This window comes from Salipiger bermudensis (assembly GCF_017309175.1).
Classification (GTDB): domain Bacteria; phylum Pseudomonadota; class Alphaproteobacteria; order Rhodobacterales; family Rhodobacteraceae; genus Salipiger; species Salipiger bermudensis.
Map to the genome: position 1 here is coordinate 57,030 of NZ_JAEKJV010000014.1, position 56,035 is coordinate 113,064.

At 66.8% G+C, this 56,035-nt stretch carries 51 protein-coding genes, 1 tRNA gene and 2 pseudogenes (2 of these 54 only partly in view); 38 read left to right on the plus strand and 16 right to left on the minus strand.

Annotated elements, in window-relative coordinates; translation table 11 throughout:
- The 3 genes in view from JF542_RS17645 to JF542_RS17655 are tightly spaced (at most 2 nt apart) and all read left to right on the plus strand, a layout consistent with a single transcriptional unit that may run on beyond the window.
- A protein-coding gene (locus JF542_RS17645; RefSeq protein ID WP_007801271.1) for a paraquat-inducible protein A crosses the window boundary here: on the plus strand, positions 1–92 show its final stretch. The gene continues 550 nt to the left of window position 1, outside the view; only the last 92 of its 642 coding nucleotides appear in the window; the start codon falls outside the window, past its left edge; its stop codon occupies positions 90–92.
- On the plus strand, positions 85–2,493 hold the full coding sequence (locus JF542_RS17650; protein ID WP_242533816.1) for an MlaD family protein: 2,409 nt from the start codon (positions 85–87) through the stop codon (positions 2,491–2,493). Before JF542_RS17645 ends, JF542_RS17650 begins: the two co-directional genes overlap by 8 nt.
- Positions 2,494–2,495: 2 nt before the next feature.
- Entirely contained in the window at positions 2,496–3,047 is a 552-nt protein-coding gene (locus JF542_RS17655) for a PqiC family protein (protein WP_007801267.1), read from the plus strand.
- Positions 3,048–3,126: 79 nt separating this feature from the next.
- Here the strand turns inward: JF542_RS17655 and JF542_RS17660 are convergent, their stop codons facing one another.
- The 4 genes from JF542_RS17660 to JF542_RS17675 all read right to left on the minus strand — a co-directional run bounded on the left by JF542_RS17660 (position 3,127) and on the right by JF542_RS17675 (position 5,921).
- Positions 3,127–3,939 (minus strand): arginyltransferase, encoded by an 813-nt coding sequence (locus JF542_RS17660; protein WP_207076807.1) that lies wholly within the window; start codon positions 3,937–3,939, stop codon positions 3,127–3,129.
- 266 nt (positions 3,940–4,205) lie between these two features.
- On the minus strand, positions 4,206–4,655 hold the full coding sequence (locus JF542_RS17665) for an RDD family protein (RefSeq protein WP_207076856.1): 450 nt from the start codon (positions 4,653–4,655) through the stop codon (positions 4,206–4,208).
- 125 nt (positions 4,656–4,780) lie between these two features.
- The gene (locus JF542_RS17670) at positions 4,781–5,227 is read right to left on the minus strand and encodes a DUF2852 domain-containing protein (RefSeq protein ID WP_007801262.1); all 447 of its coding nucleotides are present in this window, start codon (positions 5,225–5,227) and stop codon (positions 4,781–4,783) included.
- A 232-nt stretch (positions 5,228–5,459) separates the two neighbouring features.
- Positions 5,460–5,921, minus strand: coding sequence for an Lrp/AsnC family transcriptional regulator (locus JF542_RS17675; RefSeq protein ID WP_207076808.1), 462 nt, complete (start codon positions 5,919–5,921; stop codon positions 5,460–5,462).
- 114 nt (positions 5,922–6,035) lie between these two features.
- Here JF542_RS17675 and JF542_RS17680 point away from each other — a divergent pair, with 114 nt between their 5' ends.
- The 10 genes from JF542_RS17680 to JF542_RS17725 all read left to right on the plus strand — a co-directional run bounded on the left by JF542_RS17680 (position 6,036) and on the right by JF542_RS17725 (position 16,594).
- Complete coding sequence (locus JF542_RS17680) at positions 6,036–7,496, plus strand: aminotransferase class V-fold PLP-dependent enzyme (RefSeq protein ID WP_207076809.1); 1,461 nt, start codon at positions 6,036–6,038, stop codon at positions 7,494–7,496.
- Entirely contained in the window at positions 7,493–8,830 is a 1,338-nt protein-coding gene (locus tag JF542_RS17685) for an MFS transporter (RefSeq protein ID WP_207076810.1), read from the plus strand. Before JF542_RS17680 ends, JF542_RS17685 begins: the two co-directional genes overlap by 4 nt.
- A gap of 39 nt (positions 8,831–8,869) precedes the next feature.
- On the plus strand, positions 8,870–10,333 hold the full coding sequence (locus JF542_RS17690) for an NAD(P)-binding domain-containing protein (RefSeq protein ID WP_207076811.1): 1,464 nt from the start codon (positions 8,870–8,872) through the stop codon (positions 10,331–10,333).
- Positions 10,330–10,812, plus strand: coding sequence for a hypothetical protein (locus tag JF542_RS17695; protein WP_007801254.1), 483 nt, complete (start codon positions 10,330–10,332; stop codon positions 10,810–10,812). Before JF542_RS17690 ends, JF542_RS17695 begins: the two co-directional genes overlap by 4 nt.
- Positions 10,809–11,396 carry a peroxidase-related enzyme gene (locus JF542_RS17700; RefSeq protein WP_207076812.1) on the plus strand — a complete coding sequence of 196 codons (588 nt, stop codon included), beginning with the start codon at positions 10,809–10,811 and terminating at the stop codon, positions 11,394–11,396. The genes JF542_RS17695 and JF542_RS17700 overlap by 4 nt, the downstream gene beginning before the upstream one ends.
- Positions 11,393–12,493: an NAD/NADP octopine/nopaline dehydrogenase family protein gene (locus JF542_RS17705; protein ID WP_207076813.1), complete on the plus strand. Its 1,101-nt coding sequence runs from the start codon at positions 11,393–11,395 to the stop codon at positions 12,491–12,493. The genes JF542_RS17700 and JF542_RS17705 overlap by 4 nt, the downstream gene beginning before the upstream one ends.
- A gap of 43 nt (positions 12,494–12,536) precedes the next feature.
- Positions 12,537–13,643 carry an ABC transporter substrate-binding protein gene (locus JF542_RS17710; RefSeq protein ID WP_007801250.1) on the plus strand — a complete coding sequence of 369 codons (1,107 nt, stop codon included), beginning with the start codon at positions 12,537–12,539 and terminating at the stop codon, positions 13,641–13,643.
- A 96-nt stretch (positions 13,644–13,739) separates the two neighbouring features.
- The gene (locus tag JF542_RS17715) at positions 13,740–14,726 is read left to right on the plus strand and encodes an ABC transporter permease (protein ID WP_007801249.1); all 987 of its coding nucleotides are present in this window, start codon (positions 13,740–13,742) and stop codon (positions 14,724–14,726) included.
- Positions 14,723–15,508 (plus strand): ABC transporter permease, encoded by a 786-nt coding sequence (locus JF542_RS17720; protein WP_007801248.1) that lies wholly within the window; start codon positions 14,723–14,725, stop codon positions 15,506–15,508. Before JF542_RS17715 ends, JF542_RS17720 begins: the two co-directional genes overlap by 4 nt.
- A 3-nt stretch (positions 15,509–15,511) precedes the next feature.
- Positions 15,512–16,594 (plus strand): ABC transporter ATP-binding protein, encoded by a 1,083-nt coding sequence (locus JF542_RS17725; RefSeq protein WP_207076814.1) that lies wholly within the window; start codon positions 15,512–15,514, stop codon positions 16,592–16,594.
- A 342-nt stretch (positions 16,595–16,936) separates the two neighbouring features.
- Here JF542_RS17725 and JF542_RS17730 read toward each other — a convergent pair whose 3' ends face one another.
- From JF542_RS17730 to JF542_RS17745, 4 genes are all read right to left on the minus strand, one after another.
- Positions 16,937–18,436 (minus strand): DEAD/DEAH box helicase, encoded by a 1,500-nt coding sequence (locus JF542_RS17730; RefSeq protein WP_207076815.1) that lies wholly within the window; start codon positions 18,434–18,436, stop codon positions 16,937–16,939.
- Positions 18,437–18,690: 254 nt separating this feature from the next.
- Positions 18,691–19,626 (minus strand): glycosyltransferase family 2 protein, encoded by a 936-nt coding sequence (locus tag JF542_RS17735; protein ID WP_207076816.1) that lies wholly within the window; start codon positions 19,624–19,626, stop codon positions 18,691–18,693.
- Positions 19,623–21,404 carry a glycosyltransferase family 2 protein gene (locus tag JF542_RS17740; protein WP_207076817.1) on the minus strand — a complete coding sequence of 594 codons (1,782 nt, stop codon included), beginning with the start codon at positions 21,402–21,404 and terminating at the stop codon, positions 19,623–19,625. The genes JF542_RS17735 and JF542_RS17740 overlap by 4 nt, the downstream gene beginning before the upstream one ends.
- Before the next feature lie 85 nt (positions 21,405–21,489).
- Positions 21,490–21,792 carry a hypothetical protein gene (locus tag JF542_RS17745; RefSeq protein WP_207076818.1) on the minus strand — a complete coding sequence of 101 codons (303 nt, stop codon included), beginning with the start codon at positions 21,790–21,792 and terminating at the stop codon, positions 21,490–21,492.
- 170 nt (positions 21,793–21,962) lie between these two features.
- On the opposite strand from JF542_RS17745, the gene tgt reads away from it, so the two are divergent.
- The 5 genes from tgt to lon all read left to right on the plus strand — a co-directional run bounded on the left by tgt (position 21,963) and on the right by lon (position 27,778).
- Entirely contained in the window at positions 21,963–23,090 is a 1,128-nt protein-coding gene (gene tgt, locus JF542_RS17750) for a tRNA guanosine(34) transglycosylase Tgt (RefSeq protein ID WP_207076819.1), read from the plus strand.
- Between the two features lie 122 nt (positions 23,091–23,212).
- A complete protein-coding gene (locus JF542_RS17755) occupies positions 23,213–23,536 on the plus strand; it encodes a PRC-barrel domain-containing protein (RefSeq protein WP_007801239.1) in 324 nt (107 codons plus the stop codon).
- Positions 23,537–23,762: 226 nt separating this feature from the next.
- Positions 23,763–24,857, plus strand: a complete 1,095-nt coding sequence (locus tag JF542_RS17760) for an alkene reductase (RefSeq protein ID WP_207076820.1) — start codon at positions 23,763–23,765, stop codon at positions 24,855–24,857.
- Between the two features lie 72 nt (positions 24,858–24,929).
- A complete protein-coding gene (locus tag JF542_RS17765) occupies positions 24,930–25,103 on the plus strand; it encodes a hypothetical protein (protein ID WP_007801235.1) in 174 nt (57 codons plus the stop codon).
- 269 nt (positions 25,104–25,372) lie between these two features.
- Positions 25,373–27,778, plus strand: coding sequence for an endopeptidase La (gene lon / locus JF542_RS17770; protein ID WP_007801230.1), 2,406 nt, complete (start codon positions 25,373–25,375; stop codon positions 27,776–27,778).
- 166 nt (positions 27,779–27,944) lie between these two features.
- Here lon and JF542_RS17775 read toward each other — a convergent pair whose 3' ends face one another.
- From JF542_RS17775 to JF542_RS17790, 4 genes are all read right to left on the minus strand, one after another.
- A complete protein-coding gene (locus tag JF542_RS17775; RefSeq protein ID WP_007801228.1) occupies positions 27,945–28,472 on the minus strand; it encodes a bactofilin family protein in 528 nt (175 codons plus the stop codon).
- Entirely contained in the window at positions 28,462–29,772 is a 1,311-nt protein-coding gene (locus JF542_RS17780; RefSeq protein WP_083793952.1) for a M23 family metallopeptidase, read from the minus strand. The genes JF542_RS17775 and JF542_RS17780 overlap by 11 nt, the downstream gene beginning before the upstream one ends.
- Before the next feature lie 222 nt (positions 29,773–29,994).
- Positions 29,995–30,804, minus strand: a complete 810-nt coding sequence (locus tag JF542_RS17785) for a ferritin-like domain-containing protein (RefSeq protein WP_207076821.1) — start codon at positions 30,802–30,804, stop codon at positions 29,995–29,997.
- A 34-nt stretch (positions 30,805–30,838) separates the two neighbouring features.
- A complete protein-coding gene (locus JF542_RS17790; RefSeq protein ID WP_040544924.1) occupies positions 30,839–31,291 on the minus strand; it encodes a peroxiredoxin in 453 nt (150 codons plus the stop codon).
- A 90-nt stretch (positions 31,292–31,381) separates the two neighbouring features.
- Here JF542_RS17790 and JF542_RS17795 point away from each other — a divergent pair, with 90 nt between their 5' ends.
- The 5 genes from JF542_RS17795 to lpdA all read left to right on the plus strand — a co-directional run bounded on the left by JF542_RS17795 (position 31,382) and on the right by lpdA (position 39,445).
- On the plus strand, positions 31,382–34,675 hold the full coding sequence (locus tag JF542_RS17795) for a YhdP family protein (protein ID WP_207076822.1): 3,294 nt from the start codon (positions 31,382–31,384) through the stop codon (positions 34,673–34,675).
- Between the two features lie 25 nt (positions 34,676–34,700).
- Positions 34,701–35,750 carry a tRNA preQ1(34) S-adenosylmethionine ribosyltransferase-isomerase QueA gene (gene queA, locus JF542_RS17800; protein WP_207076823.1) on the plus strand — a complete coding sequence of 350 codons (1,050 nt, stop codon included), beginning with the start codon at positions 34,701–34,703 and terminating at the stop codon, positions 35,748–35,750.
- Between the two features lie 109 nt (positions 35,751–35,859).
- Positions 35,860–37,140: an MFS transporter gene (locus JF542_RS17805; protein WP_207076824.1), complete on the plus strand. Its 1,281-nt coding sequence runs from the start codon at positions 35,860–35,862 to the stop codon at positions 37,138–37,140.
- Between the two features lie 121 nt (positions 37,141–37,261).
- Positions 37,262–37,843 (plus strand): DUF924 family protein, encoded by a 582-nt coding sequence (locus JF542_RS17810; RefSeq protein ID WP_040544922.1) that lies wholly within the window; start codon positions 37,262–37,264, stop codon positions 37,841–37,843.
- Between the two features lie 207 nt (positions 37,844–38,050).
- Entirely contained in the window at positions 38,051–39,445 is a 1,395-nt protein-coding gene (lpdA, locus tag JF542_RS17815; protein ID WP_207076825.1) for a dihydrolipoyl dehydrogenase, read from the plus strand.
- Positions 39,446–39,547: 102 nt separating this feature from the next.
- Here lpdA and JF542_RS17820 read toward each other — a convergent pair whose 3' ends face one another.
- From JF542_RS17820 to JF542_RS17830, 3 genes are read right to left on the minus strand one after another with little or no spacing between them, the layout of a single operon-like run.
- The gene (locus tag JF542_RS17820; RefSeq protein WP_007801214.1) at positions 39,548–40,141 is read right to left on the minus strand and encodes an HD domain-containing protein; all 594 of its coding nucleotides are present in this window, start codon (positions 40,139–40,141) and stop codon (positions 39,548–39,550) included.
- A 47-nt stretch (positions 40,142–40,188) separates the two neighbouring features.
- Positions 40,189–40,419, minus strand: coding sequence for a hypothetical protein (locus tag JF542_RS17825; RefSeq protein WP_007801212.1), 231 nt, complete (start codon positions 40,417–40,419; stop codon positions 40,189–40,191).
- Between the two features lie 13 nt (positions 40,420–40,432).
- Positions 40,433–41,086: an alpha/beta hydrolase gene (locus JF542_RS17830; protein ID WP_007801210.1), complete on the minus strand. Its 654-nt coding sequence runs from the start codon at positions 41,084–41,086 to the stop codon at positions 40,433–40,435.
- A gap of 198 nt (positions 41,087–41,284) precedes the next feature.
- Here JF542_RS17830 and iscR point away from each other — a divergent pair, with 198 nt between their 5' ends.
- The 13 genes and pseudogenes from iscR (at position 41,285) to JF542_RS24435 (ending at position 52,185) form a co-directional block, all read left to right on the plus strand.
- Positions 41,285–41,746: a Fe-S cluster assembly transcriptional regulator IscR gene (iscR, locus tag JF542_RS17835; RefSeq protein ID WP_007801208.1), complete on the plus strand. Its 462-nt coding sequence runs from the start codon at positions 41,285–41,287 to the stop codon at positions 41,744–41,746.
- 123 nt (positions 41,747–41,869) lie between these two features.
- A complete protein-coding gene (locus JF542_RS17840) occupies positions 41,870–42,904 on the plus strand; it encodes an aminotransferase class V-fold PLP-dependent enzyme (RefSeq protein WP_207076826.1) in 1,035 nt (344 codons plus the stop codon).
- 221 nt (positions 42,905–43,125) lie between these two features.
- Complete coding sequence (gene sufB / locus JF542_RS17845) at positions 43,126–44,658, plus strand: Fe-S cluster assembly protein SufB (RefSeq protein ID WP_007801204.1); 1,533 nt, start codon at positions 43,126–43,128, stop codon at positions 44,656–44,658.
- Positions 44,659–44,707: 49 nt separating this feature from the next.
- A complete protein-coding gene (locus JF542_RS17850; protein WP_007801202.1) occupies positions 44,708–44,905 on the plus strand; it encodes a hypothetical protein in 198 nt (65 codons plus the stop codon).
- Between the two features lie 186 nt (positions 44,906–45,091).
- A pseudogene (locus JF542_RS17855) lies at positions 45,092–45,655 on the plus strand (hypothetical protein).
- A 44-nt stretch (positions 45,656–45,699) separates the two neighbouring features.
- Positions 45,700–46,455: a Fe-S cluster assembly ATPase SufC gene (sufC, locus tag JF542_RS17860; protein ID WP_007801196.1), complete on the plus strand. Its 756-nt coding sequence runs from the start codon at positions 45,700–45,702 to the stop codon at positions 46,453–46,455.
- Positions 46,456–47,733 carry a SufB/SufD family protein gene (locus JF542_RS17865; RefSeq protein ID WP_207076827.1) on the plus strand — a complete coding sequence of 426 codons (1,278 nt, stop codon included), beginning with the start codon at positions 46,456–46,458 and terminating at the stop codon, positions 47,731–47,733.
- A complete protein-coding gene (locus tag JF542_RS17870; protein ID WP_207076828.1) occupies positions 47,733–48,221 on the plus strand; it encodes a YIP1 family protein in 489 nt (162 codons plus the stop codon). The genes JF542_RS17865 and JF542_RS17870 overlap by 1 nt, the downstream gene beginning before the upstream one ends.
- Positions 48,218–48,796: a YIP1 family protein gene (locus tag JF542_RS17875; protein WP_207076829.1), complete on the plus strand. Its 579-nt coding sequence runs from the start codon at positions 48,218–48,220 to the stop codon at positions 48,794–48,796. Before JF542_RS17870 ends, JF542_RS17875 begins: the two co-directional genes overlap by 4 nt.
- Complete coding sequence (locus JF542_RS17880) at positions 48,796–50,016, plus strand: cysteine desulfurase (protein ID WP_207076830.1); 1,221 nt, start codon at positions 48,796–48,798, stop codon at positions 50,014–50,016. The genes JF542_RS17875 and JF542_RS17880 overlap by 1 nt, the downstream gene beginning before the upstream one ends.
- A 114-nt stretch (positions 50,017–50,130) precedes the next feature.
- Positions 50,131–51,144, plus strand: coding sequence for a methyltransferase (locus tag JF542_RS17885; protein ID WP_207076831.1), 1,014 nt, complete (start codon positions 50,131–50,133; stop codon positions 51,142–51,144).
- A 73-nt stretch (positions 51,145–51,217) separates the two neighbouring features.
- Positions 51,218–51,294 (plus strand) — tRNA-Arg (locus tag JF542_RS17890).
- Between the two features lie 288 nt (positions 51,295–51,582).
- A pseudogene (locus tag JF542_RS24435) lies at positions 51,583–52,185 on the plus strand (LysR substrate-binding domain-containing protein).
- Positions 52,186–52,521: 336 nt separating this feature from the next.
- Here JF542_RS24435 and JF542_RS17905 read toward each other — a convergent pair.
- The gene (locus JF542_RS17905; RefSeq protein ID WP_040544915.1) at positions 52,522–52,989 is read right to left on the minus strand and encodes an RrF2 family transcriptional regulator; all 468 of its coding nucleotides are present in this window, start codon (positions 52,987–52,989) and stop codon (positions 52,522–52,524) included.
- 119 nt (positions 52,990–53,108) lie between these two features.
- On the opposite strand from JF542_RS17905, the gene cydD reads away from it, so the two are divergent.
- Both cydD and JF542_RS17915 read left to right on the plus strand, forming a co-directional pair.
- Positions 53,109–54,752, plus strand: coding sequence for a thiol reductant ABC exporter subunit CydD (cydD, locus tag JF542_RS17910; RefSeq protein ID WP_207076834.1), 1,644 nt, complete (start codon positions 53,109–53,111; stop codon positions 54,750–54,752).
- Between the two features lie 89 nt (positions 54,753–54,841).
- Positions 54,842–56,035: the 5' portion of an amino acid ABC transporter ATP-binding/permease protein gene (locus JF542_RS17915; RefSeq protein WP_207076835.1), read on the plus strand. 369 nt of this gene lie beyond the right edge of the window; the window shows 1,194 of its 1,563 coding nt (coding positions 1–1,194); it begins with the start codon at positions 54,842–54,844; its stop codon lies beyond the right edge, outside the window.

Genomic DNA, 56,035 nt, shown 5'->3' on the forward strand with positions numbered 1-56,035 from the left:
CGCTTTCCGTAGCCTTTACAATGATTTCGGCCCTGAGCTTCGACTCGCGGCTGATCTGGGACGTAGACGTTGGAGTGAACGAGAATGAGTGACCCGCGACCCGCCGAGATGGAGATCGAGGGCCCCAAGCGGTCGATCTGGCGCAATCTGTCCCTGACCTGGCTGATCCCGATCGCCGCCCTCGCGATCACCCTGCTGATCGCCTGGCAAAGCTGGGCCGAGCGCGGCGCCCGCATCGAGATCACCTTCGAGAATGCCGCCGGCATCGTGCCGGGCGAGACCGCGCTGCGCTTCCGCGACGTGAATATCGGCCTGGTCGAGGACGTGACCTTCGCCAACGACCTCTCTTCGGTGCGCATCGGCGCCCGGATCGACAACATCGTGGCCGAGTCTCTGCCCTCGGATGCCGAATTCTGGGTGGTCCGTCCAGAGGTCAGCGCCTCGGGCATCTCGGGCCTGTCGACGGTGCTGTCTGGCGTCTATATCGAGGCCGCCTTCGAGCCGCAGGAGGGCGCAGAGGCGACCCGCTTCGAGGGGCGCGACACCGCGCCGCTGGTCCGGCCGGGCATGCGGGGCACCCGCATCGTGCTGCGCGCCCCCGATGGCGCCATGCTCAGCGCCGGCGCCCCGATCTTCCACCAGGGCATCGAGGTCGGCCGCATCGAGACGCCGCGCCTGCTCGAGAGCGGCAACGGCGTGATCGCCGACGCCTTCATCGAGGCGCCGCATGACCGCCGCGTCACCACCTCGACCCGGTTCTGGGACACCTCGGGGTTCAACGTCAATTTCGGCCCGCAGGGCCTCGACCTTTCGGTCGGCTCGGTGGCGGCGCTGATCCGTGGCGGCATCGCCTTCGACACCGTGGTGTCGGGCGGCAACCCGGTGCCCTCGCGCTACGTCTTCGACCTGTTCGATGACGAGACCGCGGCGCGCGACAGCGTGTTCAGTCAGAGCATCGACAACGCCGTCGACCTCGTGGTCGAGTTCGACGAGTCCGTCCGCGGCCTCGAGGCGGGCGCCCCGGTGACCTATCGCGGTCTCAAGATCGGCGCGGTCAACGCGCTCGGCGCCTTCATCGACGACGTGAGCGGCGAGCAGAGGGTCAAGCTGCGCGCCTCCATCTCCATCGACCCGCGGGCGCTTGGTCTCGAGGATGACACCGCAGCCGAGGCCGAGATCATCACCTTCCTCTCCGAGTCGGTGCAGGACGGTCTGCGGGCGCGGCTCGCATCGCAAGGGCTGTTCAGCCAGTCGCTGATGGTCGAGCTGGTCACCATCCCCGAAGCGGAGCCGGCAGCGCTTGGCATCTTCGACACCGAGGCGCCGGTGCTGCCGTCGGTCGAGTCGAACGTGCCCGACGTGGCCGCCACCGCCGAGGGCCTCTTCCAGCGCATCGACGACCTGCCGGTCGAGGAACTCATGGAGCAGGCGATTGCCACTCTGCGCTCGGTCGAGAGCTTCGCCGGCGATCCCGACCTGCGCGCTGTGCCGGGCTCGGTCAGCGGCCTGCTCGACGAGGCGCGCGGGCTGTTCGGCAGCGAGGAAACGCAGGCCCTGCCGGGCGAGCTCAACGCCACCGTGACCGCCCTGCGCGAGATCGTCGAGGACCTGCGTGAGGCGGGCACCGCCGAGAAGCTCGCCGCGGCGCTCGACGGGGCCACCGCCGCCACCGACAGCGTCAGCAGCGTCGCCACCGAGATCACCGCCGCGACCGAAGAGGTGCCGGCGCTGATCGAGGAGATGCGGGATCTCGTGGCCAAGGCCAACGCGCTGCAACTCGAGGCCTTTGTCGACCGCGCCACGGCGCTGGCCGACAGCGCCGACCGGCTGATCGCCAGCGACGCCACGCAGGCGCTGCCGGGCGAGATCAACGCCACTGTCGCCGAACTGCGCGGCGTGGCCGAGGATCTGCGCGCCGCCGATGCCATCGGCCGTCTGATGAGCACGCTGGAAAGCGCCTCTGCCGCCGCCGACTCGGTGACCGGCGTGGCAATGGATCTCTCCGGGGCAACCGAACAGGTGCCCGCGCTGGTCGACGATCTGCGCCGTCTGGTGGAAACCGCCAACGACCTGCCGCTCGAGGCCTTCGTCGAACAGGCCACCAACCTCGTGGCAAGCGCCGACCGGCTGGTCGACAGTGACCAGACCCGCGCGCTGCCCGGCGCGCTGACGCGGATGCTGGACGAGGCGCGTTCGGCGCTCGAGGAACTGCGCGAGGGCGGGGTGGTCGAGAACACCAACGCCACGCTGGCCTCGGCCCGCGACGCGGCGGCGGCGATCGAGGAGGCGGCGGAAAGCCTGCCGAGCCTCTCGGCCCAGATCCAGAGCATGGTCGGCGAGGCCGAACTGGCGCTTCAGGGCTATGGCGAGAACTCGCGTTTCAACCGCGAGACGCTGTCGGCCCTGCGCGAAGTCCAGTCCGCCGCCGAGGCGCTCAACAAGCTCGCGCGCTCGATCGAGCGCAATCCCAATTCCCTTCTGTTTGGACGATAAGCATGTATCTGCGCATTCTGCCCCTCGCCCTGATGCTCGCCGCCTGTTCCGGGCCCGAGCCGCAATTTCTCATCGACACGCCGACGCAGGCGGGCAGCGCCCGTCTGCGGGTGGCGACGCTCGAGGTGCGGCAGGTCTCCCTGCCGGCCTACGCGGCGGCGTCCGAGATCCTGCTCGAGGGCGAGGACGGCGCGCTGACGCAGGTCGACAACGCGCTCTGGGCGGACGAACCGGCGCGCGCGGTGACGCTGGCCATCGCCGAGCAGATCGGCGCGGCTTCCTCGGCCACCGTGGCGCCGGAGCCGTGGCCGCTGGCCGATGACGCGCAGGCGGCGGTGCAGGTGACGGTCTCGCGGCTCGTGGCGCGCAACAACGGCACGCTGCGGCTGACCGGGCAATACGCGATCTCGTCCTATGACAAGGTGGTGCGTGAGCGCATCCAGGGCTTCGACATCGTTGTGCCGATGGTGGGCGAGGGGCCGCAGGCCATCGCCCGCGCCACCGGCGCCGCGGTCACCCAGCTTTCCGGGCAGATCACCCAGAGCCTGCGCTGAGGCGCGGTCTCAGCACGCAAACAGGCGGCGCCGGGGCAAGACCTTGGCGCCGTGTTCATTGCGGTGAGTGCGGAGCTGTTCAGCTACGGCTGTCGGGCAGCGAGATGTTGGCGACCTGCTCGGCGATCGGATCGGTGGAGAGCGGATGGCGCTCCTCGTCGTAATCGCGGGTGTCGTGCATGACCTCCCAGCGGCCGCGGCGATAGACCTCGAGCGCACTGAACTGCGCCTTGTAGCCCATCTTGGGGCTGCCGGGCACCCAGTAGCCAAGGTAGACATAGGGCAGGCCGGCCTCGCGGGCGATCTCGACATGGTCGAGGATCATCCACGTCCCGAGGCTCTGGCGTGCCAACTCGGGTTCGTAGAACGAGTAGACCATCGACACCCCGTCATCGAGCACGTCCGTCAGGCACACCGCCTTGAGGTCGCCGCTGGCGATGTCGCTGTACTCGACCACGCGCGATCGGATCGGGGTTTCCTCGATCATCGCGGCGAATTCGAAGATGTCCATGTCGGCCATGCCGCCATCGGCGTGGCGCGTATCGAGATAGCGACGGAACAGTGAGAACTGCTCCTCGGTGGCCCAGGGGCTCGAGGCGCGCCGCGCGAGGTTGGCGTTGCGCTTGAGCGCCCGGCGCTGGCTTTTCGATGGGGCAAAGCGGCGCACGTCGATGCGGGCCGAGAGACAGGCCGAACAATCCGAGCAGGACGGCCGGTAGAGCACGTTCTGCGAGCGCCGGAAGCCCTGCTTCGACAGGCTGTCATTGAGCTTCTCGGCACTGTCGCCCTGCAGCGCGGTGAACAGCTTGCGCTCCATCCGGCCCGGAAGATACGGGCAGGGCTGGGGAGCCGTCACATAGAATTGCGGCGCGAGAGGCAGGGAGTGGCGCATGAAGGTCCTGTCTGGAGATCCTCGAAAAACCTAGCAACGAAATTTGCAACCGCCAAGCCCCCGAAAACGGTGGATCGCGGGGCTTTGATCTCGTGCAGGTCCGGGCTTAACGCGGGGGCGTGCAGAGCGTTCCTGCGGGCGTTGTGGCTGAAACGCAAGACGCCCGGCAGAGATCGCCGGGCGTTTCGGGTGAGGCTGTGTCCACGTGCGCGTCTGAGGCGCGCTGGTTGATCGCAGGCGTTACGCCCGCTTGTTGAGCGCACTCCTCATGCGCGCTTGTTGAGCGCGACGGTCCCCAGAACCATGTCGGTCAGGCCCTGCCCACGCTCGGTGGCGAACATGCAAACGACCGAGATCAGCTGCAGCGGTGCCACGGAGACCGAGATGGCGTAGCCCAGCGTATGCAGGAAGGCCTGCATGAAATCGAGCCGCTGGCCGCGCCAGTCGCGGAATTCGATCGCCATGAGGCGCATGCCCCATGTGGCCGAGCCGTTGGCGATGGTCAGCACGCGGTAGATGAAGCTCACCACCATCCACAGTGCGAAGAACACGAAGGCGCCGAGAAAGGCGGTGAAGACCAGCGCCAGCAGCACGAAGAAGGCGACGATGATCGTGTCGATGACCCAAGCCAGGCCGCGCTTGATCGCGACGCTGTCGTAGAACGCGCTCTGGCGCACCGGATCGGGCAGCTGGGAATAGGGGGCGTCGGTATACATCTGGGTCACTTGCAGGATCTCTGGGACTGTCTCTCTGGGATCTCAGGCCTTGGCCGCGGGATGCGGGACGGCCTCTTGGGGATGATAGACCATGGCCCCGGGTCGGGGCCATGGGGGAGGGGCGCTTACGCGTCCTCTTTGCGGTCTTCGTCTGCCGTCTCGCGGGGGGCGCGGGAACGCTCGTCCATGAACTGGTCGAACTCGGCCTTGTCGCGGGCCTCGCGCAGACGCTGCAGGAACTCCTCAAAGCTCTTCTGTTCGTCCTCGAGCCGGCGCAGCGTGTCCATCTTGTAGGCATCGAAGGCGGCGTTGCCCGAGGGCCGCGCGGCGTTGAAGCTTTGACGGTAGGCGTTGGCGCTGCTGTTGCGGCGGCTGCGGCAGGATTTTCCGAACATGCGTTTGCTCCAGATCATGTAGGCAAGAAGGGCGAGGCCGATGGGCCAGAAGACGATGAAGCCAAGTACCATGGCCACGATCCAGGCGGGTCTGCCGCGCTCGTCGAGCCAGGCCTCGGCGCGTTTCAGCCACCCGGGGTTCGCGGGGCGGGCTTCATACTGCGCTGCGGCGTTCATAAGCGGTGTCCTTTGTCTCTCGTTTGGGTATGTGAATGTCTTTCACATTACATCAGATCGGGATTGTGACCGGCGCTATCAAGGGGTGATGTGAAAGTTTTTAACATTACCCGGAAAGCGTGAGTGTTGTCAGTGGTTTGCGCAACGAAAAACGCATATCCCAGCGCGGCAGGGCACGGATCTGGCCGTGCAACTAGGCTGTTTGCAGGGAAATACCGGCTTTGCCCGCCCGTCACATCGGGATCGGGCGCTGCTCCTCGATCGCCTCCATGGCGAAATAAGAGGTCACCGTTTCGAGTTCCACCTCCTCGATCAGCCGCTTGTAGACCTCGTCATAGCTGGCCATGTCGCGGGTGATGATCTTGAGCAGGTAGTCATACTCGCCGCCGATGCGGAAGAAGTCGATCACGTCGGCGATCGACGAGACATGCGTGCGGAAGCGCTTGAGCCAGCTCGCCGAGTGGTGCCGCGTCTTGATCATCACGAAGACCACCAGCCCGGCGCCGAGCTGGTTTCGGTCGAGCACCACCGTGTGGTTGCGGATGATGCCGGCGGCATCGAGCGCCTTCAGCCGCCGCCAGCACGCATTCTGCGACAGGCCGATCTTCTCGCTCAGCGCGCGTTGCGACTGCGAGGCGTCGCGCTGCAGCTCTTCGAGGATGCGGTAATCAATATGATCGAGTTTAAGGTCCATTCATCGTTCATATGATAGAAGATGAGCGTTTGGAAGGTGAAAATATGTGAAGAATTTTCCGTTCTGCGTGACATGCTTTGCATCAACGCAGTCACGATACGATACGGATCCCTCATGTCTCCCCTCGATGATTTCGCCCGCTCGCTCGAACGCCCGGACCTGGCCAGCTGGCTACGCGACGGCCTGATCGGCGACGGCGTGGAGATCGATGGCCCCTATGGCCCCAAGCCGCTGATCTATGCCGACTACGTGGCCTCCGGACGGGCTTTGGCGCAGGTCGAGGATTTCATCCGCGACAGGGTGCTGCCCTATTACGCGAACAGCCACACACAGGCCTCCTATTGCGGTGCGTTCATCACCAAGCTGCGCGAGGCGGCGCGGGCCGAGATCGCCCGCATCACCGGCGCGGATGACGATATGAGCGTGGTCTTCACCGGTTCCGGCAGCACCGCCGGGATCAACCGGTTGGTGGGGCTGCTCGACATCCCTTCGGTGCTGGCCACGGGTGGCCGCGCCGTGGTGCTGATCGGCCCCTATGAGCATCACTCGAACCTGCTGCCGTGGCGCGAAAGCGGCGCCGAGGTGGTCGAGATCCCCGAAGCGCCGCAGGGCGGGCCCGACATGGGCGCGCTGAGCGCTGCGCTGCGCAAGGCGCACGGCGCCGAGCTGATCGTCGGCAGCTTCTCCGCGGTCTCGAACGTCACCGGCATCCTCACCGACACCGACACGGTGACCCGCCTGCTCAAAGCGCATGGCGCGCTGGCGTTCTGGGATTTCGGCGCCGGCGGGCCCTACGTGCGCATGAACATGGAGGCAGGCTCCGATGCCGAGAAGGACGCCATCGTGTTCTCGACCCACAAGTTTCCCGGCGGACCCGGGGGCTCGGGCGTGCTGGTGCTGCGCGACGCGGTGGCGCGCCGCGCGACGCCCACGCTGCCCGGCGGCGGCACGGTGAGTTTCGTGTCCCCTTGGGGACACCGCTATTCCGGCAGTCTCTCGAGCCGCGAAGAGGGTGGCACGCCCAACGTGGTGGGCGACATCCGCGCGGCGCTTGCGCTGATGGTCAAGGAGGCGCTCGGGCAGGACTGGCTCGACCAGCGTCAGGCTTGGCTGCGGGCGCGGGCCGAGGCGGTCTGGCGCAAGAACCCGCATCTCGAGCTGCTTGGCCTCGAGGGGCCGGCGGCACTGCCGATCTTCTCCTTCCGCATCCGCGACGCGCAGGGCGGGTTGATCCATCACCAGTTCTTCACCCGGCTCCTGAGCGATGTCTACGGCATTCAGGCGCGCGGTGGTTGCGCCTGCGCAGGATCTTACGCGCACCGGTTGCTTGGGCTGGACGAGGCCGAATCGGAGGCCATGTTCGCCGCCATCGACCGTGGCGAGGAAATGGCCAAGCCCGGCTGGGTGCGGCTGAATTTCTCGGCGCTGATGAGTGACGACAAAGCTGCTATGATCGTGGAGGCGGTGGACATTCTGGCACGGAAAGCGTCAGAATATCTGCCACAATATCGTGCGGATGAAACAACCGCCCGCTTCGCGCCCGTTCTTGAGACCCCGGAGAGCCTCGCCTCGTGACCAGCCCACTTGCCAACCGATCCTTCCGCACGCTGTTTGCGGCGCAGGTCTGTTCGCTTCTGGCGGTGGGGCTGTTGACCGTGGCGCTGTCGCTGGCGGCCTACCGCATTGGTGGTGTCGCGGCGGGCGGCAAGGTGCTCGGGCTGCTGCTGGCGCTGAAGATGGTGGCCTATGTCGGGCTCGCGCCCTTCGCCGAGAGCGTGCTGGCGCATCTGCCGCGCAAGCGGGCGATGGTGCTGCTGGATTTCGGGCGCATGCTGCTGCTGCTGCCGATGGTCTTCGTGACGCAGACCTGGCAGATCGCGGCGCTGGCCTTCCTGTTCTTCGTTCTCGCCTCGGGGTTCACGCCGCTGTTCCAGTCGGTGATCCCGGACGTGCTGCCCGAGGAGGAGCACTACACCAAGGCGCTGGCCTGGTCGCGCATCGCCTACACGCTGGAATCGGTGCTGAGCCCGGTGATCGCGGCAGTGGTGCTGAAGATCGTGGCCCCCGAGGCGCTGTTTCTCTGCGCCGCGCTGGCCTTCGTGGGCTCGGTCGGCTTCCTGCTGGCCACGCGCTTCCCGGATCGCGGGCAAGTGGCGCGCAAGGGGCCGTTCCTGAAACGCGCTTTCCGGGGCATGACGATCTATGCCCGCACGCCGCGGCTACGCGGGCTGTTCCTGCTGAACTTCGCGCTGTCGCTGGTGATGGCGTGGGTGCTGGTCAACACCGTGGTCTATGCCGGTGCGCGGCTCGGCGATGCCGACGGGCTCTACCCGGTGCTGATGGCGGGCTACGGGTTTGGCGCCGCGCTCGGCGCGATCACCGTGCCGCGCCTGCTGCGCCGCATCGAGGAACGCAGCGCCATGCTGGCGGGGGTGTTCGTCTTCGCGTCTCTGGCAGCGGGCTTCGCGCTGCTGCCGCAGCCGCCGCTGGCGCTGCTTTTGCCGATCTGGGCGGGCTTCGGCCTTGCCTCGTCGCTGGTGCTGACGCCCGGCGGGCTGGTGATCACCCGCTCTGCCGCACGACCGGATCGTGCCGCGGTCTTTGCCGCGCAGTTCTCGCTCAGCCACGCTGGCTGGCTGGTGGCCTATCCGCTGGCGGGCTGGCTTGCCAGTTCCGCCGGGCTCGAGCACGCGCTGCTCGTGCTGGCGCTGGCGGGGGCCGTGGTGGCGCTCGTCGCGACCCGCGTCTGGCCGGCGCATGACCCGCTCGAAAGGCCGCACAGCCACCCCGAGCTGCCCGCGGATCACCCGCATCTGCGAGACAATCCGGGCCATGGTCTGGCGCATCGCCATGCCCATGCCTACCACATCGACGATCTGCATCCGATTTGGTCCAAGACGCCGAATTGATGCTGAACCGAAACACCTTTTTCTACTAGGATGATTCGTATGCAAACGAACGACCGCTCTCCGATCGACGCTCAGGGCCTGGATGTGCTGGAAGCCCGTCTGCGCGAGGATCTCGACTTCCTGTGCTACCCTGGCAAGGACTGGGTGCCGGCGCAGGAGGGCGTGAGCGATGTCGTCATCATCGGCGGCGGCATGTGCGGCATGGTGGCTTGGCTCGGGCTGACCACCGGCGGGGTGCAGAACATCCGCGTGCTCGACCGCAACCCGGCGGGGCTCGAGGGGCCGTGGCTCAACTATGCCCGCATGGAGACTCTGCGCTCGCCCAAGACGCTGACCGGCCCGGCCTTCGGCCATGGCGCGCTGACGTTCCAGGCGTGGTATCGTGCCCAGCACGGGCGCGAGGCCTGGGAGAAGATGGACAAGATCCCGCGGCCGATGTGGATGGAGTACCTGCGCTGGTATCGCAAGGCGCTGAACGTGCCGGTGGAGAACGGCGTCTCGGTCGACAAGGTCGAGCCCGAGGGCGATCTGCTGCGGCTCACCGTCTCCGGCGCGACGGACGGCACCATTCTGACCCGCAAGCTGGTCTTTGCCACGGGCCGTGACGGCACCGGCGGCCCGAACATCCCGGGCTTCATCAAGGACCTGCCGCGCCGCTTCTGGGCGCATAGCGCCGACGAGATCGATTTCGACGCGCTCAAGGGTAAGCGCGTGGCGGTGATCGGCGTCGGCGCATCGGCGGTCGACAACGCTGCCGAAGCGCTCGAGCACGGCGCGGGCGAAGTGCGGCACCTGATCCGCCGCGCGGAAATGCCGACGATCAACAAGATGATGGGCATCGGCAGCTACGGCTTCACCGCCGGCTTCTCCGAACTGCCCGACGAATGGCGTTGGCGCTTCATGCAGTACAGCTTCACCACCCAGACGCCGCCGCCGCATGGCTCGACGCTACGGGTGAGCCGCCACCCGAACGCGCATTTCCACTTTGGCAAGGCCACGCAGCGCATCGAGGAGCGCGGCGACGCGGTCGAGGTGTTCTTCGCCGACGGCACCTCCTACGTGGCGGATTTCGTCATCCTCGGCACCGGTTTCACCATCGATCCGATGGCGCGCACCGAGTTCGGCGAGGTGGCGGGCAAGATCCTGCTCTGGGAAGACGTCTACACCCCGCCCAAGGGCGAGGAGCAGGCCGATCTGGGCCGGTTCCCCTATCTCAACCCCGATTTCACCTTCCGCGAGAAGGTGCCGGGCGAGGTGCCGTGGCTCAGCAAGGTCTATTGCTTCAACTACGGCGCCTCGGCCAGCCTCGGCAAGGTGAGTGGCGACATTCCCGGCGTCTCGGAAGGCGCGGCCTGGCTGGCGAAGTCGATGGCGGCCACGCTTTACGCCGAAGACCTGGAAACCCACTGGCAGGCGATGCTGGATTATGAGACCCCGGAGCTCGACGGCAGCGAATGGCAGCCGAGCGAGCTGACACCGGCAAAGGAAGGGCAGGTGGCATGACCATCTTCGACAGCACCACGCTGAGCGCCGCGGGCATCACCGCGGGCAGCGCCACGGGCGCCGCGGCAGAGACCCGCAGCAACATCATCGAGGCCACGCAGGCCGCCGAGGACGCGGTCCTCACGCCCAAGGATGCGGGCGCGTTCCCGCACGCGCTGCGCGCGGCGCTGGCGGCGCGGATCGCCAACGAGGCGGGCGAGAACGACCTTGCCGACCGCTATCTCGCGGGCGCGGGCGACATGGCCGGGCTGGCCGATCCCTCGCAGGACGGCGAGACCGAGGGTCTGGCGCATGTGGTGGCCTTTGCCGACAAGGCGGCGAACCACACCCGCGAGATCCTCGCCGAGGATATCTCGACCCTGCAGGCCGCGGGCGTCGGGGATGCCGACATCGTGCGGCTTTGTGAACTGGTCGCCTTCGTGGCCTACCAGCTGCGCGTGGTCGCCGGGCTGCGCCTGATGAAGGGAGCCGCCGCATGAGCCGCATCGTTCACAAGTTCACCCGCACGGTCCCGCAATGGCAGCCGCGCGTCACGCCGGTGGATCTGCAGGAGGCGACCGAGGAGCAGCTCGACGCGCTCTCGGTGACACCGTCGAACACCAAGGTCTCGGCCTATGTGCTGACGCTGGCGCATGACGTGGAAAGCCTCAAGGTGCGCTCGCCGCTGTTCAACGCGATCATGTACGACCCGGGCGGCATGTCCCGGGCCGAGCGCGAGCTGGGCGCCATCGGCGCCAGCATGGTCAACCGCTGCATCTATTGCGCCGCGGTCCATGCGGACCGTCACGCCAAGCTCGAAAAGGATACCGCGGTCACCGACGAGCTTTTCGCAAAGGGTGAGAAGGCGGATCTAAACCCCCGCAACCGTGCGATTTTCGACTTTGCGCGCAAGCTGTCGGAAAGCCCGGTGGCGGCGGATGAGGCCGACATGGCCAAGCTGCGCGAGGCCGGTCTCAACGACGAGGAAATCCTCGACCTGATCCTGTCGACCTCGCTCTTCGGCTGGGCCAACCGGCTGATGCACGTGCTGGGCGATCCGGTGCGCGAGGAGGTGTCGGCATGAGCTGCAAGGTCGGAATTGCCGGCGCCGGCTCCATCGCCTTCGGCAGCGCCGCGCTGCTGCAGCAGAACGGTCACGAGCCGATGCTGTGGTCGCCTTCGGGGGCGTCCACCAAGGCGCTCGAGGACGGCCCGCTCGAGGCCTCCGGAGCCGTCGAGGCGGTCTTCGCCCCGCGCGTCGCGACCTCGGCGCAGGAGCTGGCCGAGCAGAACGACGCCATCCTGATCGCGCTGCCGGGCTATGGCCACAAGGCGGTGTTCGACGCGCTGGCGCCCTATATCCGCGATGGCCAGCACGTCATCATCAGCAGCCACGCCTCGCTGGGCGCGGTCTACCTGATGCAGAAACTGGCCGAGCGCGGCGTCGATGCGGCGATCACCGCATGGGGCACCACCGTGGTGACCGGGCGGCGCGGCGAGGGGGCCAGCGTCAAGGTCAACACCGTGCGCAAGAAGGTCGATCTCTGCACCGTGCCCGAGACCCGCTCGGATTGCGCGCTCGCGGTCTGCACCAAGCTTTTCGGCGATGTCTTCGTGCCGCGTGACGGTCTGCTGGCGATCTCGCTGTCGAACCTCAATCCGCAGAACCATCTCGGCATCGCGCTTGGCAACATCACCCGGATGGAGCGCGGCGAGACCTGGAGCCAGGGCCAGAACGTGACGCCGAAGGTCGGCGCGCTGCTCGAGGCGCTGGACGCCGAGCGGCTCGAGATCGTGGCGGCGCTGGGTCTGCAGACGAAGACCATCTTCGAGCATTTCAGCCAGAGCTTCCACGTGCCGATCTCGACCATCTCGGAGATGAACCAGCAGATGCACGCGCAGGGCAATGGCGGCACCGGACCGGCGACGGCCGATAGCCGCTATGTCACCGAGGATGTGCCCTACGGTCTTCAGCTAACCGCCGTGCTGGGCCGCTTGGTCGGCAAGCCGGCCGAGCTGCACGAGGCGGGGATCAAGATCTTCTCGGCCATGTATGGCCGCGATTTCGCCGCCGAGAACGAATTGCTGAATGCGCTGGAGCTTGACGGCTACAGCCTCGACGATCTGCGGCAGGCCGCCCGTACCGGGCTGCTGCGGAAGATGCCGGAACCGGCGTCCTGACGATAAAAACGATACGGATACCAACCCTCAGGGAGACGACCCCATGACCAAACTCATTCTCAACCGCCGGAAGTTCCTCAACACCGCGGCCATGACCGGCGCCGCTCTCGCCAGCCCCGCCTATCTGCGCCGTGCCCACGCGCAGGGCGGCGAGGTCAACATCTGGACCTACAACGACTTCGTTCCGGAAGCGTTCAAGGAACAGTTCGAATCCGAGACCGGCATCAAGGTGAACGTCCGCCTCGTCGACGACCAGGGCAAGCAGTTCAACCTGCTGGCCGCCGAAGCACCGAACCCGTCCGTGGACATCATGACCGTGGCAGGCCACCGCTTCCTGCAGTTCATCGACAGCGACCTGCTGGCGCCGCTCGACACCGACCGTCTGAGCAACTGGGGCAACATCAACCCGACCTTCTCCGAGTCCGACTGGTCGACGATCAACGGCGAGAAGTGGGGCGCCCCGATCCTGTCGGGCATGGAGGTTCTGGCCTACAACACCGACTATGTCTCGCCGGAAGAGGCCGAGACCTGGGACACGCTCTTCAGCGAGAAATACTCGGGCCAGACCGCCTATATCATCCAGGACATGATGTCGATCATCATGCTGAAGATGGGCTATGACGGCAACATGGTCGCCTACATGGACGATCCGGAGAAGGCCGCGGCCATCGTCGAGGAGGCCAAGAACTTCCTGATCGAGCACAAGCCGCTGGTGCGCAAGTACTATGACGGCGGCGCCGAATTCCAGCAGATGATGGTCAACCAGGACATCCTGCTCGGCCACTCGTGGAACGGCCCGGCGGCAGCCCTGATCAACGACGGCTTCCCGCTTGGCATGGCGATCCCGAAGGAAGGCTCCTACGGCTTCGTCTACACCTACAACATCGCCAAGAACTGCCCGAACCCGGACAACGCCTACACCTTCCTCAACGCGATCCTCGCATCGCCCGAGATCGGTGCCGCGATGACCAAGGCTTCGGGCTTCATCTCGACCTACAAGGACGCGTCGAACCACCTGACCGATCTCGAGAAGAAGTCGACCTCCTTCCCGGACGAGCAGCTGGCCAACCTGCAGTTCTTCCGCGCCGAAGCGAACGAGATGAAGTACGGCCTCGTCGATCCGGCCGTCGAAGCGATCAAGGCCGCGTAAGCACGCACGGAGCCTTAAGACCTGTCCGCCGGCCACGGGGCCGGCGGGCGGGCCCCTCATACGACCCGCCGTCGTTCCTCTCGAAAGGAAGACCCAATGACCTATGACGCATCCGCGCGCGAAGAACGCGGGGCCGTCGCGGAGAGCGCCTCCGACCGCACCTTCTGGGGACGCCTGTCGAGCTGGGCGCCGTACCAGTGGCTTGCAACCTTCGCCACCGCTTCGCCGCGCCGCCAGTTCCTGATCCTCGCCGTGTTCCCGATCCTGTGGGTGCTGACCCAGCATCTCGGGCCGATGCTGCAGATGCTGCGCGTGTCGCTGACCGATGCCTACCCGGTCGCGCCTGGCGTCGAGCAGCATTTCACCTTCGACAACTACCTGAGCTTCTTCGGAGACAGCATCTTCTGGATGCCGTTCTTCCGGACGCTGATCTTTGCCGGGGTGTTCACCTTCTGCACGCTGATCATCACCTACCCGGTGGCCTATTTCCTGGCCCGGCACGTGAGCCCCAAGAACCGGATGCTGTTGCTCCTGCTGCTGCTGATCCCGTTCTGGGTCGGCGAGATCGTGCGGACCTATGCCATCATGATCCTGCTCGGCAACACCGGCGCGGTGAACATGGTGCTGCGCTTCTTCGGCCTGATCGACCGGCCGATCCCGTTCATGTACACGAGCTTTTCCATGGGGGTGGGCATCGTCTACCTGACCGCGCTCTACATGCTGCTGCCGCTCTACTCCTCGCTCGAGAAGCTGCCGAAGTCGATGAACGAGGCCGCCGCCGACCTCGGCGCGGGCGCCTGGACCCGGTTCCGCCGCATCACCCTGCCGATGACCCTCGAGGGGATCTCGTCGGGCTGCACGCTGGTGTTCCTGATCTCGACCGGTTTCTACGCCACGCCGGTGCTGCTGGGCGGGCCGTCGACGACGGTGTTTGCCGAGACCATCGCGGGCTTCTTCCACGTTGCCGGTGACCAGTGGCCCACGGGGGCGGCCTTTGCCGTCATCATGTTCCTCGCGGCGCTCGCCATCACCGCAGCCTTCCAGCGGCTGATGACCGCGCTGCGCAAGGGAGACACCAAATGACCCGTCACAACCGCATCCTGCTCTCCTGCGTCTACTGGGCCTTCGTGGCCTATGTGTTCGTGCCGCTGATCCTGATGGTGTTGATGGGCTTCAAGGACAGCAACTTCATCGGCTTCCCGATCCGCTCCTGGACGCTCGACTGGTACACCGGCGTATTCGCCGACACCGAGACGCTGGCCGCCTTCGGTTACTCGGTGGCCATCGCGGTCCTCTCGACGGTGTTCTCGGTGATCGTTGGGACCTGGATCGCGGTGCTGCTCGAGGGGCGCAAGTTCTGGGGCCGCGCGGCGATCTTCGGCATGACCGTGCTGCCGGCACTGATCCCGGGCATCATCTCGGCCATCGCCTTCCGGATCTACGCCCGCTATCTCGGGATCGAGCCGGGCATGGGCGCCATCGTCTGGAGCCACGCGGTGCACAACGTGCCCTTCGTGGTGCTGGTGGTGATGGCGCGGCTCTCGACCCTGCCGAAGAGCCAGATCGAGGCCGCCCGCGACCTCGGCGCCGACCCGCTGATCGCTTTCCTGCGCATCACCTTCCCCTATCTCGTGCCGGCCATCATGGGCGCGAGCATCTTCTGTCTTCTCCTCAGCTTCGACGATTTCGTGCGCTCGTTCTTCCTCGGCGGCTACGAGCCGACCCTGCCGGTGCTGATCTTCGCCAAGCTGAAATCGGGCATGTCGCCCGAGATCAACGCCATCGCGACCGTGGCGCTGGTTCTGACCGCCGTGATCGGCGTCTGGGCCGAGCGTTTCACCCGCCGCATGAACAAGGATAGCTGATCCATGTCTTCTGATCCTCTCGTCCGCCTCGAAGGCGTGACCAAGCGCTTCGGCGACACCGTGGCGCTCGACAACCTGACGCTCGACATTGCGCAGGGCGAGTTCGTCACCTTCCTCGGCCCGTCGGGCTGCGGCAAGTCGACCACGCTGCGCATCCTCGGCGGCTTCGAGCAGCCGACCAGCGGCCGGGTGCTGCTGCGCGGCGATGACGTGACCAAGCGCCCGCCGGAGAAGCGCAACGTCAACATGGTGTTCCAGGACTACGCGCTGTTCCCGCACATGACGGTGCGCCAGAACATCGGCTTCGGGCTCGAGCTCAAGGGCATGGGCAAGTCCGAGATCGCAAAGCGGCAGGACGAGATCATGTCCTTTCTCGAGCTGACCGCTTATGGCGATCGCTACCCGGCGCAGCTCTCGGGCGGGCAGCGGCAGCGCGTGGCGCTGGCCCGCGCCTTGGCGCCCGACCCGGCGCTGCTGCTGCTCGACGAGCCTTTGGGAGCGCTCGACGCCAAGCTGCGTGGGCAGGTGCAGCAGGAGCTGAAATCGATCCAGCGCCGCACCAACAAGACCTTCTTCTTCGTCACCCACGATCAGGAAGAGGCGCTGACCATGTCGGACCGCATCGTGGTGATGAACAAGGGCCGCGTGGAGCAGGACGGCACGCCGGAAGAGCTCTACTTCCACCCGGCCTCGCGCTTCGTGGCCGAGTTCATCGGCGAGACCAACCTGCTGACCGGCGAACTGCGCGGCACCGAGGGCAACGCGGTTGTGATGGACTGGTTCGGCAACACCCTGCGCGGCCATGCGCCCGGCGGCGTGCCGCAGGCCGGTGAGGCGATCACCGCCTCTGTGCGCCTCGAGCGGCTGGGCTTCCACGCCGAGCGCCCGACCACCGCCAACGCGGTGCAGGGCAGGGTGGTCGGCAAGACCTTCCTCGGCAGCCGCATGGCGCTCGACCTGATGGTCGAGGAGGCCAAAGGCGCCACGCTCAAGGCCTATGTCGATGCCGATACCGGCCAGTCCGTGGGCGAGGCCCCGGTCTGGATCGGCTGGGACGAGAGCAGCATGGCCGTGCTGCGGGACTGAGATACGGGGCGATGCCCTGGAGACGGGAGAGGCGGGCCGGTTGGTCCGCCTTTTTCTTTTGGAGCCGTATGGCTGCGCCTGAGCGAAGCCTGCGCGGAATCAAGGCCGAAGGCCGCCGCGCCATCGCCTGCCCGCCCCCCGGGCTGGCGATTTGGTGAGGGCAGCAAGAGGTTGGGAGATCCTTCGGACTTGGCCGGGGTAAATCGAGAGGGTCGCAGGTTGGATCGCCACCCCGCGGGCAGGCGATGGCGCGGCAGGTCGCTCGGTTTACTCAGTGTCACAAAGGCAAAAAAGCGGACCCGAGGGTCCGCTTTTCCGTGTCTCTGTCGAGAAAGGGCCGGTTCAGCTGGCGCGGCGCTCGTCGAAGCTCAGCGCGATGAACTCGGGCATGTGATCGCCCATCCCCACCACGTTGTTGTCGGACTTGGAACCACGGCCCCGGCCCTTGTCGGAGCGGCCACGATCCGAGCGCGGCTTGTCGGCGCCGCTCTTCTGCGCCGGGGCCTTGCTCTCCTTGGTGTCCTTGCTCTCCTCGGGCGCCTCGACGGGGGCCTCGGTAACAGGAGCTTCCGCCGCAGTCGCCTCGGCAGGGGCGTTGCCCTTGTCGGACTTGCGCGACCGCGAGCGGGTGCGCTTGGGCTTCGCGTCGGTCTTCTCTTCGTCGGCGGTGGCCTCGGCCTTCGCGGGCGCTTTCACGCCGGGCAGCTCGACGCGCGGAATCTCCTTCTGCAGGAGTTTCTCCACATCCTCGAAGTTCTTCTCGTCGCGCGGCACCACGATGGTGAAGGCCTTGCCTTCGCGCCCGGCACGGCCGGTGCGGCCGATGCGGTGCACGTAATCTTCGGCATGGCCCGGCACGTCGAAGTTGAACACGTGGCTCACGCTTGGCACGTCGAGGCCGCGGGCCGCCACGTCGGAGGCGATCAGCAGGCGGATCGAGCCTTCGCGGAACCCTTCGAGGGTGCGCGTGCGCTGCGACTGGTCGAGGTCACCGTGGATCGGCTCGGCGTTGTAGCCGTACTTTTTCAGCGACTTGGCAACGATGTCCACATCGACCTTGCGGTTGCAGAAGACGATGGCGTTGGTGCACTTCTCGCCCTCGCGGTCGATCAGCTGGCGCAGCACCGTGCGCTTCTCCGAGCCCTCGCGGTCCTTCCGCGATCCCTTGAAGAAGACGGCACCCTGCTCGATCGTCTCGGACGCGGTGGCCTGACGGGCCACTTCGATGCGCTCGGGGTTCGACAGGAAGGTGTTGGTGATGCGCTCGATCTCGGGGGCCATGGTGGCCGAGAAGAACAGCGTCTGGCGGGTGAAGGGCGTGAGCGAGAAGATCCGCTCGATATCCGGAATGAAGCCCATGTCGAGCATCCGGTCGGCCTCGTCCACCACCATGACCTTCACATCGGTGAGGATCAGCTTGCCGCGCTCGAAATGGTCGAGCAGGCGGCCGGGGGTGGCGATCAGCACGTCGACGCCCTTGTCGATGAGCTGTTCCTGTTCCTTGAAGCTCACGCCGCCGATCAGCAGCGCCTTGGTGAGCTTCACGTATTTCGCGTAGGTGTCGAAGTTTTCGGCCACCTGTGCGGCCAGCTCGCGCGTGGGGCACAGCACGAGGCTGCGCGGCATTCGGGCGCGGGCGCGGCCACGCGCCAGCGAGGTGATCATCGGCAGCGTGAAGCTGGCGGTCTTGCCGGTGCCGGTCTGGGCGATGCCCAGCACGTCCTTGCCCTCGAGCGCGTGGGGGATGGCGCCGGCCTGGATCGGCGTCGGCGTCTCGTAGCCCGCTTCTTCGATGGCCTTGAGAACCTTGGGGTTCAGGTTGAGATCAGAAAACTTTGTCATGCGTGTCCGTTTTGGGGTGCGGACACTGAGACTTGGCCCGCGCGAATGGTCCTGGATCGGGCCCGGTTGGCCCCATACGTGATGGCTGATGCGATCCCGATGTGGCGCCTTGTACCGGAATCACCGGGGAAACGTCAATCAGCGCGGCATTTTGGGGGTGAAATCGTGGGCTCGAAGGGACAGTCGCGCAAGGGTTGTTCGGAGAACGGCGACAGTTTCGCGTCACCGTTGGCGTCTTTGTCGCTGATCGCGGCTCAGGCGCCGGGGAAATGCCGTTGGCGCAGGGCGGTGAGATCCATGCAGCGGCGGCGCAGCAAGCCGCGCGCGGCAAGCTGGTCGAGCAGCGCGGGCCGTGCGGTGCAGACCTCGTCGTAGAACAGCCGTAGCGCCTCTTCGCCGCCCGCGCCTTCGATCATCTCGAAGAGGGTGTGAAGGTTGACCGCCCCTTCACCGCGCGCCTGCGGCTTCAGCTCGGCCCGGTAGGACCCCTGCGCCAGCCGGAAGCGGTAGAGACGGAGGAAATGCTCCCAGTCAGCGGCGTGGAAATGGCCGAGTTCGAGGTCGGAGAGTTCGACCTGCCCGGGGTTGGTCTGGCCATCCAGCTCGACATTGTGGATGCGGATCTGAAGCCCCTTGGTGCCGGGGCGGAAGAACAGCTTTCCCGCAACGTGGCTCAGGAACCCACCCGACAGATGACGCCCCCATGTGGGAAAGCAGGCCTCCGCCGCCTCCTGCCGGGCGCGCTGGTCGAGGGGGAAGGCCTTGAAGACGGTCTCTGCACCCGCCTCGAGCGGCGCCAGCGCCTCGACCGGACGCACGCGGGCGCAGAGGCAGCTCTCGGGCAGGGCGGCCAACTCCTCGGCCACGGGGCGCGAGGGCAGCAGGAACTCGTCGGTGTCAATATGGGCGAGCCAGTCGACCTCGGGTTTGCGGTTGTTGGCGTGGCGGGCGTTGGCGCCCTGCCGGACCTGGTGTTTCGCCGGCTTGCCGTTGCGCTTGGCCCACCAGGCATCATCGGTTCGGAAGACCCGGATCTTCGGGTGGGTGGCCAGCCTCTCCTCCGCCTCTGGCATGGCGTCGTCGAGATAGAGGTAGATCCGGTGCGCCCCGAGCTCGAGATGCCAGGCGGCGAAATCGAGGATCTCGGGCAGGGCGGCGTTGGTGGTGGTGACAGTGCCCCAGCGGATCATGGCAGCGCCCCGAAAATCCGTGCCACAGCCGCATCTGGATCGAAGGCGCGGGTCAGCAGCATGTCATGCGCGGCAAGGCGTGCGCGCAGCTCGGGGGTGTCGGCGCAGACCTCGTCGAAGAGCATCCGCAGTCCGTCCTCGCCCTCTTCCTCTGCAAGAAAGGCGATCAGGTTGGCCTGTCCCATCTCTTTCCGCTCGGAGCGCGCCCGGTAGGAGCCCTGCGTGCGGCGGAAGGCGAGGTGGTCGCGGAAGTGCTGCCAGCTGGGTGCGTGCAGGTGGACGAGGTGGATGCCTTCGAGCTTGGCGCGGTTGCTGGCATCCTCGCCGCGGTATTTCAGCGTGTGGATGCCGAGACGGGTCTCGGGGATGCCGGTGCGGGCAAAGACCTTGCCGGAGGTGTGGCTCAGGAAACCGCCATAAAGATGCATGCCGAAGGTCGGGTAGATCTCCTGCAGCACCGCCTTCTTCTGCCCGGCGTGGTGATGGGTGCGCTTGAAATGCACCGGCCAGCCTGCGTCGTTTGCCAGCGCTTCCACCGGTGCCACGCGGGCCAGCGCGTGGCCGCGCGAGACCTCGGAGAGCAGCTCGGCCACCGGGCGGTCGCTGAGCAGGAACTCGTCGGCATCGATATGGCCGAGCCAGTCGAGCTCATCGTGCACAGCGCGCAGGCAGCGGGTGGCGTTGTGGGCCTGCCTCAGCTGGTGCGCCTCGGGGCGGGGCTTGCCGGTGGCCTGCCACCAAGCGTCGTCGCAACGGGTGACGTGGATCCTCGGGTGGCGTTCGAGAAAGGCGGCGGTCTCGGCCTCGGGGGCGTCGAGATAGATGTGCAGCGCCTGGGCGCCAAGCTCGAGGTGATGGGCGGCGAACCGCGCGATGACGGGCAGGGGCGCACGGATCGTCGAGACCAGCCCCCAGCGCAGGGTCTCGGGCGTGAGAGACGCAGCTTCGGCAGGCACCGGGGCGGGGTTGCCGGGGCGCTTGCCGGGGGCGGGCTCGGGCGTCTGGCGGGCCTTGCGGGTGCGCATGACCATCAGCCGGCGGAACAGCGTGCGATCATCGTGGATCAGCAGATCGAGCAGGTGATGGGCGAGGGGGGCGATCACCGGGTCCGCCTCGGCCTCCATCCAGAGCCGCCCGATCATGTTCACGTCGAGCCCGCCATTGACGATGGAATAGGCGTCCATGTTCAGCGGCAGCTTGCCGCCGGCCTTGCGGTCGAGCGCAAAGGGTCGGTCGGCGGGCTGGCCCGAATAGAGCCGCTCGGTTTCGTAGAGCTTCATGGTGCCGAAGAGCACGGTCAGCGCCAGCCCGACAGAGCGCTGGGTCGCGGTCAGCCCGTGATCGCCAAAGGTGGTGATGGCCGAAACCAGCCAGCGCGGATCGAGGGTTTCGAGCAGATGCGGGCCCTGTTCGGCCCAGAGCCGGTGGAAGAGCTCGGGCAGGTGCGCGGGGAAGTCGCGCTTGCGCAGATGGGCGATGAGCAGGCCGTTGAGAAACACCAGCTCGCTCTGGCCCTGCAGCTCTCGGCGCAGGTCGAAACGCTTGCGATGATAGCTGGAGCGGAAGGGGCGGTCCTCGGACGGATCATCTTCGGGGTCGGCGACGATCTGCAAGGCCAGCGGGGCGAGGTCGAGATCGGCGGGCGGCGGGGCCTCGCCTCTAGCATAGCTGATGGCGTCGCGCCGGCCCTCCATCTGGGTCAGCACCGCATCGATGCCGCCGGGCCAGGTGGGGCGATTGCTCTTGCTTGTCTCGTCGCTGGGGTCGTCGCTGCTCATGGCGCGGAGAGTGGCGCGGGATCGCGCGCCGCGCAATCGTGGCGGCGCGCTTTCCGGGCGTGGTGGTGCAGCGGGGACGCGGGCGTCAGAGGCGCTCGTAATCGCCCAGCATGGTCGGGCAGCGGCGATGGGCGTTGGTGAGACCGGCCGCCGCGCCGTTGCGGATCAGGTGCCACGTGGGCTTGTAGCCCGGCACCTGCGCCCGCGAATACGAACAGCCGCCGGGAGTGACATAGACCTGGCCCTGGTAGGATGCGCCGGGATGGGGGTTCGCGTTGTTGGCACGCAGCGTCTTCTGGCTGGGGCCGAAGGCGGTGTTGGCGGCGTGCGCCGCGGGGGTGAGCGAGATCATGGCAACAGCGAAGGCAAGCGCGAAGGGTCGGTTCATGCAGGGAAAACTCCGTTCCGTTGGGTGTGAGGGCAGGATCGGGCACAGGTGTAAACGCGACCTATAAATTTACAATGCGCGGCGTTTCCTGACGTTGCGCTGCGGCGCCAGGGGCGCTGCGCCGGTGCTGCGGGCTTGGCAAAGCCTGCGCTTTGGGGCAGAGCAGAGGCATGAGCACCACCTCCTTCACCCTCCACGCCACCGACGGCAAGGCGCGCACCGGCGTGATCTCGACCCCGCGTGGCGAGATCCGCACCCCGGCCTTCATGCCGGTGGGCACCGCTGCCACGGTCAAGGCGATGCTGCCCGAGCAGGTCCGCTCCACCGGGGCCGACATCCTGCTGGGCAACACCTATCACCTGATGCTGCGCCCCACCGCCGAGCGCATCGCGCGCCTGGGCGGGCTGCACCAGTTCATGAATTGGGACCGGCCGATCCTGACCGACTCGGGCGGTTTCCAGGTGATGAGCCTCGCGGATCTGCGCAAGCTCACCGAGGAGGGGGTCAGCTTCCGCAGCCACATCGACGGCTCCAAGCACATGCTTACCCCCGAGCGCTCGATGGAGATCCAGCGCCTGCTGGGCTCGGATATCGTGATGTGTTTCGACGAATGCCCGGCACTGCCCGCCGACCGCAAGCGGCTCGAGGAGAGCATGCGCCTGTCGATGCGCTGGGCACAGCGCTCGCGCGATGCCTTCGGCGACCGGCCCGGGCACATGCTCTTCGGCATCCAGCAGGGCGGGCTCGAGCCGGACCTGCGCGAGGAGAGCGCCAAGGCGCTGACCGAGATCGGCTTTGACGGCTACGCCGTGGGCGGGCTCGCGGTGGGCGAGGGGCAGGAGGCGATGTTCGGCTGTCTCGATCACGCGCCGGACACCCTTCCTGTGGACAAGCCGCGCTACCTGATGGGCGTCGGCAAGCCGGACGACATCGTCGGCGCGGTCAAGCGTGGCATCGACATGATGGACTGCGTGCTGCCGACCCGCTCGGGGCGCACCGGGCAGGCCTTCACCCGGCGCGGCGTGGTCAACATCAAGAACGCCCGCCACGCCGATGATCCGCGGCCGCTGGACGAACACTGTTCCTGCCCGGCCTGCACCGGCTATTCGCGCGCCTACCTGCACCACGTGTTCCGCTCGCACGAGATGATTTCGGGGATGCTGCTGACCTGGCACAACCTGCAATATTTCCAGGACATCATGGACGGGATGCGTGGGGCCATCGCCGAGGGCCGGTTCGAGGCTTGGGAGGCTGCGTTCCACGCCGGCCGTGCCGAGGGCGATATCGAGCCCCTCTGAGAGCTCGCCCATCGGCGCCGAGCGGCGCCGTGGGGCATGGAACCGCCGTGCCGGGGCCGCGAGCGGAACCCGGGCACGGTCCTCCGCATTGGGGTCCTGACACGCAAGTTACAGGAGGCCTCATGCGCCACATCACTCTTCCCGCCCTCTCCCTGATCCTGATGACCGGCGCCGCCGCGGCGCAGAGCGTCGACATGTCCAACCTCTACAGCGTCGATGACGCGGACGTGATGGGCCCCGATGGCAACAAGATCGGCGAGATCGAGGAGATCCTCGTCGATGTCACCGGCATCCCGGTGGCAGCCGTGGTCGAGGCCGGTGGGTTCCTCGATATCGGAGACGAGGACATCGTCGTCTCGCTCGAGGACCTGACCTTCGACGCCGGTAACTACAGCACGCTGCTGACCGAGGAAGAGCTCGAAGACCTTCCGGAATGGGACGACTGACGCGTTCCGTCCAGGAGAACCATGTTTGCGGCGCGCCTCACGAGGGCGCGCCGTTTTTCTGTCGATGATGGCTCGGTGTGCGGGTTCAGAACACCCCTGCACGGGTGAACAGCCCATGTGCATGCTGCAACGCGGCCCTGCGTTGTCGCGGCGCAGAAAGCACCTATGTCCTGCCTCCGAACCAAGGGGGGCCCGCTTCCGGGCCCGAGCGCGAAAGGACATGACCATGACCGAAGCCCTGTTCAGCAAGTTTACCGCCGGTGGCATCGCGATGAGCAATCGCATCGTGATGGCGCCGCTGACCCGCAACCGTGCCGACGATGAGGACGGCACCGTCAACGACCTGCATGTGGAGTATTACCGCCAGCGCGCTGGCGCCGGCCTGATCATCACCGAGGCGACGCAGATCTCGCCCGCCGGCAAGGGCTATATCCAGACGCCGGGCATCCACACCGAGGCGCAGGCCGCGGCGTGGAAGCGCGTGACCGACGCGGTGCACGAGGCCGGCGGCAAGATCGTCGTGCAGCTCTGGCATGTGGGCCGCATCTCGCACACCTCGCTGCAGCCGGACGGGCAGGCGCCGGTGGCGCCCTCGGCGATCTCGGCGGGGGTTCAGACCTTCACCCAGAACGGCTTTGAGGACACGTCCGAGCCGCGCGCCCTGACCGAGGCCGAGATCAAGGCCACGGTCGAGGATTACCGCAAGGCTGCCGCGCTGGCGATCAAGGCCGGGTTCGACGGGGTCGAGGTGCACGGCGCCAATGGCTACTTGATCGACCAGTTCCTCAAGACCGGCGCCAACCGGCGTGACGACGCCTATGGCGGCGCGATCGAGAACCGCGCCCGCTTCCTCTTCGAGGTGCTCGATGCAGTGACCGACGAGATCGGCAGCGACCGCACCGGCCTGCGCCTCTCGCCCTTCTCGCCGGCGAACGGAATCGACGATGCCGATCCTCAGGCGGATTTCGAATACGTGGTGCCGAAGCTCAACGCCTATGGCCTCGCCTATCTGCACATGGTCGAAGGCGCCACCGGCGGCTCGCGCGAGCTAGAGGAAGGCCAGAGCATCGACGCCCTGCGCAAGCTCTTCGAGGGGCCCTACATGGGCAACAACGGCTATGATCGCGAAATGGCGGTCAGTGCCGTGGCCGAGGGCAAGGCGGATCTGGTGGCCTTCGGACGGCCGTTCATCGCGAACCCGGATCTGGTCGACCGCCTGCGCCGGGAGGCGCCGCTCAACGAGGGTGACCAGAGCACCTTCTACGGTGGTGGCGCCGAGGGCCTGATCGACTATCCGACGCTCGAAGACGAGGCGGCCTGATCCGGTTATGCTTGTGCGGGCCCGCGCCTTGCGGCATGAGACGGGCCTGCACTCGCGGCAAGGAGCCGGAACATGGATTACTCGAAATCGGGCGGCGCGCGCCCGGGCAGCAACGCCCCGCGCTACGACCGCCACAAGGACGCGCCCAAGGGCAAGGTCGCCACTGCCGGCAAGGCAGGCAAGGCCGAGCTTCTGGCGCGGATGAAAGCCGCACAGTCGCAGGGCAAGGACGCGCCCGAGACCTGAGCAAACCGGCGGATGCGGCCCTGACGGGCGGCATCCGTTCCTCCTTGTGCAGCGGTGCGGCGTGGTGCCGGTTCGGGTCCGGGTTTTCGCCGCCGTCACGCAAAAGTCGCCTTGCAGCCGCTGGCCCGCTTCGTCATGCTGCGTCGACCGGAGGGTGGCGCGGTTGATTTCCGAAGGGCACGACCCCACCTTAAAGCTCCGAGACAGGGGATGGCGGGAGCCGCCGGAGAACCGGGGCCGGGCCATCCTGCCAAGACGAAGGAATGCTAATGCAACAGCCTCTCAATTCCTCCTATCCCGTGCTGCCGCTGCGCGACATCGTCGTGTTCCCGCACATGATCGTGCCGCTCTTCGTGGGGCGCGAGAAGTCGGTGAAGGCACTCGAGGAGGTCATGGCCGACGACAAGCAGATCCTGCTTGCCGCCCAGATCGACCCCGCGGTCGACGACCCGACCAGCGACGGCATCTACCGCGCCGGCGTGCTGGCCAACGTGCTGCAGCTGCTCAAGCTGCCCGATGGCACCGTCAAGGTGCTGGTCGAGGGCCAGAGCCGCGTGAAGATCACCGAGTATCTCGAGAACGAGGAGTTCTTCGAGGCCAAGGCCGAGCACGTGTCCGAGATGCCCGGCGATCCCGCCGCCATCCAGGCGCTTGTGCGGACTGTCGGTGAAGAGTTCGAGCGCTACGCCAAGGTCAAGAAGAACATCCCCGAAGAGGCGCTTTCGGCGGTCTCCGAGACCACCGAGCCGGCCAAGCTGGCCGACCTCGTCGCGGGCCATCTCGGCATCGAGGTGGAGCAGAAGCAGGAGCTTCTGGAGACGCTGCCGATCAGCGAGCGGCTGGAGAAGGTCTATGGCCTGATGCAGGGTGAGCTGTCGGTTCTGCAGGTCGAGAAAAAGATCAAGACCCGCGTCAAGAGCCAGATGGAGAAGACCCAGCGCGAGTACTACCTGAATGAGCAGATGAAGGCCATTCAGAAGGAACTTGGCGACGGCGAGGATGGCCAGAACGAGGTTAACGAACTGGCCGAGCGCATCGAGGCCACGAAGCTCTCGAAAGAGGCACGCGAGAAGGCCGATGCCGAGCTCAAGAAGCTGCGCAACATGTCGCCCATGTCGGCCGAGGCCACCGTGGTGCGCAACTATCTCGACTGGATGCTGTCGATCCCGTGGGGCACCAAGTCGCGCGTGAAGAAGGATCTGGGCCGGGCGCAGGACGTGCTCGATCACGATCACTACAGCCTCGAGAAGGTCAAGGAGCGCATCGTCGAGTATCTCGCGGTGCAGGCGCGCAGCCAGAAGCTGAAGGGGCCGATCCTCTGTCTCGTCGGCCCTCCGGGTGTCGGTAAGACCTCGCTCGGCAAGTCGATGGCCAAGGCCACCGGGCGCGAGTTCATCCGCATCTCGCTGGGTGGCGTGCGCGACGAGTCCGAGATCCGCGGTCACCGCCGGACCTATATCGGCTCGATGCCGGGCAAGATCATCCAGGCGCTGAAGAAGGCCAAGACCACGAACCCGCTCATCCTGCTCGACGAGATCGACAAGATGGGGCAGGACTTCCGTGGCGACCCGGCCTCGGCAATGCTGGAAGTGCTCGACCCCGAGCAGAACGGCACCTTCGTCGACCACTATCTCGAAGTGGAGTATGACCTTTCGAACGTGATGTTCGTCACCACGTCGAACTCGTACAACATGCCGGGGCCGCTGCTTGACCGGATGGAGATCATCCCGCTCTCGGGCTACACCGAGGACGAGAAGACCGAGATCGCCAAGCGCCACCTGCTGAGCAAGCAGATCAAGGCCCACGGGCTCAAGAAGGGCGAGTTCACGCTCACCGACGAGGCGCTGACCGACATCGTCCGCTACTACACCCGCGAGGCCGGGGTGCGGAACCTCGAGCGCGAAATCGCGCGCCTGGCCCGCAAGGCGGTGACCAAGATCGTCAAGAAGGAGACCGAAGAGGTCACGGTGACGCCGGAGAACCTCGACGATTTCCTCGGCGTTCGGAAGTACCGCTACGGCCTGGCCGAGGACGAGAGCCAGATCGGCGTTGTGACGGGGCTTGCCTACACCTCCGTGGGGGGCGACCTGCTGCACATCGAGGCGCTGAAGCTGCCCGGCAAGGGCCGCATGAAGACCACCGGTAAACTCGGCGACGTGATGAAGGAGAGCATCGAGGCCGCGTCCTCCTATGTGCGCTCCATCGCGCCGCAGATCGGGGTCAAGCCGCCGCGCTTCGACAAGTGGGACATCCACGTGCACGTGCCCGATGGCGCGACGCCCAAGGATGGCCCCTCGGCCGGTCTTGCGATGGTGACGGCGATCGTCTCGGTGCTCACCGGGTTGCCGGTCCGCAAGGACATCGCCATGACCGGCGAGGTCACGCTGCGGGGCAATGCCTCTGCCATCGGTGGCCTGAAAGAGAAGCTGCTCGCGGCGCTGCGCGGCGGGATCAAGACCGTTCTCATCCCCGAAGAGAACGAGAAGGATCTGGCCGAGCTGCCCGACAACGTGAAGGAGGGGCTCGAGATCATCCCCGTCAAGCACGTGTCGGAAGTGCTCGAGATTGCGCTGATCGGCAAGCCCGAGCCCATCGAGTGGGACGAGGAGGCCGAAGAGGCCGCCGCGGCCCTGGCCAAGGGCGAAGACACGGCCGCGGGCGCGACCGCGCACTGAGGCTGGTCCCAACCGGAAAATGAGGCGGCGCCGCAAGCGATTGCGGCGCCGTTTTTGTTTTCGCGACTGGCTGGCCGGATGAGCGCAGTATGCCGCATTTCGGTGTCGCAAAAGAAAACGCCGGGCGCGGGGCCCGGCGTTTCGAATGACTTTCGGAGGGGAGAGCTTAGCTGCCCTGACCCTGCGGAGCTGCCGGTGCCTGCTGCTGGGCCGGTGCTGCCGCCGGGGCGGGGGCGCCTTTGCCGCGGGACGACAGCGGGTCGTCCTGACGCTGCACGGAGCCTTCGAAATGCGCGCCGCTCTCGATCGCGATGGTCTTGTGGATGATGTCGCCCTCGACCCGCGCGGTGGCGGTGAGGCGGACCTTGAGGCCACGCACGCGGCCGACGATGCGGCCGTTGATGACGACGTCGTCGGCGACGACTTCGCCCTTGATGGTGGCGCTCTCGCCGATGGTCAGCAGGTGGGCGCGGATGTCGCCCTCGACCGTGCCTTCGACCTGGATGTCGCCGGTGGTCTTGAGGTTGCCGGTGATGTGAAGATCGCTCGACAGCACCGATGCCGGCGGCTTCGCCTTCGGCGGGGTCGACGGCTTGAAGTCGCCGCTGGGCGCGCGCGGAGCTTCGGCGGCCGGCTTCGGTGCGTTGTCCTCGGCCTTGGGGCCGGGCTCGTTGATCTTGCTCTTAGAAAACATCGTTTGCAGCCTTGATGTAGATCATGGGGTTCACAGGTTCGCCTCCGACGCGGACCTCGTAATGAAGATGCGTCCCGGTCGACCGTCCGGTATTTCCCATATCACCAACACGGTCCCCGCGCGAGACCCTTTGGCCGACCTTCACGCGGATTTTGGACATGTGCGCGTAGCGGGTCTCGATTCCGAACTCGTGCTTGATCTTTACCAGCCGGCCATAGCCCGACATCCAGCCCGCATGGGTCACGACGCCATCGGCGGTCGAGTAGATCGGCGTGCCATGCGGCGCGGCGAAATCGGTGCCCGCGTGCAGGCGGCCCCAGCGGCGGCCGAAGCCCGAGGTGAAGCGGAAGGGATCCTTCAGCGGCGTGGCGAAGGGCGCCTTCTCGGCGGCGATGCGGTAGAGGTTGAGCTTGTCCATCTCGCCGAGGATGCGGTTGGCGCGCTCCATGTCGGCGGAGGGTTCCTCGCCGCGGGTCGAGAAGGTCAGCGGGGTCAGAGGGCCGCCCTGGCCGGAATAGCCGCGGCGAACCTGGCTGATGATGCGGTCGGGGTCCATCCCGGCATCGGAGAACATCTTGTCGAGCGGCTTGACCGAGACGGTCATCGCCTCTTCGAGCTGGCGGAAGATGCGGTCGTTCTTCTCTTCCATCAGGCGCAGCTCGGTGGCGATCTCGTCGGCGCGCACCAGCGCGTCCTGCGCATCGGCGACCACCTGGTCGCGCTCCTCGGCGGTGCGGGCCAGTGCCTCGGCCAGCAGGTCGAGCGTGCCATCCGCCTCGTTGCCGCCAGCGACGGCCACGTCGCCCCCTTCGATCTGGGTCTCGAGCGCGGCGAGGCGGTCATTGACATCCTCGCGCTCTTTCATGGTCTCGCGCAGCGTGGCCTGGATCACATCGATCCCGGTCTCGAGCTCGCGCCGGCGGGCCTCGCTGTCGAGCAGCTTGCCCTGCATCGCCGAAACCTGCTCGAGCGCTGTGCTGAAGCGTTCCTGCGCGGCGAGCGATTCCGCCGTGCGGGTGTCACGCTCTTGCGAGAGCTCGTTGAGCCGGCGCTGGTAGGTGATCTGGTCGCGCTTGGCCTGTTCCCGGAAGTTCCCGGCGCTGATGCTGTCCATTAGCAGGATCGCAGTGGCGACGATGGTCCAGGCGACCACCAGGCCCGCTCCGAGAGCGGCCACGGCCTGCGTCTCCGAGCGCAGCCGGATGAAGCGTGTGTCGGTGTCCGATTTCAGAAACACCCGACGTTCTGGAAAAACGCGCTCTAGCAGCGCATGGGTTCTGATCGCGAAACGCGTTCTCACCGTATTCGTCCCCTGTTCCCGTCCAAGTTCCAATGCGCCGGTTCCCCACCCGACGTCTTGGCAAGGGGGTAAAGAGGCAGCGACAAAATCGCAACAATTTTGGGCTTGCCGTGGTTTTGCCGCGGCGGAATCGCGCTTGGGTGGCGAAAAACCGCCGACACCAAGGGGTTCCGGGCGCTCAATATTTCGTCACTGTTGCCCGGGACGTTCGCCTGCAAGCGATTATTCCTCTGCCAGAGGCCAGTAGAAATCGAGCGGCAGACCCGCTTCGGCGCGCTTCTCGTCGTTGAAGGGCGGCTTCAGCGTGCTGTGGAAATAGCGCCGCACGAGGTCGTGGAACACGTCCTTGGGGTCGAGCTCGTGGCGACCGCAGAGGAAGTGGAACCACTTCGAGCCATAGGCCACGTGGCCGACCTCCTCGGCGTAGATTGTCTCGAGCGCGGCCACGGCATCGTCGGCGCCTGCGCGGCGGAACAGGTCGATCATGCCGGGCGTCACGTCGAGCCCGCGCGCCTCGAGTACCATCGGAACCACGGCAAGGCGGCCCAGCAGGTCCTCGGCGGTGTCTTCGGCGGCGCGCCACATGCCGGCATGGGCGGGCAGGGCACCGTAGAAGCTGCCCTGCGCCTCGAGACAGTCGCACATCAGGTTGAAATGCTTGGACTCCTCGTCCGCCGCGCGCACCCAGTCGTCGTAGAAGCCGAGCGGGAAGCGCGTGTCGGTGAAGCGGGCGATGATGTCCCAGTGCAGGTCGACGGCGTTGAGCTCGATATGCGCCACCGCGTGCAGCAGCGCGATGCGGCCCTTTTCCGAGCCGGGCTTGCGCTTGGGCACGTCGCGCGGATCGAGCAGCTCGGGCTTTTCCGGGCGCGACGGGCGTAGCGGCGGCGCGGCCTTTCCCAGCGGGATCGGCGTGCCGGCCTCGCGGGCGGCGCGCCATGCGCGCGCATGGGCATGGCTCAACGCTGTCTTGGCGCGCCCGTCGGCGGTGGTGAGCACCTCCACCGCCATCTCGCTCAGGGTCTTGGTCATGCCGGCCTGTCCTTTCGCGTCCGCCATCCGTCTCTCAGAGCGCCTTGGCGGCCTCGAGCACCTCCGCGGCATGGCCCGGCACCTTCACCTTGCGCCATTCCTTGGCGATCTTGCCCTCGGCGTCGATCACGAAGGTGCTGCGCTCGATCCCCATGAAGGTCTTGCCGTACATCTTTTTCTCCTTCCAGACATCGTAGGCCTCGCAGACCTCGGAGCCTTCGTCGGAGAGCAGCGGCACGGTCAGCGCCTTCTTCTTCATGAACTTCTCGTGGCTGGCGAGGCTGTCCTTCGACAGGCCGAAGACCTTGATCCCCGCGGCCTCGAACTCCGGCAGCAGGGCGCTGAACTCCTCGTTCTCCTTGGTGCAGCCCGAGGTGTCGTCGCGCGGGTAGAAGAACAGCACCACGGGGGCGGGGCGCAGGGCCGAAAGGGTGACGTCGGCGCCCTCGGTCGAGGGCAGGGTGAAGTCGGGGGCGATGTCGCTCATGTCGAAGGCTCCGGTCTTGCTGTTTCTCAATTCCTGACCTTCGGTGTAGAACGCCGTGAACACAAAGCAAAGCAACGGGCCGCATCACCAGTGACCACAGAGGACCACGAGACGCCGGAACCTGCCGCGCCGTCGGCGCGCAAGCGGCGTCGCGGCCTGCGCCTGCTGGCCGGGGGGCTGCTGGTCGTCATGGTGCTGGCGCTGATCGCGGGGGGCGCCGCGCTGGTGCTGGTGGGCCGGCCCCTTTCGGCCCCGGACTGGCTGCGAGAGGGCATCGAGGCGCGACTCGACGAGGCGCTGCCGGGCCTGACCATCGATTTCGGCGACGTGTCGGTTCTGGTGGAGCGGGACGGTCTGGCCCGGGTGGTGCTTTCGGATGTGGATCTGCAGACCAGCGACGGTGTGCCGGTGGCAACGCTGGCGGATCTGCGCGCCGGGCTCGATCCGCTGCCGCTGCTGCGCGGCGAGCTGCAGCTCGGCCGGGTGAGCCTTGCCGGGGCCAGCATGAGCCTGCGCCGCGACCGGGAGGGCAGGGTCGGGCTGGCGCTTGGCGATGCGTTCTCCTCCGACACCAAGGCCCCGGACATCCCGACGATTATCGCGCAGATCGACGCGGCGCTGTCGGATCCGCGGTTCGACAGCCTGCGCCGCATCGAGGCCGAGGCGCTGACCATTCGCTACGAGGACGCCCGCGCGGGGCGCGGCTGGACCGCCGATGGCGGCCGGCTGAGCCTGACACGCGAGGACGGCACGCTGCGGCTCGCGGGGGATGTGGCGTTGCTTGGTGCCGGCGATGTCGCGGCGACGCTGGCGCTCAACGCGGAGAGCGTGATCGGTGAGCAATCGGCGCAGTTCGGCATGAACCTCAGCGCGCTGCCGGCGCAGGACATCGCGACCCAGAGCCCGGCGCTGGTCTGGCTGAGCGGCCTCAGGGCACCGATCTCGGGGGCGCTGCGCGGCACCATGACCGAGACCGGCGAGCTTGGCGCGCTGAACGCGACGCTGCAGATCGGCGCAGGCGTTCTGCAGCCCAACCCCCGCACCCAGCCGATCCCGTTCGGGCTGGCGCGCACCTATTTCTCCTATGATCCGGCCAGTCAGGCGCTGAGCTTCGACGAGATCACCGTGCAGAGCGCCGTCGGCACGGTGATCTCGGACGGGCGTGCGGTGCTGCACGGCGCCGAGACCGGCTGGCCCGACGGCATGACCGGCCAGTTCCGGGTAAGCCGCTTCGAGGCCGATGCGGAGGGCATCTTCGACACGCCCTTCACGCTCGACGGGGCCGAGCTTGACTGGCGGCTGGGCTTTGCGCCGTTCCGCTTCGAGCTTGGTCGCTTCCGCAGCAGCGACCCGGCCCTGCCACTGCGGCTTTCCGGCGAGCTGAGCGCCGAGAGCGAGGGCTGGCGGCTGGCGCTCGACGGACAGATCGCGCAGATGGATCACGAGACGCTGCTGTCCTACTGGCCGGAACGGATCCAGGACAAGCCGCGCAAATGGGTGGCCGACAACGTCCATGCCGGCGGCATCGAGGATGGCATCTTCTCGGTGCGCAAGGCGCCGGGAGAGAAGCCGGAAACCTATATCGACGCGCGCATCACCGGGGGCGAGCTGACCTACGCGCGCAACCTGCCGCGGCTCACCGGGGCCGAGGGGCAGCTCACGATCTACGACCACCGGCTCGCAGTCACCGTCGAGGCCGGCAAGGTGATCCCGCCCGAGGGCGGAGAGATTGAAGGGGCGGGAAGCCGCTTCGTGATCCGCGACATGCGCGAGAAGCCCGCCACCGGCGAGTTGACGCTTTCGGCGCGTGGTCCTCTGGTGGCGGCGCTCTCGTACATCGACAGCCCCAAGCTCGAGATCATGCAGAAGGCCGGCAGGCCGGTGGCGTTGGGAGAGGGCGATGTCGAGATCGGCGGCACCATCTTGATGCCGTTGATGAAGGGCGTGAAGCGCGAGGACATGACGATCGACATCACCGGCACGCTGAGCGACGTCTCGAGCGACCAGGTGGTGGCGGGCAAGACGTTGGCTGCCGAGCGGCTGGCGCTGGCGGTCGATGATGACCGGGTGACGATCTCGGGCGCGGTGGATTTCGACGGCGTGCCCTTCGAGGGCGGCTGGTCGCAATCGCTCGAGCCCGGTGCCGGCAGCTCGGTCGAGGGCAAGATCGTGCTGTCCGAGCCGGTGGCGCAGGCGCTGGGGCTGACGCTCGCACCGGGGACGATCTCGGGGCAGGGACGCGCGACGCTGAGCATCGATCTCGCGCCGGGCGAGACGCCGCGCTTTGCGCTGAACTCGTCGCTGGCCGGGGTGGGCCTGTCGCTGCCGCAGCTCGGCTGGCGGCTCTCGCAGCAGCAGACCGGCGCGCTCGAGGTGACCGGGGCGCTTGGGCAGCCGGTGCAGATCGAGCGGCTGGCGCTGTCGGGCGCGGGGCTCGAGGCGGAGGGGCGGGTGCGGCTCAACCCCGATGGCAGCTTCGGACGGCTGGAATTGCCGCGGCTGCGGGTCGGGGGCTGGCTCGACAGTTCCGTGGTGCTGACGGCGCAGGGGCGCGGGGCGCCGCCGGCGATCACCCTGAACGGCGGTCGGGTCGACATGCGCAGCGCGCCGTTCGGGCAGGGTGGCGGAAGCGGGGGCGCGGCGACGGGGCCGATGCAGATCAGCCTCGACCGGCTTCAGGTCTCGGACAGCATCGCGGTCACCGGCTTCGAGGGACGATTCCGCGATGCTGGCGGGCTGACCGGGGATTTCACCGCCGATCTCGGCCGGGCCGAGATCAACGGGGCGTTGGTGCCGCAGAACGGCGGCAGCGCCATCCGTATCCGCGCCCGCGATGCCGGCGACGTGCTGGCCGGCGCCGGGGTGTTCAACAACGTCAAGGACGGCACCTTCGATCTCACGCTGGTGCCAGTGCGCGGGCAGGACGGCACCTATGACGGCAATCTCGTGATCCGCGAGACCCGGCTGCAGGACGCGCCCGCCATCACCGGGCTGCTCGACGCGATCTCGGTGGTGGGGCTGCTCGACGAGCTGAACGGATCGGGGATCTATTTCACCGAGGTCGAGGCGCGCTTCCGCCTGAGCCCGCGGCAGGTGGTGCTGACCCGGTCGAGCGCCATCGGCCCCTCGATGGGGATCTCGATGGACGGGTTCTACAACCTCGCCGACAAGCGGATGGACATGCAGGGCGTGCTGTCGCCGATATATATCCTCAACGGCATCGGCCAGCTCTTTGCCCGCAAGGGCGAGGGGCTGATCGGCTTCAACTTCAACCTGCGCGGCGCGGCCAGCGATCCGCAGGTCTCGGTGAACCCGCTTTCGGCCTTCACCCCGGGCATCTTCCGTGACATCTTCCGCCGCCCGCCCCCCAGCGTCAGCCAGTAAGACCACCCCCGACCCGAGAGGCCCCATGCACCTGAGCGATTTCGATTTCGATCTGCCCGATGAGCTGATCGCGACCCGCCCCGCCAACCCGCGCTCTTCGGCGCGGCTGCTGGTGGCCGAGGGCGACACGATCACCGATGCGGTGGTGCGCGACCTGACGCAATGGCTGCGGCCCGGCGACCGGCTGGTGCTGAACGACACCAAGGTGATCCCGGCGCGGCTTTCGGGCGCGCGCACGCGCGAGAGCGCGCAGGGCGTGACGCAGGCGCAGATCGAGATCACGCTGCTCGAGCCGCGCCCGGGCGGGCTCTGGGCGGCGCTGGTCAAGCCGCTGAAGAAGCTGCGCGAGGGCGAGACGGTGGTGTTCTCCGAGGCGCTGTCGGCGACGCTCGAGGCGCGCGAGGACGGGCAGGGGCTCTTGCGCTTCAATCTCGAGGGCGAGGATTTCGACGCGGCACTGGCCGAGGCGGGCGCCATGCCGCTGCCGCCCTACATCGCCGCCAAGCGCGCCGCCGACGCGCAGGACAAGACCGACTACCAGACCGTCTGGGCCGAGCGCACGGGCGCGGTGGCCGCGCCCACCGCCAGCCTGCATTTCGACGCAGGCCTGCTGGCCGCGCTCGAGGCGCATGGCGTCGCCTTCACCAAGGTGACGCTGCATGTGGGCGCGGGGACCTTCCTGCCGGTCAAGGTCGACGACGTGACCACCCACAAGATGCACGGAGAGTGGGGCGAGGTGAGCGAGAGCGCCGCCGCCGAGATCGCCGCCACCAAGGCGGCGGGTGGCCGGGTGATCCCGGTGGGCACCACGGCGCTGCGGCTGCTGGAGACGGCGGCGCGCGACAGCGGCGCCATCGCGCCGTGGCAGGGTGTGACCGATATCTTCATCTATCCGGGCTTCGCGTTCCGCGTCACCGATGCGCTGATGACCAACTTCCACCTCCCCAAATCGACGCTGATGATGCTGGTCTCGGCGCTGATGGGGCGCGAGCGGATGATGGGCATTTACGAACATGCCATCTCGGAGCGCTATCGTTTCTTCTCCTACGGCGATTCATCTTTGCTGATTCCTTAGGCGCTCTGTGCTTGCGTTTGGCAGTGCCTGATGCCACGGCTCTGGCGAAACGGAATCGCCGCCGCACTGCGTGGGCAAGACGCAAGACGACGCACCAAGGAGAGCCGCCATGCTCGACGTGTTCAAACATTCCTGGGCCCTGCTTCTGGGGATGTTGCTGCTGATGCTGGGCAACGGCCTGCAGGGCTCGCTTCTTGGTGTGCGCGGCAGCGGCGAGGGCTTCTCGGCGTTCTCTATGTCGGTGGTCATGTCGGCCTATTTCGCCGGCTTCCTGATCGCGTCGATGGTGACGCCGGGGATGATCCGCCGCGTCGGGCACGTCCGGGTCTTCGCCGCGCTGGGCTCGTTCATCTCGGCGGTGCTGATCCTCTACCCGTCCTTCCCGCATCCCGCGGCCTGGACCATCGAGCGCATGATCATCGGGTTCTGCTATTGCGGAGTCTACGTCACCGCCGAAAGCTGGCTCAACAACTCGACCTCGAATGACAGCCGCGGGCAGGCGCTCTCGGCCTACATGATGGTGCAGATGCTGGGCATCATCGCGGCGCAGGCGATGCTGCTGGTGCCGGACCCCTCGGGCTTCCTGCTCTTCGTCATTCCCTCGGTGCTGGTTTCCATCGCGTTTGCGCCGATTCTGCTCTCGGTCAGCCCGACCCCTGCCTTCGCGACCACCAAGCGGATGAGCCTTCGTGAGCTCTACGGCGTGTCTCCGCTGGGCTTTGTCGGCATCTTCCTGCTGGGCGGCGTGTTTGCCGCGCAGTTCGGCATGGCGGCGGTGTTCGCCGCCGAGGCCGGGCTGCGGCTGAGCCAGATCTCGATGTTCGTGGCCTCGTTCTATGTCGGGGCGCTGGTCACGCAATATCCGCTGGGCTGGCTCTCGGACCGGATGGACCGCCGCCGTCTGGTCGCCATCGTGGCGTTGCTGGGCGGTGTCGCCGCGGTGTTCGCGACCGCAATGACCGGCCAGTTCATGGTGCTTCTGGGCGCGGCATTCGTGATCGGCGGGGCGTCCAACCCGCTCTATTCGCTGCTGATTGCCTACACCAACGACTATCTCGACCATGACGACATGGCGGCGGCCTCGGCCGGCCTTCTCTTCGTCAACGGGGTGGGCGCCATCGCCGGCCCGATCATCACCGGTTACGCCATGCAGGTCTTTGGGCCCGGGGCTTACTTTGCCCTGATCGCGGTGCTGTTGTTGAGCCTCACCTCCTATGCCTTCTTCCGCATGACCGTGCGTGCGGCGCCCTCGGTGGACGACACCAGTGCCTACACCGCAGTGTCGCCAAGCTCGTCTCCGGTGGCCGTCGCGGTGGCGCAGGAACTGGCGATCGAGACCGCCGAGGCCGAGGCTGAAGCCGAAGCCGAGGCTCTGCGCGAGGCCTCCTGAGGGGCCTTGCACTGCCGGAATGTCGTAATTGACAGAATATTTTACTTTTGCTCCGTTCGAAGTGGAATGTAACCTCTACATGACGCTCGAACAGGGGCGAGGCGAGAAGGAGCATGTGGCCATGAAGGGGCCCGAGGAGATACTGACATTCTGGCTCGACGAGGTCGGAGAAGAGCGCTGGTATGCGCAGGACGAGGCGCTTGACGCCCGCGTGCGCGACCAGTTCGAAGAGACCTGGGAGGCGGCGATGGAGGGCCGGTTCGGCCTGTGGCTGACCTACCCGAGCGGGGCACTGGCCTATATCGTGCTGCTCGACCAGTTCCCGCGCAACATGTTCCGGGGCGACGGACGCGCCTTCGCCTCCGACGAGATCGCGATGGCGGCGGCGAAGCAGGCGATCTGGCGCGGCTGGGATCTCAAGATCGACGAGCCGGCGCGGCAGTTCTTCTACCTGCCGCTGATGCATTCCGAGAACCTGTGCGATCAGGACCGCTGCATCCGCCTGATGAAGGAGCGCATGCCCGAGACCGGGGCCTCGAACCTGCTTCACGCCCGTGCCCATCGCGAGGTGATCCGCGATTTCGGCCGCTTCCCGACCCGCAATGCGGCGCTCGAGCGCGCCTCGACCGCGGCAGAGAAGGCCTATGTCGAGGCGGGCGGCTACGGTACGACCATCCGTAAGCTGCAGGCCGAGGCGGCCTGATCCACTGCGCTGTTAGCGGCCGACAATCAAGGCTTTTCATTTCGGCAGGGCCCGTGCGAAGGTGATCGCACGGGCCCTTTCGCTTTGCCCTTTCCGGGGCAAAGTCGGGGCGAGGGAGAGGAAACCCGCCGCCCGAGATTGCTTTGCGTTGAAGCATTCCGGGAAATGGTTTAATGCCAAACTAATTTGACACGGACGGAGAGAGCCATGGCTTCGCAAAGCTTCGACATGATCGTGATTGGCGCGGGACCGGGCGGCTATGTCGCCGCGATCCGCGGCGCCCAGCTCGGGCTCAAGGTGGCCTGCGTGGAGCGCGAGCATATGGGGGGCATCTGCCTCAACTGGGGCTGTATCCCGACGAAGGCGCTGCTGCGGTCTTCCGAGATCTTCCACTACATGCACCGCGCCAAGGAATACGGCCTTTCGGCCGAGAAGATCGGCTTCGATCTCGACGCGGTGGTCAAGCGCTCGCGCGGCGTGGCCAAGCAGCTCAACTCGGGCGTCACCCATCTTCTGAAGAAGAACAAGGTGACCTCGATCATGGGCGACGCCACGATTACCGCCAAGGGCAAGGTCTCGGTCAAGACCGAGAAGGGCACCGAGGAGCTTACCGCCAAGAATATCGTCGTGGCCACCGGCGCGCGAGCGCGCGAGCTGCCCGGCCTCGAGGCGGATGGCGATCTGGTCTGGACCTACAAGGCGGCGCTGCAGCCCAAGCGCATGCCGAAGAAGCTGCTGGTGATCGGCTCGGGCGCCATCGGCATCGAGTTCGCCAGCTTCTACCACACGCTCGGCGCCGACACGACGGTGGTCGAGGTGATGGACCGAATCCTGCCGGTGGAGGACGAGGAAATCTCGAAATTCGCCAAGAAGCAGTTCGAGAAGCAGGGCCTCAAGATCCGCGAGAAGACCATGGTCAAGAAGCTCGACCGTGGCCAGGGCAAGGTCACCGCGCATATCGAGCAGAACGGCAAGACCACGACGGAGGAGTTCGACACGGTGATCTCCGCCGTGGGCATCGTCGGCAATGTCGAGGGGCTGGGGCTCGAGGAGCTGGGCGTGAAGGTCGAGCGCACCCACGTGGTGACCGACAAGCACTGCCGCACCGGCATCGAGGGCGTCTATGCCATCGGCGACGTGGCCGGCGCGCCGTGGCTGGCGCATAAGGCAAGCCACGAGGGCGTCATGGTGGCGGAGTTGATCGCCGGAGGTCATCCGCACGCGGTCGATCCCGACAGCATTGCGGGCTGTACCTATTGCCACCCGCAAGTGGCGAGCGTGGGCCTGACCGAGGCGCAGGCCAAGGAGGCCGGCTACAAGATCAAGGTGGGCCGCTTCCCGTTCATCGGCAACGGCAAGGCGATCGCGCTCGGCGAGCCCGAGGGCATGGTCAAGACCGTGTTCGACGAGAAGACCGGCGCGCTGCTGGGCGCCCACATGGTCGGCGCGGAAGTTACCGAGCTGATCCAGGGTTTCGTGGTGGGCCGCCAGCTCGAGACCACCGAAGAAGACCTGATGAACACGGTCTTCCCGCACCCGACCCTATCGGAGATGATGCACGAGAGCGTGCTCGACGCATGGGGACGGGCGATCCACTACTGATGACGCGGCTGAAGATTTTTCGTACGAAAAATCTTCGCGCATCGCAGGACACCACCGGTCAAGACTTTTCGGACGAAAAGTCTTGGCCTTTTTCGTGCTGTGTCAGCGTCTGGAAAAGAAGGCTTTGACGCGCGGCGCCAGCCAGTCCCAGAGCGCCGGGGCGCCGTGGCGGATCTTCGGGCCCATGCGGGCTTCGAACACGTCGTGGGTGACGTTGTAATCGTCCCAGCTGCCGCCACCGGACGCGAGGTTGAGGTTGGGCGGCTGGAAACGGTCGAGCGACTTGGCGAAGCGGGCGTCCGGCGTCTCGTTGGCCTCGAACTCGTGCCAGAGTGCCAGAAGATCCGCGCCCTGCGCTTGCGGCAGCATCCCGAAGAGCCGTTCCGCCGCTGCGGTTTCCTCGGCGGTTTTCGCCGCTTCATCGACCTCGCCGAAGAATGGCACGTCGCCGGCGTCGATCTCGACCAGGTCGTGGATCAGAAGCATGCGGATCACCCGCTCGACCGAGATGCCTTCGGGCGCGTGCTCACCCAGCACCAAGGCGAAGAGTGCGAGGTGCCAGCTGTGCTCGGCCGAGTTCTCGAACCGGCCGTCATGGTTGCGGGTGGCGCGGGTGATCGCCTTGAGCCGGTCGGCCTCCATCAGGAAGGCCATCTGGGCGTCGAGGCGGGCGGATTCGCTCTGGGATGGAGTCATCAGGCCGGTCTCCGTCGGTCATGGGGGGGATCGACCGGCGGGCCCGTTCAGGCGCCCTTGTCGCGGGCGATCTCGGAGAGCCGGTCGGTGATGAAGCGCCGAGCGCGCTGCTCGGCGAGGCGCACGCGCACAGAGGTGAGGAAGGCCTCCTCGAGCGTCGTCGAGGAGGCGCCGATGACCTTGGCCACTTCCATGTAGAAGCGCTCGTCTCCAGTGGCCTTCATCACCTTGAAGGTGTCTTCGGCCAGCTTGTCGGCAAGCTCCTGGGTCAGGGACATCGGCAGAGCCTCCTCAGCGGGTGCTTTCGGTCAGGCGGCGCTTCACGTAGCCAGTCACACCGTCGATCATGGTCTCCATGTGCGGCTCTTCGAAGAAGTGCCCGGAGCCCTCGATCTCCTCGTGGGTGATGGTGATGCCCTTCTGCTCCTTGAGCTTGCTCACCAGCGACGTGGTGTCAGCGGGCGGTGCCACGCGATCGGCGGTGCCGTTGATGATCAGGCCCGAGGCCGGGCAGGGCGCGAGGAACGAGAAATCGTACATGTTGGCCGGCGGCGAGACCGAGACGAAGCCGGTGATCTCGGGGCGGCGCATCAGCAGCTGCATGCCGATCCAGGCGCCGAAGGAGAAGCCCGCAACCCAGCAGTGCTTGGAGTTGTTGTTCATCGACTGCAGGTAGTCGAGCGCCGAGGCGGCGTCGGACAGCTCGCCTACGCCCTGGTCGTACTCGCCCTGGCTGCGGCCGACGCCGCGGAAGTTGAAGCGCAGCACCGTGAAGCCCATATTGTAGAAGGCGTAGTGCAGGTTGTAGACGACCTTGTTGTTCATCGTCCCGCCGAATTGCGGATGCGGATGCAGCACGATGGCAATCGGCGCGTCGCTTTCCTTCTGCGGGTGGTAGCGGCCTTCAAGACGGCCTTCGGGTCCGGGAAAAATCACCTCGGGCATAGGTGCAATCTGCTCCTCAACACGCACCCGGCTTTCTTGACGAAACTGCTCAGGCACCTTAGAACGGTTCTAACTCCGGAGTGCGCTCCGGGTTGTCTTCGTTTGCAGATATGCAATTGGTCTGGCAAGGTCAATCTTTGCCGGTGTGATGCGGGGTTGGCGCAGGATGCGCGAGACAGACGATAGGGAGGCGGTGGCGTGAAGCTGAGTACCAAGGGGCGCTACGCGATGGTCGCGCTGACCGACATCGCGATGCAGCCGGACGGCGTTCTGGTGACGCTGGGCGATATCTCGAAGCGGCAGGACGTGTCGCTGCCCTATCTCGAGCAGCTCTTCGTCAAGCTGCGCCGGGCGGGGCTGGTCGAGTCGGTGCGCGGCCCGGGTGGCGGCTACCGCCTGGCACGCCCGGCCTCGGAAATCCGCGTGGTCGATATCCTCGGCGCCGTGGACGAGACGGTGGACGCCATGCACAAGGGGGCGGGCGCGTCGGGCGCGACCTCGGGCAGCCGCGCGCAATCGCTGAACAACCGGCTGTGGCAAAGCCTCTCGGCGCATGTCTACGTCTTTCTGCACCAGACGCGGCTGTCGGACGTGGTCGGCAACTCGCTGGCGCCATGCCCGGCGGTGCCCTCGCTGTTTGCGGTGGTCGACGAGGCCTGATCCTGTCGCGTCCGGGGAGGTGAGGGGGCGCTGCCCCCGTCCGCGCGAGCGCGGACTCCCCCGAGGTATTTTTGAACCAGAGAAGACAATGGGCCGGACAAGCGGCCCGGCAAGGAGCTTGACGTGACGCGCGCCTATCTCGATTGGAACGCCACCGCGCCGCTGCGGGCGGAGGCTCGTGCGGCGATGATCGCCGCCATGGACGTGGTGGGCAACCCTTCGTCTGTCCATGCGGAGGGCCGCGCGGCCAAGGGGCTCCTCGAGCGGGCCCGCGGGCAGGTGGCGTCGGCCTTCGGGGCCGACGGGGCGGAGGTGATCTTTGTCTCCGGCGCCACCGAGGCCGCGGCGCTGGCCTGCGCCGGGCGGGGCCTCGTGGGCGCGCCGGTGGAGCATGACGCGGTGGCGGCGTGGATCGATCCGGTGCTGACGGTCGATGGGCGCGGGCAGGTGCAGGTGGACGCGCCCGGGCGCACCGCGCTGCAGGCGGCGAATTCCGAGACCGGAGTGGTGCAGGAGCTGCCGCAGGGGCTCGCGGTGGTGGATGCCACGCAGGTCTTCGGCAAGATCCCCTTTGCCTTCAACTGGGCCGGCTGTACCGCCGCGCTGGTTTCGGCCCACAAGCTGGGCGGACCGAAGGGCATCGGAGCGCTGGTGCTACGGCGTGGCACCGATCTGGAGGCTCAGCTCAGGGGCGGTGGGCAGGAGATGGGCCGGCGCGCGGGCACCGAGAACCTGCTCGGGGTGGCGGGCTTCGGGGCCGCTGCCGAGGCCGCAGCGCTGGATCTCGAGCAGGGCGTCTGGGCGCGGGTCGAGAAACTTAGAAACATTCTAGAGAATGTGATTGCAGATAGCGCGGAAGAGACTATTTTTGTCGGAAATGACGCTCCGCGTCTGCCCAATACATCCTGCTTCGCGATGCCGGGCTGGAAGGGGGAGACGCAGGTGATGCAGATGGACCTTGCGGGCTACGCGGTCAGTGCCGGTTCGGCCTGTTCCAGCGGCAAGCTGCGTCCGAGCCACGTGCTGCAGGCCATGGGCCATGACGAGGAGGCGGCGCGCTGCGCCATCCGCGTCAGCCTCGGGCCGCAGTCGACCGAGGAAGAGGTGCTGGGCTTTGCCGAGGCCTGGCTGAAACAATACCGGCGGCGGACCGGCTGAGCGCCGCGAAAGTGGCGCTCCGGGCTGCAGGAGGGGGCGAGGGTCCCTATATGTGCCGCAAGGGCCGGAGGAGGCCGCGCTGAGACGCGCAGGGATTAGACCGCGCCGCGGGGCGTAGGGATTTAACCGCGCCCTCGGGCGCGAGACGAGAACAGGCGGCGCCCGCAGCGCCAGTGGAAGCACGAGACGCGCGCATGTCGCGCGATGACAGGAGAGAACGCATGGCAGCCTTTGACAACGTGACGGTCAAGGAAGGTGTCGAGAAGGAGACCGTGGACGCGGTCGAAGCCGTCTCGACCTACAAGTACGGCTGGGAAACCGAGATCGAGATGGAATACGCCCCGATGGGCCTCGACGAGGACATCGTGCGGTTGATCTCGAGCAAGAACGGCGAGCCGGAATGGATGACCGAATGGCGCCTCGAGGCCTATCGGCGCTGGCTGACCAAGAAAGAGCCCGACTGGGCGATGGTTGAGTATCCGGAAATCGACTTCCAGAAGCAGTATTACTACGCCCGCCCCAAGAGCATGGAGACCAAGCCCAAGTCGCTGGACGAGGTCGATCCGAAGCTGCTGGCGACCTATGAGAAGCTTGGCATCCCGCTCAAGGAGCAGATGGTTCTGGCCGGGGTGGAGGGCGCCGAGGATGCCCCCGCGGATGCCAACGCCCCCGAGCGAAAGGTGGCCGTCGATGCCGTCTTCGACAGCGTCTCGGTGGGCACCACCTTCCAGAAGGAGCTCGAGAAGGCCGGCGTGATCTTCTGCTCGATCTCCGAGGCGATCGAAAAGCACCCGGAGCTGGTGAAGAAGTATCTCGGCTCGGTCGTTCCGGTGTCGGACAACTTCTATGCCACGCTCAACAGCGCCGTATTCTCGGATGGCTCCTTCGTCTACGTGCCGCCGGGCGTGCGCTGCCCGATGGAACTGTCGACCTATTTCCGCATCAACGCCGAGAACACCGGCCAGTTCGAACGCACGCTGATCATCGCCGATAAGGGCTCTTACGTGAGCTACCTTGAAGGCTGCACCGCGCCCAAGCGCGACACCGCGCAGCTGCACGCGGCCGTGGTCGAGATCATCGTCGAGGAAGACGCCGAGGTGAAATACTCCACGGTGCAGAACTGGTTCCCCGGCGACGAAGAGGGCAAGGGCGGCATCTACAACTTCGTCACCAAGCGCGCGGATTGCCGCGGCGACCGGGCGAAGATCATGTGGACCCAGGTCGAGACCGGCTCGGCGGTGACATGGAAATACCCGTCCTGCATCCTGCGTGGCAACGAGAGCCAGGGCGAGTTCTACTCGATCGCCATCGCCAACAACCACCAGCAGGCCGACACCGGCACCAAGATGATCCACCTTGGAAAGGACACCAAGAGCCGGATCGTCTCGAAGGGCATCTCGGCCGGCGTGGCGCAGAACACCTATCGCGGTCTCGTCTCGATGCACCCCAAGGCCAAGAACTCGCGCAACTACACCCAGTGCGACAGCTTGCTCATCGGCGACAAGTGCGGCGCCCACACGGTTCCGTATATCGAGGTGAAGAACAACTCCTCGCGCTGCGAGCACGAGGCGACGACCTCGAAGGTCGATGACGACCAGCTGTTCTACTGCCGCCAGCGCGGCATGGACGAGGAAGAGGCCGTGGCTCTCGTGGTGAACGGCTTCTGCAAGGAAGTGCTGCAGGCGCTGCCGATGGAGTTTGCCATGGAAGCGCAGGCGCTGGTCGCCATCTCGCTCGAAGGCTCGGTGGGCTGACGCACGGCACGGGTGGGCGGCAAGCCCACCCCCTCGGGAGAGACCGGACATGATCCAGCAACTTGCCATCCAGTCGCTCGGCACCGGCATTGGCGTCTTCCTCGGCGTGCTGATCGGGCTTGGCATCCGCAAGCGCAAGGGCAAGACAGAGGGGCTGCTTGGCGGCTCGGTCCTGCTCACCGCAAGCGCGGCGGCGGGGCTCGCCATGCTTGTCATGATGACGATGAAGTACTTTACCGCCGTCTGAGGTTCGCCCCGTAAGGGGTTGGAGAGAAAAGATGATCGTGACCACGACCAACAGCATCGAGGGCAATCGCACCACCGCCTACAAGGGCATGGTGGTCGGCAACTCGATGCTCATGGTCTCGGCCTCCGGCACGGCGGTGCTGATCGAGTGACCGGAGCCGCGCCCATAACGCGCCCGGAGCTCACGATGCCCGAGGCCGAGTCCGCGCTGCTGCGCGAGACCTATGGCCGGGCCGGGGTGATCCTGGAATACGGCACCGGCGGCTCGACCGTGGTGGCCTCGGAACTGCCGGGGCGCACCGTCTTCGCGGTCGAGAGTGACCGGGACTGGGCGCAGATGATGCGCGGCTGGTTCGATCAGAACCCGCCCGCCGAGGGCTCCCAGGTCGACGTGATCTGGTCCGATATCGGTGCCACCAAGGAGTGGGGCCACCCGGTCGACGACGGCGAGTGGCGGCGCTGGCCGCGCTATCCGCTCGAGGTCTGGGAGTTGCCCGAGTTCCGTCAGCCCGACGTGGTGCTGGTGGACGGGCGCTTTCGCGAGGGCTGCGCGCTGGCGGCGACCTTCCTTGCCGAGAAACCGCTGACGCTGCTCTTCGACGATTACGCGCAGCGCAAGCAATACCACAAGGTCGAGGAGTTCCTCGGCCAACCCGAAATGACCGGCCGCATGGCCCGGTTCTAGATCACCCCGCAGCCGGTCCCGGCGAAGCGCCTGCTGCGGATCATGCAATTGACGATGCGGCCCTGAGGCCGGAAAGAGGAAGATCGGCCCGCGGCCGACAGGAGAAAAACATGCTGGAAATCAAAAACCTGCAAGTGAAACTTGAAGAAGAGGACAAGCAGATCCTCAAGGGCGTCGACCTCACCGTCGAGGCCGGCAAGGTGCACGCGATCATGGGCCCGAACGGCTCGGGAAAATCGACCCTGTCCTACGTGCTCTCGGGCAAGGACGGCTACGAGGTCACCGACGGGTCTGCCGAGCTGCTCGGCGAGGACCTGCTCGACATGGACGCCGAAGAGCGCGCCGCGGCAGGCCTGTTCCTGGCCTTCCAGTACCCGGTGGAGATCCCCGGCGTCGGCAACATGACCTTCCTGCGCACCGCGGTGAACAGCCAGCGCAAGGCGCGCGGTGAGGAAGAGATGAGCTCGACCGAGTTCCTCAAGGTCGTGCGCGAGAAGGCCAAGAGCCTCAAGATCGACGCCGAGATGCTGAAGCGCCCGGTCAATGTGGGCTTCTCCGGCGGTGAGAAGAAGCGCAACGAGATCCTGCAGATGGCGATGCTCGAGCCCAAGCTCTGCATTCTCGACGAGACCGACTCCGGCCTCGACGTGGACGCAATGAAACTGGTGGCCGATGGCGTCAACGCGCTGCGTGACGAAGGCCGCGGCTTCCTCGTGATCACCCACTACCAGCGCCTTCTCGACCACATCAAGCCGGACGTGGTGCACATCATGCACGATGGCCGCATCATCAAGACCGGCGGCCCCGAGCTGGCCCTCGAGGTCGAGAACGAAGGCTATGCCCACCTGATCGAAGAGGAGGCGTAAATGGCTCTTCCGCAACCGAAACTGGACGCGACCGAGGCGCGCATCGCCGCGCTCGAGCTGCCCGAGGGCGGCTGGTCGGCCCCGGCGCGCAAGGACGCGCTGGCCCGTCTGCGCGCCATGGGGCTGCCCCACGCGCGTGACGAGTACTGGAAATACACCCGTCCCGAGACGCTGGTCAGCGCCGAGGCGCCCAAGGCCTCCGTGTTCGAGGCCGATGAGGCGCCGATCTTCGGTGAGCGCGACCGTCTGAAGATCGTCTTCGTGGACGGCGTGTTCGATGTCGAGGCCTCGGACGAGCTGGCGCTCGAGGGGGTCGAGATCGCCCGCCTTGCGGATGCGACCGACATCCACTGGGCCAAGGATCTCTACGGCACGCTGGAAGCCAACGGCCAGACTCCGGTGGAGCGCCCTCTGGCGGCGCTCAACACCGCCTTCGCCACCGACGGCATCCTGATGCGCGTCACCGGCAAGGTGTCGAAGCCGATCAACCTGATCTATCATCACAAGTCGGACAGCTCCGATGCGATCCTGCACCACGTGGTCAAGGTCGAGGAGGGTGGCGACGTCACGATCCTCGAGAACGGCCCGGCGGCGGCACGGTTCAACAAGGTGATGGAAGTGGACGTGGCGGACCGGTCGGGCTTCCATCACGTGCGCACGCAGGGCCGGGATCACGAGCGCCGCGCGGCGACGCACATCTTCGGCCGTCTGGGCACCGAGAGCACCTTCAAAACCTTCACCCTCACGGTGAACGGCGTGATGACCCGCAACGAGTGCGTGCTCGAGCTCAACGGCGACGATGCCGTGGCTCATGTCGCGGGCGCCTGCATGGGCGATGGCGATTTCCATCACGACGACACGGTGTTCATCACCCATGACGCGGTGAACTGCGAAAGCCGCCAGGTGTTCAAGAAGGTGCTGCGCAACGGCGCCACCGGCGTGTTCCAGGGCAAGATCCTCGTCAAGCCGGACGCCCAGAAGACCGACGGCTACCAGATCTCGCAGTCGCTGCTGCTCGACGATGACAGCCAGTTCCTCGCCAAGCCCGAGCTCGAGATCTACGCCGACGACGTGGCCTGCTCGCACGGCTCCACCTCCGGTGCGATCGACGAGGACGGCCTGTTCTACCTGCGCGCCCGCGGCCTGCCGCGCGGCATCGCCGAGGACCTGCTGACCATCGCCTTCATCGCGGAAGCGGTGCAGGAGGTTGAGGACGAGGGCCTGCAGGAAGAGATCGTCGAGCGCGTCGAAGCCTGGCTGCTGCGGCGCCGCGGCTGATGTCGCTCTCGCGCGAAATCCTGGCCACCTACCGGGGGCCGGGCAAGGTCGTCGCGCGGCTCCTCTCGCAGGGGCCGCGCGAAGACCGTGCGCTGATGCTCGTCATGGCGGCCTGCGCGTTGTTCTTCATCGCGCAGATGCCGGCCCTGTCACGGCAGGCGCATTTGGAAGAAACGGAGCTGAATCCGCTTTTGGGTGGAGCGCTTCTGGCGTGGCTCGTGCTGGCGCCGCTGCTGTTCTACTTCGTCGCCTTTCTGAGCCACCTCGTCGCCAAGCTGTTCGGCGGCAAGGGCAGCGCTTATGGTGCGCGGCTGGCGCTGTTCTGGGCGCTTCTCGCGGCGACGCCTCTGGTGCTTCTGAACGGGCTCGTGGCCGGGCTGATGGGGCCGGGGCTGCAGCTCACGCTCGTGGGGCTGGTCTGGTTCGCAGTGTTCCTGTGGTTCTGGCTCTCTGGGCTTGCCGCCGCGCAGAAGGCGGTTCAAGCATGACCCCGGCCGGGTTCGTCCGCCTGGCGTGGCAGACCGTCACCGCCCCGCGCGAGGTGGCGCAGCTGCTCATCGCAGCAAGGCTCAGCCACGAGGCGATCCTGACCGCGATGGCGTTGGTCGTGGCACTCAACGCGCTGGTCATGGGCATCCTGCAGGTCTCGATGGGGGCCGGCGCGCTGCCCTTCGTGATGAGCCCGGTGCTCTTCGGCGCGCTGCTCGCGGCGATGCTGGTGGTGTCGGTCATGGTGCTGACCGGCGTCGGCCGGATGCTGGGCGGTACCGCCCGGGCCGAGGATCTGGCCGTCCTGCTGGCCTGGCTGCAGGCGGTGCGCATTCTCTGGCAGGTCATCGTCGCCGTCGCGGCGCTTCTGACCCCGGCGCTGGCCTCGATCCTCGCGGTGCTTGGCTTCCTCGCCGGCATCTACATTTTCCTGAATTTTCTCGACGTGGCTCATGGCTTCGGAAACCTGCTGCGGGCGCTCGCCGTGCTCGTGATCGGCGGGCTTGTCCTTGTCATGGCGATGAGCCTGCTCGTATCCCTGATGGGCATAAGCCCCAACGCGATGGCGATCTGATGTATGACGTGACCGAAATCCGCAAAGACTTCCCGATCCTCTCCCGGGAGGTGAACGGCAAGCCGCTGGTCTATCTCGACAACGGCGCCTCGGCGCAGAAGCCGCAGGTGGTGATCGACGCGGTGACCCGCGGCTATGCCGAGGAATACGCCAACGTCCATCGCGGCCTGCACTACCTGTCGAACCTCGCCACCGAGAAATACGAGGGCACGCGCGGCATCATCGCCCGCTTCCTCGGCGCCAAGGACGAGGAGGAGGTGGTGTTCACCTCCGGCACCACCGAGGGCATCAACCTCGTGGCCTATGGCTGGGCCATGCCGCGCTTCGAGCCCGGCGACGAGATCGTGCTGTCGGTGATGGAGCACCACGCCAATATCGTGCCGTGGCACTTTCTGCGCGAGCGGCAGGGCGTGGTGATCAAGTGGGTCGATGTCGACGAGACCGGCACGCTCGATCCGCAGAAGGTGATCGACGCCATCGGCCCGAAGACCAAGCTCGTTGCGATCACCCAGCTGTCGAACGTGCTGGGCACCGTGGTCGACGTGAAGACGATCTGTTCCGCGGCCCGCGAGCGGGGCGTGGCGGTGCTGGTCGACGGCTCGCAGGGCGCCGTGCACATGCCGGTGAATGTCGAAGAGCTCGGCTGCGACTTCTACGCCATCACCGGGCACAAGCTCTACGGTCCCTCGGGCTCTGGCGCGATCTGGATCCGCAAGGAGCGGATGGCCGAGATGCAGCCGTTCATGGGGGGCGGCGACATGATCCGGGAAGTCCACAAGGACGTCGTGACCTATGCCGACCCGCCGATGAAGTTCGAGGCCGGCACGCCCGGCATCGTGCAGCAGATCGGCCTTGGCGTCGCGCTCGAGTACATGATGGACCTCGGGATGGAGAACGTCGCGGCCCACGAGGCGCGCATCGCGGCTTATGCGATGGAGCGGCTCGCCGGTCTCAACTGGCTGCAGGTGCAGGGTCACGCGCCCGGGAAGGCGGCCATCTTCTCGTTCACGCTCGACGGTGCGGCGCACGCGCATGACATCTCGACCATTCTCGACAAGAAGGGCGTCGCGGTGCGCGCCGGCCATCACTGCGCCGGTCCGCTGATGGATCACCTTGGCGTCTCGGCCACCTGCCGCGCCTCGTTTGCGCTCTACAACACCGAGGCCGAGGTCGACACGCTGATCGACGCGCTGGAACTGGCGCACGAGCTTTTTGCCTGAGACGTGACGTTTCCGGTCCGAAACCGACCTGATATGTCGGTTTCGGGCAATCCTTCTGGACACGCCGCGCCCCCCTGATAGCCTCGCCGCACCATCGACAAGCGGGAGAGATGCATGGGGCCGGTCACGGACGCCGACGAGATTTCGCGAATTGCCTTCGGGTTCATGGGGTCACAGGCGCTGTTCACGGCGCTTGATCATGGCCTCTTTACCGTGCTCGCCGAGGGCGCGCTTGATGCAGAGGCGCTGGCAGACCGCACCGGCCTGCATCGCGACCGCGCCGAGACGCTGCTGACCGCGCTGGCAGGGCTGGGGCTGGTGACGGTCTCGGGCGGGCGCTTTGCGAATTCACCGGCCGCCGAGGCCTTTCTGGTGAAGGGCGCGAAATACGATTTCGGCGATTACCTGCGGCTTCAGGTCGGCAAGCAGATGTACGGGCTCATGGGCCAGCTCGGTGACGCGGTCTCGGGGACGCTGGGTGAGGGGGCCACGGCCTCCTACGAGCAATGGTTCTCCGACCCAGAGCAGGCGCGGCTCTATTCCGAGAGCCAGCATGCGGGCTCTCTCGGCCCGGCGCGCCAGCTCGCCAAGCGCATCGACCTGTCCGGGGCGCGCCAGCTGCTCGACGTGGGCGGCGGCACCGGCGCCTTCGCGATCACGCTGTGCAAGGCGTTCCCGGAGCTCTCGGTCACCATCGTGGATTTCCCCAATGTCGCGGCGCTCGGCCGCCGCCATGTCGCCGAGGCGGGATTGTCGGACCGGATCGCGTATGTCGAGGGCAACGCGCTCGAAACCGATTGGCCGGGCGGGCAGGACGTGGTGCTGATGTCCTACCTGTTCTCCGGCGTGCCTGGATCGGCGCATGAGGGGCTGCTCCGCGCCGCCCATGATCGGCTGATGCCGGGCGGGCGGCTGCTGATCCACGATTTCGTGGTCCATGCCGACCGCAGCGGCCCGCCGCTGGCGGCGCTCTGGCAGCTCCAGCACACCGCCTTCACGCCCGAGGCGCGCTCGGTCGATGCCGAGGGGCTGGCGAGGGATCTGGGGGCGGCGGGCTTTGCCGAGGTGACGGTCTCCGAGATGATCCCGCAGATGACGATGCTGGCCGAAGCGCGCCGACCGGAGTGAGTGCAGGAAAGCGGCGCGGAACAAGAATTCCCGATTGCGGGCGGCTTTGCTTTGCACTATCACCCCGGCGCAGGCACCCGTAGCTCAGCTGGATAGAGCGCTGCCCTCCGAAGGCAGAGGCCAAAGGTTCGAATCCTTTCGGGTGCGCCATTTTTCTTTCGGTGTCAGAGTTTCACAGAGTTGGTGCGTGGACACGGTCTGCTCGCCTAGCGGCTTCGTTGCGCCAAGGCTCAGCGAGGGATGTATCTGGTAAATCATCGGTATAGCTGGGAGGCTGTCGCAAGGCCTTTCCGTCGAGCACCCAAATCAAAAACCCGCAGGCCTACAACGGTGCGCTGACGCAACGCGGCGCTCCTGGACCGCCTTGCCCCGGCGCCGGCCGAGATCGACGAGGGGCTCTCGGACCTCTCCGTCTTCTGCCATGCGCCCGAGGGGATCGTGCGGCTCACGACCTTGCACTGGATCGCGTCGACCTTCCTCGCGCAGCGCCTGCCGGTTTTCCTTGCGGCGCATCCGGGGATTACCGTGCAGGTCACCGTCGATGACAAGCTGCAGGACATCGTGGCCGACGGGTTCGACGGCGGGCTGCGCTTTGGCGAGGACGAGGAAAAGGACACGGTCGCCGTCCGCGTCGGACCGCCCCTGCGGGATCTCGTGGTGGCCACACCCGCCTATTGGGACCGCCATGGCCGCTCGATCCATCCCCGGGACCTGAAGCAGCACAGCTGTGTCGCCTATCACAACCTCAGCAGTCGCAGGATCAGCCCGTGGGAGTTCGAGAAGGAGGGGCGTGAGCTGCGGTAGCGGGTCGAGGGCGGGCTGATCTGCAACTCGGTCGACCTCGCGCTGGCGCTCGTGCGCGATGGCAGGACCGTGAGCCTGCGCATGGAAGAGGATGTGGCCGCCGATATCGCCTCAGGAAAGCTGAAAGCGGTGCTGGAGGACTGGACGCCGCCCTTCGACGCTGTCTGTCTTTTTCACCTCAGTCGCCGCCAGACCCCGCCCGCGCTGCGGGCGCTGATTAATTTCTTGAAACGATAGACTTTTGGCGGATCCTCGGCGCCTGAAGAAGCGGATGGCACCGGTGTAAGAGCCAGTGTCTGGCAATCAATGCAGTCCGGGCAATTGACGCGATTCAGCGCCAGGCCCGACGCAAGGGATGCGGTTGCGCGCACGGGCGCCGTCACAAAACCAGACGAGATGGCCCGATCGCGCTGACGACGCGGGGGTCTCAAACTGGCATAGTTTTCGATGCGGGCGCAGTTCGCAGACTGACCCCCAGGCTTTCCGTTTTGGCAAACGGCCCTTCAGGCTGCGCTCGCACCTTGCCTAAGCGGCAAGCTCCATCCGATCCCATGCCGAAGCCCGGCGTCCGAGCTAGGCCCCGGGCACGCAGTCTCGGGGTGGGGCCGGGTGCAGGGCCAGCAATTCCGTGAGCCCGCAATTGCCGCGCACCAGATCGTCAAGCGTGACGAGGTCGAGCTCGTGGTAGAACGCCTCGAGCGCGCGCCGGATGTAGCTTCGCAGGCGGCAGGTGCCGACAAGCGGGCAACTGTTGGTGTCTGCGTCGAAGCACTCGGCGAAGGGAATCTCGGATTCGAACAGGCGGAACACCGCCCCGATCGACACCTGCGGCACCGCACGCGCCAGCCGGATGCCGCCGGCGCGGCCACGCTGCGCCTCGAGATAGCCTTCGGCATGCAGGCGCTGGACCACGTGGGCGGCGTGGTTGGTCGAGCAATTGCACAGGTCGGCGATTTCGGCCGTGCGGAGCCGCCGGTCGGGGTTCACCGCGCAGGCCATCAGGATCCGGGCCGCAAGGTTCGTACGGGTGGTGAGCCGCATGACGTCCTCCTTCGTCACGGTGCCTATCTTGTGATCAGAATGCCGAATTTCCTTGAGCCAGATCAAGTACGGCGGGCCCTGAGGGCGATAAATCCGCATCTCGAATACGGATTATACCCATGACCACCTCCGCCAGCCCGTCTTCCCGTCCTGCCACGTACAAGGCCGAAACGCTTGGCGTCCGGCTGGCGCTGCTGCCTGCGCTGGTCTGGCCGCTGCAGGCGGCGGTGGTGGCGTGGGTGCTGGGCGGTCTTCTGACCGATCCGGCGCAGGTTCCCGCGCTCGCGGCGGCGGGTGCATTTCTTGCCTTGGCCGCGCTGCGCGCCGTGCTCGACGGGGTGGCCCAGCGGGTGCTCTCGGAGGCCGCAGACGCCCGGATCGTCGCGCTGCGCGAGGAGATCTTGACACGTGAGGCGGGCGCTGCCGATGCCGCGCGCCTTGGCGGGGCCGGGGCTCTGGCGGCGCTGGCGGGAGAGAAGCTCGAGGCGCTGCGACCCTACCTGATGCGCTACCGCCCGGCGCGGCTGCGCTCCACCGTCATGCCGCTGGTGATCCTCGCCATTGCGCTCTGGCACAGCTGGGCCGTGGCGCTGATCCTGCTGCTGGCCGGCCCGCTGATCCCGGTCTTCATGGCGCTCGTCGGCTGGGCGGCGAAATCCGCGAGCGAGCGCCAGATGGTCGAGATCGGTGCGCTCAGCGACCTGCTTGTCGACCGGCTGGCGGCGCTCTCGGAGCTGCGCCTGATCGGTGCCGGGGGGCCACTGGTGGCGGGGTTCGCAGAGGCCTCCGACGGCCTGCGCCAGCGCAGCATGGCGGTGTTGCGCATCGCGTTCCTGTCGTCGACCGTGCTCGAGCTGTTCTCGGCGCTTGGCGTGGCGATGGTGGCGATCTGGGTCGGCTTCACGCTGTTGGGAGAGCTGGGCTGGGGCGGCTGGGGCGCCGGGCTGTCGCCCGCGTCGGGGATCTTCCTGCTGCTTCTGGCGCCGGACTTCTTCCAGCCGCTGCGCGACCTTGCTGCCGCCTGGCACGACAAGGCAGGCGCTGACGCGGTGCTGGCCGAGATCGACGCGTGGCGGGACGAAACGCGTCTTGCTCGGCTCGGTCGCGGAGCGGTGATGCCGTCGGCGAGGCCGCTGCCGGTGTTGCGGCTGAGCGGGCTGCGCCACCGCGGCATCGATTATCCCGAGCTCGAGGTCGCGCCCGGGGAGACTGTGGCGATCACGGGCCCGAGCGGGGTGGGCAAGTCCACTCTTCTGCGCCTGATGGCAGGGCTGGAGCGCCCCGACGAGGGCGCGATCACGCTCGATGGCGCACCGCTCGATGCGGCCAGTGCCGACGCATGGCGCGGGGGCATCGGCTGGATGCCGCAGGCGCCGCATTTCCTCGGGCGCAGCCTGCGCCACAATATCGGCTTCGGCGCGCCAGTGGCACCCGACGCGCTCGAGGCGGCGCAGCTCGGGTCAGTGCTGGAGACCTTGCCGCGCGGGCTTGGCACGGTGCTGGGCGAACGCGGCGCGGGGCTGTCCGGCGGCGAAGCGCGGCGGGTGACGTTGGCGCGCGCCTTGCAGGGCACGCCGGGGCTGATCCTCGCCGACGAACCGACCGCCGATCTCGATGCGCAGACGGCGGCCGCAATCACCGAAGCTTTGCTGGACTTCGCCAGAACCGGCGGCACGCTGGTCATCGCGACCCACGATCCGGCCCTCGCGGCGCGGCTGTCGCGCGAGGTGACGCTTGCTGCCGGCACTGGAGGCAGTGCATGAGGTCTTTCGCGCAAATTATTGTCATCATTTTGAAAAGTGAGAGGAGGTCCTTCCTTCTCGGCCTGCTTCTGACGGTCGCGGTTCTGGCAATGGGCGTCGGACTTCTGGGGCTGTCGGGCTGGTTCATCACCGCCTCGGCTGCCGCCGGGATGGCTGGGCTTGGCATCCTGTTCAACGTCTTCGCGCCGTCCGCCATGGTCCGCTTTCTGGCCCTCGGGCGCACCGCCTCGCGCTACGGCGAGCGGGTGTTGACCCACGATGCCACGCTGCGGGCGCTCTCGGATCTGCGCATCCGGTTGCTCGAGGGGCTACTCACCAGGCCGCATCGCGAGCTTGAGAAGCTGCGCGCCAACGCGTTTCTCAACCGCGTCACCGCAGACATCGATGCGCTCGACGGCGCGCTGTTGCGGCTGGTGCTGCCGGCGCTGGCGGGCTGGACGGTGATCGCGCTGTCCGGGCTGCTGCTCTGGTGGCTCGTACACCCCTCGGTGGCGCTGGTGGTTGGGCTGGGCTATCTGATCCTGCCGACGCTGGTGTTCCTGATCGGGCAGCGCATCGCGCGCAAGCCCTCTCGGCAGGTCGAGGCGGCGATGATGGCCTGCCGGACCCGGCTCATCGATCTGGTCGCGGGGCGCGACGACCTCACCATGTATGGCCGGCTCGAGGCGATGGCGGCGCATGTGCACGGCGCGATCTTGCGCCATTCTCATGCCACGCGGAGACTCGACCGGATCCAGCGGCGCACCGGCCTCGGGCTCGACCTGATCGGGGCGGCGCTGACCGCTGCAGCGCTCGGGCTTGGCGTGAGACTGGTGCAGACGGGCGAGATCAGCGCGGCGCAGGCGGCAATCGGGGTCTTTGCAGCGCTGGCGCTGGCCGAGACCGTGGCCCCGGTGCGCCGGGCGCTGGCCGAGATCGGCGGCATGGTTCAGGCCGCGCGGCGGGTGCTGCCCTCGGTCTCGGCGCAGGTGCCAGAGGGCGGCGCAGAGGGCGTGCCGGGCGCCGCGGTGCTCGAGATGAGAGGCGTCGGCTATCGCCGTGGCGGCTCGGGGGCTGCGCTGTTTGCGCCGGTCAAGCTGAGCGTCGCGCCGGGCGAGACGCTGGCGCTGGCAGGGCCGAGCGGCAGCGGCAAGAGCACGCTTCTGTTGCTGGCCGCCGGGGCGTTGGAGCCCTCAGATGGCGGCGTGTCATGGGGCGGGCGACCCGTCGGCGCGTGGTCGCAAGAGAGCCTTGGGCGCAGCATCGCACTGGTGCCGCAGCGCCATGCACTGATCGCGGGCAGC

What these genes read in the sequence shown, in the direction of transcription:
- JF542_RS17725 (WP_207076814.1), top strand. Translation starts at nt 15,512, where the DNA reads ATGTCTTCTGATCCTCTCGTCCGCCTCGAAGGCGTGACCAAGCGCTTC.
- JF542_RS17885 (WP_207076831.1), top strand. Translation starts at nt 50,131, where the DNA reads ATGGGGCCGGTCACGGACGCCGACGAGATTTCGCGAATTGCCTTCGGG.
- queA (WP_207076823.1), top strand. Translation starts at nt 34,701, where the DNA reads ATGCACCTGAGCGATTTCGATTTCGATCTGCCCGATGAGCTGATCGCG.
- JF542_RS17880 (WP_207076830.1), top strand. Translation starts at nt 48,796, where the DNA reads ATGTATGACGTGACCGAAATCCGCAAAGACTTCCCGATCCTCTCCCGG.
- JF542_RS17870 (WP_207076828.1), top strand. Translation starts at nt 47,733, where the DNA reads ATGTCGCTCTCGCGCGAAATCCTGGCCACCTACCGGGGGCCGGGCAAG.
- JF542_RS17765 (WP_007801235.1), top strand. Translation starts at nt 24,930, where the DNA reads ATGGATTACTCGAAATCGGGCGGCGCGCGCCCGGGCAGCAACGCCCCG.
- lon (WP_007801230.1), top strand. Translation starts at nt 25,373, where the DNA reads ATGCAACAGCCTCTCAATTCCTCCTATCCCGTGCTGCCGCTGCGCGAC.
- JF542_RS17690 (WP_207076811.1), top strand. Translation starts at nt 8,870, where the DNA reads ATGCAAACGAACGACCGCTCTCCGATCGACGCTCAGGGCCTGGATGTG.
- JF542_RS17830 (WP_007801210.1), bottom strand. Translation starts at nt 41,086, where the DNA reads ATGCCCGAGGTGATTTTTCCCGGACCCGAAGGCCGTCTTGAAGGCCGC.
- JF542_RS17905 (WP_040544915.1), bottom strand. Translation starts at nt 52,989, where the DNA reads ATGCGGCTCACCACCCGTACGAACCTTGCGGCCCGGATCCTGATGGCC.
- JF542_RS17810 (WP_040544922.1), top strand. Translation starts at nt 37,262, where the DNA reads ATGAAGGGGCCCGAGGAGATACTGACATTCTGGCTCGACGAGGTCGGA.
- JF542_RS17825 (WP_007801212.1), bottom strand. Translation starts at nt 40,419, where the DNA reads ATGTCCCTGACCCAGGAGCTTGCCGACAAGCTGGCCGAAGACACCTTC.
- JF542_RS17790 (WP_040544924.1), bottom strand. Translation starts at nt 31,291, where the DNA reads ATGAGCGACATCGCCCCCGACTTCACCCTGCCCTCGACCGAGGGCGCC.
- JF542_RS17670 (WP_007801262.1), bottom strand. Translation starts at nt 5,227, where the DNA reads ATGAACGCCGCAGCGCAGTATGAAGCCCGCCCCGCGAACCCCGGGTGG.
- JF542_RS17740 (WP_207076817.1), bottom strand. Translation starts at nt 21,404, where the DNA reads ATGAGCAGCGACGACCCCAGCGACGAGACAAGCAAGAGCAATCGCCCC.
- JF542_RS17785 (WP_207076821.1), bottom strand. Translation starts at nt 30,804, where the DNA reads ATGACCAAGACCCTGAGCGAGATGGCGGTGGAGGTGCTCACCACCGCC.
- JF542_RS17865 (WP_207076827.1), top strand. Translation starts at nt 46,456, where the DNA reads ATGGCTCTTCCGCAACCGAAACTGGACGCGACCGAGGCGCGCATCGCC.
- JF542_RS17700 (WP_207076812.1), top strand. Translation starts at nt 10,809, where the DNA reads ATGAGCCGCATCGTTCACAAGTTCACCCGCACGGTCCCGCAATGGCAG.
- JF542_RS17775 (WP_007801228.1), bottom strand. Translation starts at nt 28,472, where the DNA reads ATGTTTTCTAAGAGCAAGATCAACGAGCCCGGCCCCAAGGCCGAGGAC.
- JF542_RS17805 (WP_207076824.1), top strand. Translation starts at nt 35,860, where the DNA reads ATGCTCGACGTGTTCAAACATTCCTGGGCCCTGCTTCTGGGGATGTTG.
- JF542_RS17735 (WP_207076816.1), bottom strand. Translation starts at nt 19,626, where the DNA reads ATGATCCGCTGGGGCACTGTCACCACCACCAACGCCGCCCTGCCCGAG.
- JF542_RS17705 (WP_207076813.1), top strand. Translation starts at nt 11,393, where the DNA reads ATGAGCTGCAAGGTCGGAATTGCCGGCGCCGGCTCCATCGCCTTCGGC.
- JF542_RS17680 (WP_207076809.1), top strand. Translation starts at nt 6,036, where the DNA reads ATGTCTCCCCTCGATGATTTCGCCCGCTCGCTCGAACGCCCGGACCTG.
- JF542_RS17665 (WP_207076856.1), bottom strand. Translation starts at nt 4,655, where the DNA reads ATGTATACCGACGCCCCCTATTCCCAGCTGCCCGATCCGGTGCGCCAG.
- JF542_RS17745 (WP_207076818.1), bottom strand. Translation starts at nt 21,792, where the DNA reads ATGAACCGACCCTTCGCGCTTGCCTTCGCTGTTGCCATGATCTCGCTC.
- JF542_RS17760 (WP_207076820.1), top strand. Translation starts at nt 23,763, where the DNA reads ATGACCGAAGCCCTGTTCAGCAAGTTTACCGCCGGTGGCATCGCGATG.
- JF542_RS17715 (WP_007801249.1), top strand. Translation starts at nt 13,740, where the DNA reads ATGACCTATGACGCATCCGCGCGCGAAGAACGCGGGGCCGTCGCGGAG.
- JF542_RS17655 (WP_007801267.1), top strand. Translation starts at nt 2,496, where the DNA reads ATGTATCTGCGCATTCTGCCCCTCGCCCTGATGCTCGCCGCCTGTTCC.
- JF542_RS17720 (WP_007801248.1), top strand. Translation starts at nt 14,723, where the DNA reads ATGACCCGTCACAACCGCATCCTGCTCTCCTGCGTCTACTGGGCCTTC.
- JF542_RS17675 (WP_207076808.1), bottom strand. Translation starts at nt 5,921, where the DNA reads ATGGACCTTAAACTCGATCATATTGATTACCGCATCCTCGAAGAGCTG.
- cydD (WP_207076834.1), top strand. Translation starts at nt 53,109, where the DNA reads ATGACCACCTCCGCCAGCCCGTCTTCCCGTCCTGCCACGTACAAGGCC.
- JF542_RS17755 (WP_007801239.1), top strand. Translation starts at nt 23,213, where the DNA reads ATGCGCCACATCACTCTTCCCGCCCTCTCCCTGATCCTGATGACCGGC.
- JF542_RS17850 (WP_007801202.1), top strand. Translation starts at nt 44,708, where the DNA reads ATGATCCAGCAACTTGCCATCCAGTCGCTCGGCACCGGCATTGGCGTC.
- sufC (WP_007801196.1), top strand. Translation starts at nt 45,700, where the DNA reads ATGCTGGAAATCAAAAACCTGCAAGTGAAACTTGAAGAAGAGGACAAG.
- JF542_RS17710 (WP_007801250.1), top strand. Translation starts at nt 12,537, where the DNA reads ATGACCAAACTCATTCTCAACCGCCGGAAGTTCCTCAACACCGCGGCC.
- sufB (WP_007801204.1), top strand. Translation starts at nt 43,126, where the DNA reads ATGGCAGCCTTTGACAACGTGACGGTCAAGGAAGGTGTCGAGAAGGAG.
- JF542_RS17695 (WP_007801254.1), top strand. Translation starts at nt 10,330, where the DNA reads ATGACCATCTTCGACAGCACCACGCTGAGCGCCGCGGGCATCACCGCG.
- JF542_RS17820 (WP_007801214.1), bottom strand. Translation starts at nt 40,141, where the DNA reads ATGACTCCATCCCAGAGCGAATCCGCCCGCCTCGACGCCCAGATGGCC.
- JF542_RS17730 (WP_207076815.1), bottom strand. Translation starts at nt 18,436, where the DNA reads ATGACAAAGTTTTCTGATCTCAACCTGAACCCCAAGGTTCTCAAGGCC.
- JF542_RS17650 (WP_242533816.1), top strand. Translation starts at nt 85, where the DNA reads ATGAGTGACCCGCGACCCGCCGAGATGGAGATCGAGGGCCCCAAGCGG.
- tgt (WP_207076819.1), top strand. Translation starts at nt 21,963, where the DNA reads ATGAGCACCACCTCCTTCACCCTCCACGCCACCGACGGCAAGGCGCGC.
- JF542_RS17660 (WP_207076807.1), bottom strand. Translation starts at nt 3,939, where the DNA reads ATGCGCCACTCCCTGCCTCTCGCGCCGCAATTCTATGTGACGGCTCCC.
- JF542_RS17875 (WP_207076829.1), top strand. Translation starts at nt 48,218, where the DNA reads ATGACCCCGGCCGGGTTCGTCCGCCTGGCGTGGCAGACCGTCACCGCC.
- lpdA (WP_207076825.1), top strand. Translation starts at nt 38,051, where the DNA reads ATGGCTTCGCAAAGCTTCGACATGATCGTGATTGGCGCGGGACCGGGC.